Origin of the sequence: Pseudoalteromonas sp. SG43-4 (assembly GCF_014164325.1) — a bacterium.
Lineage (GTDB): Bacteria > Pseudomonadota > Gammaproteobacteria > Enterobacterales > Alteromonadaceae > Pseudoalteromonas > Pseudoalteromonas distincta.
On record NZ_JACJFB010000006.1, the window covers coordinates 57,672 to 115,342 of the forward strand.

Sequence of the window (57,671 nt, forward strand, 5' to 3'; positions counted from 1 at the left end):
CACGCCAAGCACACCTTCTATCATCTCTTTTGTTTCTGGATCGATTACGTCTCGTTCTTGCGCATCGGCAATAACTTCGACCAGCTCTTCTCTATTCTGGGGTTCCCCTTGCAACATTTGGGCTATTCTGCCCAACCACGTTTTGCCAGAAGAACCCTGGCTAGATTGCGAGTTACCGTCGCTCATTGCGTCTAATTGCTCCGTTAATTTAAATATCGTCCCGGTATGGGTCTGCTATGTTTAGCTCTGCAAGTAATTGCTTTTCGATGCTTTCCATCTCTAAAGCATCGTCACTCTTTATATGGTCAAATCCAAGCAAATGCAAGCATCCGTGAATAACCATGTGAGCAAAGTGGTCATGAAATGACTTCTCTTGCTCAATTGCTTCAGCTAATACAATGGCTGGGCAAATAATTAAATCACCAACCAAGGGAATATCTATGCCTGGTGGTGCTTCAAATTCGAACGACAGTACGTTGGTCGGTTTATTTTTACCGCGATAGTCGTTATTAAGTTGTTGCGATTGCGCTTCGTCGCTAATAACGATACTGAGTTCGGACTCGTCACGGTATTGGCTAAGGGCTTTGTCGGCCCATAGTGCAAATTGTTCTTCGCTTGGGAGGTTGTCAAACTCACAGGCTATTTGTAAATCAAGTTCGGTTGTCAAAGTATTACTCTTTAGTAGTAGGCTGTTGAAGAGCAGCGAGTGCGTCTTTTGCATTTTGCTTTTCAATGCGCTTAAGTCGCTCGCTTTCGTCGTTACGCTCGTAGGCTTCAACTATGCGTGCTACAACAGGGTGGCGTACTACGTCGTGGGCTTTGAAGTAGTTAAAGCTAATTTCGTTTACGCCATCAAGCACTTCAATTGCATGGCGAAGGCCTGAGCGTGTGCCACGAGGTAAATCGACCTGTGTAATATCGCCTGTAATCACCGCTTTTGAGTTAAACCCTATACGGGTTAAAAACATTTTCATTTGCTCAGCGGTGGTATTTTGGCTTTCGTCTAAAATAATAAAGGCATCGTTTAAAGTACGTCCGCGCATGTAAGCAAGCGGTGCGACTTCGATGATATTTTTTTCGATGAGCTTTTCTACTTTTTCAAAACCTAGCATTTCAAAAAGAGCATCGTAAAGAGGGCGCAGGTATGGGTCTATTTTTTGACTTAAATCGCCAGGTAAAAAGCCAAGCTTTTCGCCAGCTTCTACAGCAGGGCGCGTTAGTAATATACGGCGTATTTCTTGGCGCTCAAGAGCGTCGACGGCGGCTGCAACTGCAAGGTAAGTTTTACCAGTACCTGCAGGGCCAATACCAAAGGTAATGTCGTGGTTTAAAATATTAGCCACATAAACACCTTGGTTGTCGTTACGTGGTTTAATAACACCACGGCGGGTTTTAATAACCATTTCTTTGCCATAAGCGCTGCTGGATGCATCTTGCTCTAAGGCTTTTGATTCGGTAATAGCTAAATGAACGGCGTCGGGTTCTATTTCGCCTAAAACACCACGAACTGGCTGAGTATCAACATAAAGGTTTTTTAAGATTTCTACAGCGCCGGCGCAGTTGTGTAGTTTACCGGTTACTTTAAAAAAGTTGTCACGGTGAATTATTTCAACAGCCAGGTGGCGTTCAATTTGTTTGATGTTTTCGTCAAACGGGCCACATAAAGAAGAAAGGCGTTTGTTATCGGCAGGTTCTAAATAAATCTCTAATGTTTTTAACTGATTACTCAAAATTGCTTCCTATAGTACTGCGCCAGCGTTAACTGGCGCTAATTGTGTGACTAAGGAACGAAAGTAGCTACGCCAATTTCGTTAACAGTGTCTGGTTTTGGCTCTGCAGCTGCAGCTTTAGTTAAAATAGCTGAAGGAGCTACTTCACGTCGTAAGTTCATTTCTGATTCTGTACGAATTAAGTCACCACGTAAAGAGTTAGGTAGTGCTTCGGTAATACGTACATCAACAAACTGTCCGATCACTGTGTGCGGGCCAACAAAGTTTACTACACGGTTGTTTTCTGTACGGCCACGTAATTCCATAGGGTTCTTCTTAGAAGGACCTTCAACAAGTATACGTTGCTCTGTATCGAACATTTGACGACTAATTTGCTGCGCCATTTGTGTAATACGGTTTTGTAGTAAGTATAAGCGCTCTTTTTTCTCTTGCTCTGTTACGTCATCCGGCAAATCTGCCGCTGGCGTACCTGGGCGTGCGCTGTAAATAAAGCTAAAGCTCATATCAAAACCTATGTCGCTAATAAGCTTCATGGTTGCTTCAAAGTCTTCTTTGCTTTCGCCTGGGAAACCAATAATGAAATCTGACGACATACTTAAGTTAGGACGAATTTTACGTAACTTACGAATTGTCGATTTGTATTCAATTGCCGTATGGCCACGTTTCATTAGGTTTAATATACGGTCTGAACCACTTTGTACTGGTAAATGTAAGTGATCTACAAGCTCTGGTACATCGGCGTAAACGTCGATTATATCTGGGGTAAATTCTACCGGGTGCGATGTGGTGTAACGAATACGGTCAATACCATCAATAGCTGCTATAAGACGAATTAAATCTGAGAAGTAACAAATTTCGCCATCGTGCGTATCGCCGCGGTATGCATTTACGTTTTGACCTAAAAGATTTACTTCACGTACGCCTTGCTCTGCAAGTTGTGCAACTTCAAGTAGTACGTCATCTACTGGGCGACTAACTTCTTCACCGCGAGTATAAGGTACAACACAAAAAGTACAGTACTTAGAACAGCCTTCCATAATTGATACGAAAGCAGATGGGCCATCTGCTTTTGGCTCTGGCAGACGGTCAAATTTTTCAATCTCTGGGAATGAAATATCAACAACCGATGAGCCTTTGTCGCCTTGCACTTGTTTAATCATTTCTGGTAAACGGTGTAGCGTTTGCGGACCAAAAATAACATCTACAAATGGCGCACGTTGGCGAATAGAGTCACCTTCTTGTGAGGCAACACAACCACCTACACCAATGATTAAATCTGGCTTGTCGTCTTTTAATAACTTCCAGCGACCTAATTGGTGAAATACTTTTTCTTGTGCTTTTTCACGAATTGAACAGGTGTTAAGTAAGATTACGTCGGCATCTGTTGCATCTTCAGTTAGCTGGTAGCCGTTGGTGGCATCTAAAAGTTCAGCCATTTTCTGAGAGTCGTATTCGTTCATCTGACAACCCCAGGTTTTAATATGCAGCTTTTTGCTCATTGAAATATAGCCTCGTGTTCAATTCGATAGTGGCACAAAAATGTGCTTGAAACAGGATTAAGGAGCAAGCATGCTCACTTAAAGGAGGCGTATTTTAGCTGGATACCCGTTCAGATCCAAGTATAGTTTTCATGTTTGTGATCTCAAATCAATACGAGGCGAGTTTAATCAGCAGTTAGGGATATCCTCTGGTATAAAACAAATTAATTTTGATACAATCAAAACAGACTCAAGTAATAATAAAATGATGAAAACATGACTAAAAATAATGTGATAGTAGTTGGTGGTGGCATGGTTGGCGCGGCTATGGCGATAAAGCTTGCTCAACAGGGCTTTGGCGTACGCATAATCGAAAAACACCTAATAGACCCATCACAGATTCTTAGTAGTGATAAGGTTGATATTAGAGTGTCGGCTATTAATCGTTTTTCAGAAAATTTACTTGATGAATTAGGAGCAATGCCGCTTTTAAGGCAAAACCGCATAGCGCCTTATCAGCAATTGGAGGCATTTGAGCGCGGTGGTGATAATTTATTGTTTGACTGCGCCGATATAAACACCACGCATTTAGGCCACTTAATTGAAAATAGTTTAATTCAAGCAAGTTTATGGCAGCAATTTGATCATTATAAAATTGAGGTTATTGAGCAAGCCACACCTATTACTAAAATAGAGCAAACGGATGATTTAATTACGCTTGTGTATGGAGCTCAAACCTATACCGCTGATTTAGTGATTGCAGCCGATGGCGGACAATCGCAGCTGCGTGCTAAAGCTAATATAGGAATTACCGGCTGGCAGTATCAGCAACATTGTATGGGGGTATTAATTAAACTCGATGCGCCGCAACAAATAAAAACATGGCAGCAGTTTACGCCAAGTGGGCCACTCGCATTTTTGCCAATGCAGGCACCATACGCTAATTTAATTTGGTACGATGATGCAAATACACTGCAAGCATTTAAAGGGCTAAACCCAGCTGAGCTAAAAATGCACATACTTAATAAATTTCCTGAACTTGCTGGAGACTTTGAAGTACAAACCCATGCAATATTTCCGCTTACTCGCCAACATGCTAACAACTATTCACAAGGGCGCTTAGTTTTAGTCGGTGACGCTGCACATACAATAAATCCCCTTGCAGGGCAGGGCGTTAATTTAGGTTTTCAGGACGTAGTGGCACTTGCTGAAGTTTTAGACAATGCAGGGGATATAGGGCGCCCGTTAACGCTTAAAGAATATGAGCGAGCTCGCCGTAAGGCTAATTTATTAATGATGAGCATGATGGATGCCTGTTACTTTGGCTTTTCTAACCAAGTTGCGCCACTTAAATGGGCACGTAGCCAGTTTTTAAAAATGGCTAATAATACAGGCCCTATAAAAAACTGGGTTTTAAAATACGCAATTAGCGGTGATTTAGGCTAAATTTAAAGTAGAGATTAAAAAGGCTCATTTATGAGCCTTTTTTTATGTCTGTTTTTAAGTGGACAAATAGTGACCCAGTTATATTAAATAAAATTTTAATTTGACTAGGGTTATATCACTAAACCGCAATTTAATAATTTTAAAGAGCCTATGTGTGGATAATTTTTTTTCAGTAATAATTATTTTAGGTGCGCTACTGCTAGTTGCTAGCTTAAAAACAACCTTTAAAGTTTGTAAAAAAACATCGCAAAGAGCGTGGAGTGTACTGTTATGCGCTATTGTCTGTTTTATTTTAGGGTATTGGTGGATACTTTATTACTTTTCAAATTACGATACGGCACCAATAATAAGAAATGCAGTTGCCACAATATTATTTGGTGGTGCAGGGTTTGTTTTCTTAGTTGTCAAACTGAGTTTGAAAAGCATCCTTAAAATAGAGCAAGCAACGCAGTATCAAAAATATCAAACTGAGCACGATAACTTAACAACCTTACCCAACCGCAATAACTTTTTTAAATCCTTGAGTAAACAAGTCGATTACCCTTCTTCATTTGCATTATTTTATATTGATTTAAATAATTTTAAACAAATTAATGATGCGTTTGGTCATCAATGTGGTGATCAACTACTGGCTGCTTTTGCTAATAAGTTAAGCAAAGAACTATGTGGCATTGCTAAGTTATATCGAATAGGAGGGGATGAGTTTGCGTTTTTACTGAATACCGATACTGATGAAAGCATGGCTCACTGTGTAAATATTATAAACTCAGCCGTTAAAGCTCCGTTTTGTACACATGAGCAAATGGTTAAAATACAATTAAGTATAGGCGTAAGCCGTTTCCCAGATGATAGCCGATTACCCGACCAGTTACTAAAAAAAGCCAATTTGGCACTGCATGAAGCAAAAAAGACATTTCAACCTTTAGTAAATTACTCATCTGAAATAGGTAAACGAGCTGAGGACTTTTTTGATTTATCAGTCAAAATTAAAGCCGCGTTACACAAAGGTGAGTTCGAGCTTTATTTACAACCAATAATGAACTCCAAAGATATTCAATTGCATGGCCTAGAAGCGCTGATCCGATGGCCGCAAGCTGATGGTAGCTTTATTAGTCCTGAAAAGTTTATAAGTGTAGCTGAGCGTACAGGGCTTATTTTTGTTTTATCGAAATGGGTTGTACAAGAAGCAGTTAACCATATTAGAAAACTTAAACTGTTTGGGTTTACCGGTACTATTCATGTCAACTTATCAACGAAAGATATTGAAAGCAGCGAGTTTTACGAATTTATAATTAGCTTACTTACTACTGACCCGACTTTAAGTGATTCACTAATATTTGAAATTACAGAAGGGGCAATGATGACAAACATACCCGCAGCAAGAAAAATGATGCAGCAGTTAAGTATGCGTGGATTTAAATTTAGTGTTGATGATTTTGGTACGGGGTTTTCGTCACTGTCGTTATTAAGGGAGTTGCCCATAAACCAGATAAAAATAGATCAATCGTTTATCAAAGATATGCTCATTAATCCGCCTGATTACGCTATTGTAGAATCTACGTTGTTTTTGGCGAGCCGATTAAATTGCGATGTAGTAGCTGAAGGAATAGAAACCAAAGAAGTAGAGCAAGCGCTATTGAGTATGAACTGTGATTATTTACAAGGGTATTTATATAGCAAACCAATAGATATAGACGAATTTATAAATGTATATTTAAGTACAGAAAAAGTAAGCTGAATTTAATGAATATTGAGAAGTTTTAGAGAAGGAAGTCAAATTGGCTGGGATACCAGGATTTGAACCTGGGAATGCCAGGATCAAAACCTGGTGCCTTACCGCTTGGCGATATCCCAACTATAAATTTGATATTAATTTTAGTTCTTAATAAGAACATGGTGCGGAAGGAGAGACTTGAACTCTCACATCCTAAGATACTGGAACCTAAATCCAGCGCGTCTACCAATTCCGCCACTCCCGCATCACTAATGTGCTCATTTAACCTCTAAGCTAGAGTAATTCTTTTATTCAACTTTCCTTGGTAGAAGAAGTTGGCTGGGATACCAGGATTTGAACCTGGGAATGCCAGGATCAAAACCTGGTGCCTTACCGCTTGGCGATATCCCAACAAAGAATTATTTTATAATTTTAGTTCTTATCAGAACATGGTGCGGAAGGAGAGACTTGAACTCTCACATCCTAAGATACTGGAACCTAAATCCAGCGCGTCTACCAATTCCGCCACTCCCGCATCACTAATTTGCTCATTTAAACTCTAAGCAAGAGTCATTCTTTTATCCAACTTTCCTTGGTAGAAGAAGTTGGCTGGGATACCAGGATTTGAACCTGGGAATGCCAGGATCAAAACCTGGTGCCTTACCGCTTGGCGATATCCCAACAAAGAATTAATTGATATTTTTAGTTCGTATCAAGAACATGGTGCGGAAAGAGAGACTTGAACTCTCACAACCGAAGTTACTGGAACCTAAATCCAGCGCGTCTACCAATTCCGCCACTCCCGCATCGTTTGTGTTATAAAACACAGGTAGCTATTTTAGACTCTTCATTGAGTGCAATTTAACTCTTGCAGAGCCACTTCTAAAAAGAGAAATGGTGGCTAAGACGGGATTTGAACCTGTGACCCCATCATTATGAGTGATGTGCTCTAACCAGCTGAGCTACTTAGCCATTGTTGGCTGGGATACCAGGATTTGAACCTGGGAATGCCAGGATCAAAACCTGGTGCCTTACCGCTTGGCGATATCCCAACAATAACAATTGATAGTTTTAATTCTTATCAAGAATTATGGTGCGGAAGGAGAGACTTGAACTCTCACATCCTAAGATACTGGAACCTAAATCCAGCGCGTCTACCAATTCCGCCACTCCCGCACACAAGGTAGTTATTTTAAACTCTTCATTGAGCAACAAAAAATATGGTGGCTAAGACGGGATTTGAACCTGTGACCCCATCATTATGAGTGATGTGCTCTAACCAGCTGAGCTACTTAGCCATCTTTTTTTGTTAGCACTTCATCGCTGAGTGCGGGGCGTATTATGCTGATATGACCCAAATTCGTCAACACCTTTTTTGCAAAAAAACACTTAACTGTGTTTGTTTGCAGGAAAATTAAGCTAAGCGGCTAAATTTTAATAAAAATGATGATTTTTTGAGTGCAATTCACATACAAAATTTGTCGCTAAATAAAAAAAGCAAAAACCAATAGTTTGAAGCTGTTTGATTATTCAACAAATTATTACGCTCTGGTTAAATCTTAACATTAATTTGTTTAAGAGGTACTTATTATTGAGGTTTGATCTTCTGCGCAGTGTGTTTTTTTAAATTAAACGTAGGCATTTAGGTTGGGGCTAAATTAATTTTATAAGTTTATGACGTTGGAGGTACAAAAAAGGCTCGTAAAAACGAGCCTTTAAAATTATTACCAATACTAACTTGGTTTCATTTGACTTATACGTTGAACAAGAAGTTCATTACATCGCCGTCTTTAACAATGTACTCTTTACCTTCTTGACGCATCTTACCTGCTTCTTTTGCGCCGCTTTCACCTTTAAAGGCAACAAAGTCGTCAAAAGCAATCGTTTGCGCACGAATAAAGCCACGCTCGAAGTCGGTATGGATTTTCCCCGCTGCTTGTGGCGCTGTTGCACCTACAGGGATTGTCCATGCACGCACTTCTTTAACACCCGCAGTGAAATAAGTTTGTAATTGTAGTAATTCATAACCACCACGAATAACAAGATTAAGGCCGGGCTCTTCTAAGCCAAGATCAGCCATAAACTCAAGCTTGTCTTCGTCATCTAATTCTGAAAGCTCAGATTCGATAGCAGCACATACAGGAACAACAATCGCATCTTCTGCTGCAGCAATAGCGCGTACACGGTCAAGGTATGGATTATTTTCAAAACCATCTTCAGCAACGTTTGCAATATACATAGTTGGTTTAATAGTTAAGAAGTTGATAGAGCTGATTGCTGCTTTTTCTTCTTTAGTTAATGCTAAAGCGCGTAAAGTTAAGCCTTCATCAAGATGCACTTTTACTTTTTCAAGTACGGCATTTTGCTCTTTGGCGTCTTTATCACCACCTTTTGCTTTTTTTGCGTTACGGAAAAGGGCTTTTTCAGCGCTATCCATATCAGCAAGTACTAACTCAGTGTTGATTACGTCAATATCGTCAGCAGGGTCAATAGTGCCTGCTACGTGTATGATGTTTTCATCTTCAAAACAGCGAACTACGTGGCCAATTGCATCGGTTTCACGAATGTTAGCTAAAAACTGGTTACCAAGGCCTTCACCTTTAGATGCGCCCTTTACCAAGCCAGCAATGTCTACAAATTCCATACTAGTGGTAAGAACTCGTTGAGGATTAACAATTTTAGCAAGTTCGTCTAGACGAGGATCTGGCACAGGTACCACACCTGTATTAGGCTCAATGGTACAAAAAGGAAAGTTAGCGGCTTCAATACCCGCTTTAGTTAGTGCATTGAAAAGCGTTGATTTACCTACGTTAGGCAAGCCAACGATGCCACATTTAAAACCCATAGTAAGATACCTTGTTTAGAATTCGTTTAAACGGTGTACTTGGACCCAAGTTACTAGGGTTTAAACGAATGTAGTCTGTTTTGTGCTTTTAACACACCATCTTTTGCAAGTATTTCCATGCAACGAACTGCTTCATCAACAGCAGCATCCATTTTTTCTTGGTCTTCTTTGGCCGCTTTTCCAAGCACCCAACCAGTTACCATTTCACGATGCCCCGGATGACCTACACCAATGCGCAAGCGCATAAAGTCTTTTTGATTTGCCATTTTTGCAATAATGTCTTTTAAACCATTATGACCGCCATGCCCGCCACCTTTTTTTAATTTGGCAACGCCTGGGTCTAAATCCAATTCGTCATGGGCAACTAAAATGTCCTCGACAGGGATTTTGAAAAAATTAGCTAAACTACTGACCGCTTTACCACTTAAATTCATGTAAGTAGTGGGGATCAATAATTTGAATTCTTGGCCTTGAATGATCACTTTGCCTGTAAGGCCGTGATATTTAGGATCGTGTTTTAGAGTGCAGTTATAGCGTGCAGCGATTTGCTCGATGAACCAAGCACCTGCATTGTGGCGTGTGTTTGCGTATTCGGGGCCTGGATTAGCCAGGCCCACAAGCATTTGAATAGAATTCAAGGTTGCGAGACCTTAAATATTATTCTGCTGCTGCAGCGTCGTCTTCAACTGGAGCTGCTTTGTTTGCTTTGATAGTCAGGATAGACTGATCATGGCCTTCGCCTTTAGCTAAATCTACAGAGCTAACGCCTTTAGGGAAAGTTAGGTCAGAGATATGAACTGAATCGCCAACAACAAACTTAGAAACATCTACTTCAATGAATTCTGGAAGTGCTTTTGGAAGACACGTAATTTCAACTTCAGTTAACTGGTGAACAACAGTTGCGCCAGCTTTAGTTACAATCTCTTCACCGATGAAGTGTAGAGGAACTTTAGTTTGAAATTTATGAGTAGCATCTACACGTTGGAAATCAAGGTGAGTAAGCTTAGGCTTGAATGGGTGACGTTGGATATCTTTTAAGATTACTTCAACAGCTTCGCCATCAACGTTAAGCGTAAGGATATGCGTGTAGAAACCTTCGTCTTCTTGAGCTTTGATCATATCTTTATGAGCAAAAGTAAGAGATAAAGCTTCTTTATCAGCTCCGTAAAGGATTGCAGGAACTTTGTCTTCGCGACGTAGGCGGCGGCTCGCACCAGTACCAGTTTCTACGCGAAGTTCAGCGTTATACGTATAAGTTTTGTTAGACATGATGTCTCCAGTTATTTAAATGTGTAGGGCCTTTGCGACCAAGGTCCCTAGCCAAAAGGCGCGCTATCATACCACCACGCCCAGATAAAATAAACATCGCTTACAAAAAAAGCGCCAAAAGGCGCTTTTATATTCAGGAATGTTTAATTTTAGTGTTCAAACATCGCTGAGATAGATTCTTCGTTACTAATACGACGAATAGTCTCTGCTAACATGTCAGCAAGCGTAAGTACCTTAACTTTATCAAGGGCTTTAAGCTCATCAGATAGCGGAATTGAGTCAGTTACAATTACTTCATCAATCATTGAGTCACGTAAGTTTTCGGCTGCTTTACCTGAAAGGATAGGGTGCGTTGCGTATGCAAATACACGCTTAGCGCCATGTTCTTTAAGTGCTTCTGCGGCTTTACACAATGTACCACCGGTATCAATCATATCATCTACGATAATACAATCACGACCTTCAACGTCACCAATAATGTGCATTACTTGAGAAACATTTGCTTGAGGGCGACGTTTATCAATGATTGCTAAATCGGTATCGTTTAGTAGTTTTGCAATTGCACGAGCACGTACAACACCACCGATATCTGGAGATACAACAACGACGTCTTCAAAGTCGCGTTCTTTCATATCTTCAAGTAATACAGGGCTGCCAAATACGTTATCTACAGGTACATCAAAGAAGCCTTGGATTTGTTCAGCGTGTAAATCAACCGTAAGAACACGGTCAACACCAACACTTGATAAGAAATCTGCAACAACTTTAGCGGTAATTGGAACACGAGCAGAACGTACACGACGGTCTTGGCGCGCATAACCAAAATAAGGAATGACGGCAGTAATACGACCTGCAGATGCACGACGTAGAGCATCAACCATAACGATAAGTTCCATCAGGTTATCGTTTGTAGGGGCACAGGTTGATTGCAAGATAAAAACGTCCGAGCCACGAACATTTTCATTTATTTGAACACTGATCTCACCGTCGCTAAAACGGCCAACAACAGCATCGCCTAATTCAATATATAAACGTTTTGCAACTTTTTGAGCTAACTCAGGTGTTGCGTTACCAGCGAAGAGCTTCATGTCAGGCACGGTAGGGTTCCTCAGGCACTGAATATTTGGACTAACGGGCAATGATAAATTTCACTGCGGGTTAACTTATGATTACTTGTACGTTACTTCATTGATCGAATATGGCGGTTAACTCCGTATGAGCAGGTGAGACATTTGCGCTTGAAGCCACAAAACCCTGCCAAGTATGGGGGAGATTTTCAAGTACATCTTGTGCTTGAACTTGGCTAGCAAATTCGACAAAACAACATGAACCTGTTCCGGTCATCTTCGACGGTGCGTATTTTAGCAACCACTGGAGGGTTTTTTCAACCTCGGGGCAAAGCTTTTTAACTAAAGGCTCACAATCGTTGGTCAAAGTATGGTGTTTCCAGTCGCCTATTATTTTTGGTGTGTCGCGTTTTAAATCTGGATGTGTAAATATTTTTGCGGTACTTACATGTTGGTTAGGGTGTACAACGCAGTACCATTTTTGTTCAAGTGTTACGTGGTGTAGTTTTTCACCAATACCGTGCGCTATGGCGCTTTGACCTTGTATGAACACTGGAACATCTGCCCCTAACTTGAGCCCCAATTGTGCTAGTGTTTCTAAATTTAGTGCCAATTTCCATAACTTATTTAGGGCTAATAAAGTACTCGCTGCGTCAGATGAACCTCCTCCAACACCGCCCCCCATCGGCAAGCGCTTAATTAAATTTATTTTTACACCCAAAGAGGTTTTACAGTGTGTTTGTAATAATAAAGCCGCTTTATAGATGAGATTATCATTTAGAGGGATGTCTTTAGTATCACCACCGACAGAAATACTCCCATCTGTTGTTAACTCAAAATGCAGCTCATCGCCAAAATTTAAAAAAGTAAATAAGGTTTCAAGTTCATGATAGCCATCTTCTCGGCGAGCATTAATATGTAAAAATAAATTGAGTTTTGCCGGAGCAATAAGTGAAAAAGAGGTTTTGTTATTCATACTTATTTAAACTGCCAATCGTATAGTTGAATTTTAATTTTTATTTGTTGGTGCTTTAACGTCAGTTTAGTAGGTAACCAGTAACCTGCGTTTTGTACATAGGCGCCATAATCTATTTGCCATTTTTTGCCTGTATTATCAAACCATAATACTTGCTTTGCACGCCCAAGCTCATCAACAATTAAACTTTCATCGTCAATAGTGCCTTTAAGCCAGTTATCGGCATTATCAACCGGTAGTGTAAAACCCGTTAATCGTTTTAAAAGCTCTGCAGCGTTAGTATCAAAGTATTGTTCACCGTCAAACTCTAATTCAGCACCGTTAGCTGTTTGTTTAAGCGACAAAATACGAGTACCAATAAAAGTAGTCAGTATTAAATTATTGGAATATGTTGTTTGCTGCCAATTTAAGTTTGCAGATTGACGCTCTTCTGGGCTAATAAATGCAAGTTTACCTTCTACTTGCCAAGTTTTTTGAGCAGCTAAACGTGGTTTCCAATCATCATAAAGTGTTGTTTTTGTATCAATTTGATGAGCACAGCCACCTAAAAACAAAAAAAACATGAATAAAATCAAATATTGTCGAATCAAATGTTGTTCCTTACTTTCCATATTCCGCTGATTTTTGGTAAAATTACCGCCTTTGAAGTAGGGCTCAGCAATATTTGGCAAATATGACCATAATAGCACTAGGTATAAATCACAAAACCGCATCCGTAGAATTACGTGAAAAAGTGGCTTTTTCGCCTGAGCAAATTTCAGAGGCGTTGCAACAATTAAGTGGCCATGCCGACTTTAATGAAGCGGTTATTGTGTCTACCTGCAATCGAACCGAGATCTATTGTAGCCTCGCTCAGCAAAATTCCCAAACACTGTTGAGCTGGCTTGCCAGTTTCCATGGTTTGGATGAACATGAACTGAGCAAAAACACTTATTGCTACGAAGATAACGATGCTATTAATCACTTAATGCGCGTGGCGTGTGGGTTGGATTCATTGGTGTTGGGCGAACCGCAAATTTTGGGGCAAATAAAACAATCGTTTTTTAGTGCTAAAAACCACGATGCAGTAGGTGTTACGTTTGATAGGTTGTTTCAAAAAACATTTTCAGTAGCGAAACAAGTTAGAACTGAAACCGATATTGGCGCAAGTGCTGTATCGGTAGCGTTTGCTGCAGTTAACTTGGCAAAGCATATTTATGGCAAGCTTGATAAGACCAATGTGTTATTAATTGGCGCAGGTGAAACCATTGAATTGGTTGCTAAACATTTATACCAAAATGAGCCTCAAAATATCACTGTTGCAAATAGAACTATTGAGCGAGCTCGTAACTTAGCTGATGAAGTGTCGGCAGATGTGATTGCTTTGGCGCAATTGCCTGAGCGTTTGCATAAAGCCGATATAGTGATTAGTTCTACAGCCAGCACTTTGCCTATTATTGGTAAAGGGGTGGTTGAGCAGGCGCTAAAGCAGCGACGTCACAAACCTATGCTATTTATAGATATAGCGGTTCCGCGTGATATAGAAAGCCAAGTTGGGGAGCTAGATGCTGCCTATTTATATTCCGTTGATGACTTACAAACCATTGTAAGCGAGAATATGGCAGCGCGCGAGCAAGCTGCACAGCAAGCGCAAATAATTATTACTGAACGCACCAAAGAATTTGCAATGTGGATGCGTTCACTCGATTCGGTAGATTTAATCCGCCATTATCGAAACGATGTACAAACAATTAAGTCTGAACTTGTAGAGCGTGCTGTTAGTCAGCTCAATACAGGTAAAGATGCAGAAAAAATTATATTAGAGCTCGCCAATAAATTAACCAATCGCTTAATGCACGCGCCTACCCGTGCAATACAAGATGCAGCGAAAAAAGGTGAAGTGGCGCAGCTAAACCAGTTGAAAAAAATGTTAGGTATTGATCAGGAATAACCGTTAAATGAAAGAGTCTGTTTATAATAAATTAGAAACCTTAGTAGAGCGTTATGAAGAAGTACAAGCGCTGCTAAGCGACCCGTCGGTCATTAGTGATCAAAACCGTTTTCGTGCGCTTTCAAAAGAGTATTCTGAGCTTGAAGAGATTGTAAAAACGTTTTTAAACTATAAAGAAACGCAAGACGATTTAGCCAGTGCAGAAGAAATGCTTAAAGATTCTGACCCTGAAATGCGTGAAATGGCGCAAGAAGAATATAAAGAAGCAAAAGCACAAATACTAGTGATTGAAGATCAAATTCAAGTATTAATGTTGCCAAAAGATCCGCGTGATAACAACAACGTGTTTGTTGAAGTACGTGCAGGGACGGGCGGCGATGAAGCGGCTATTTTTGCTGGTGACTTATTTCGTATGTACAGCCGCTACGCAGAAAATAAAAAATGGAAAGTAGAAGTTGTAAGCACCAATGAAGGTGAGCATGGCGGTTACAAAGAAGTTATTGCAAATATCAGTGGCGAAGGCGTTTACGGTCAATTAAAGTTTGAATCAGGCGTACATCGCGTACAACGTGTACCAGAGACTGAATCACAAGGTCGTGTTCATACCTCAGCGTGTACTGTTGCGGTTATGGCAGAAGTACCAGAAGCTGAAGCGATACAAATTAATACAGCAGATTTAAAAGTTGATACATTTCGTGCATCAGGCGCAGGTGGTCAGCACGTAAATAAAACTGATTCTGCTATTCGACTTACACATATACCTACCGGTGTTGTGGTTGAGTGTCAGGATCAGCGTTCGCAGCATAAAAACCGCGCTAAAGCGATGTCAGTACTTGCAGCTCGACTGCAACAAGCTGAAGATGAAAAACGCCATGCGGCAGAAGCCTCTGAACGTCGTGACTTGGTAGGTAGTGGCGATCGTTCTGAGCGTATTCGTACTTATAACTACCCGCAAGGTCGTATTACCGATCACCGTATTAACTTAACACTTTATCGTTTAAACGAAGTGGTAGCCGGTGATTTAAGTGCGATTATTGACCCATTAATGCAAGAGCATCAAGCTGACTTACTTGCGGCCATGGGCGACGAGTAATTGTGGCTCACACTCTTGAACAAGCAATTGCTGCAGGTGCTGACTTATTAGCACTTAGCAGCGAAAGTGCTAAATTAGATGCACAAGTTTTACTTCTTCATATACTTCAAAAACCTCGCAGTTACCTTTTTACTTGGCCAGAACATGCGCTTAGTGATGAGCAACAATCGCAGTTTAATGTATTTATCCAAAGACGTTTAAAAGGTGAGCCCGTAGCCCATATAACTGGGCTGCGTGAATTTTGGAGCTTATCGCTTGAAGTTAACGCAACGACCCTAATACCTCGACCAGATACTGAAACATTAGTCGAGCAAGCACTTGAAATAGCGCTACCCGCTACAGCAAAGGTGCTTGATTTAGGCACTGGTACTGGTGCAATAGCGTTGGCACTGGGTAGTGAAATGCCTAATTGGCAAATTACGGCAGTAGATAGAGTAAGCGATGCAGTTGCACTTGCTACACGTAACCAGCAGCGATTAGCGATTAATAATGTACATGTTAAACAAAGTAACTGGTTTAGTGAGTTGCATGGCGAAAAATTCAATTTAATTGTCACTAACCCTCCTTATATAGAAAGTAGTGATATACATTTAAATCAGGGTGATGTGCGCTTTGAGCCTTTATCGGCATTAGTGGCTGATGATTGCGGAATGTCTGATATTAAACAAATAATTACACAATCACGTGACTATTTGTCATCTAATGGCTATCTTTTAATAGAACACGGTTTTGAGCAAGGTGAAGCTGTTCGTCATTTTTTTGAAAAAATGGCGTTTGTTAATATTAAAACAGTGAAAGACCTTGGTAACAATGACCGTGTAACACTTGCACTGTGGCCCTAGAGAATAATAATTGCCTACTAGTGCGTTAAATAATGCCATGAAGGAATTTCGACTATGATGGGTGATTTTTTATTTTCAGATGAACCAGAAGAAACAATCGATGAGATTGAACACGGTACCTGGAAAGTATTAATCGTTGATGATGAACCTGAAGTTCATGCTGTTACAAAACTAGCACTGAGTGATTTTGAATTTCAAAATAAACGCTTAGAGTTTATTAGTGCTTACTCAGGTGCTGAAGCGAAAGAGCTCATAAAAGAGCATCCAGATGCCGCTATTGTGCTACTTGACGTGGTAATGGAAACCGACGACGCTGGTTTGCAGGTTGCTAAGTTTATTCGTGAAGAAGCTAAAAATAATCATATACGGATTATTTTAAGAACAGGCCAACCTGGCCAGGCACCTGAACGTCAAGTCATTATTAATTATGATATTAACGATTACAAATCGAAAACGGAGCTAACGGCTCAAAAATTATTTACTGTTATTATGTCGAGCCTACGCTCGTATCGGGATATTATTTCGATTGAGCAGTCACGCGAAGGGCTTGAGAAAATAATTATAGCATCTCGTGATATTTTTTCTGCGCATTCAATAGAGCACTTTATTGAAGGCGTTATGCAGCAATTAACATCTTTATTGGGTATTGCTGATCAAGCTATGTATGCCACCACTTTAGTTGCACAAAACCCAGAACATGAAAAAAATAAAAAACTAATAGTTTGCTCTGGCACTGGCGATTTTGAAAAAAGTGAAGGTAAAGAGCTTGATGAGGTATTACAAGCTGAGCAGTTAAGTGCGTGTCATCAGGCGCTTAATGATAAAAGTATCATTTATAAAGATAATTACTTATTTGCGTACTGCAGTAGTGAGTACAATCATAATTCAATGCTGTTCATATCAGGTGTCCCAAAGGATTTAACGGATACTCAGCGTCATTTAATCAAAATATTTTCTCAAAATGTGCAACTTGCCTTTGAAAATGTGCAGCTTCAGTCTGAAATAGAAGCGACACAACAAGAGCTTGTTTATAGGTTAAGTGAAGCAGTAGAGCAGCGCTCAACCGAGACAGGTAATCATGTTAAACGTGTAGCACATATTTGTCATATTTTAGCTGAGGGCTATGGTTTATCTAAACATGATGCAGATTTAGTAAGGTTGGCGTCTCCTCTTCATGATGTAGGTAAAGTGGGTATTCCTGATGCGATTTTAAACAAACCAGCAAAGTTAGAACCTCAAGAATGGGAAGTGATGAAAACCCATACTGATAAAGGCTATACTATTTTAAAAGACTCTCCCCATGAAATTGTGAGTACAGGTGCAATTATTGCAAAAGAGCATCATGAAAAATGGGATGGGTCTGGTTACCCACAAGGTCTAAGCGGAAACGCAATTAATGTATTTGGTCGCATAGTCGCACTTGCTGATGTATACGATGCACTTCGCCATAAACGGTGTTATAAAGAGCCTTGGACATTACAAAATGTGGTTGATGAAATTAATGCTGAAAAAGGCACACATTTTGAACCAAAAATGGTTGAAGTATTTAACGAAAAGCTTGATGAGTTAGAGGCGGTTCTTAGCCGTTTTCCTGATTAGATTTTTATAAAACAGAAGTACAGGGGCATATGGATTATTTAGCAGTAAAGCACTCGCACATGGCAATTGCGATGTTAAGTGTAATATTATTTTATGTTCGCGCTTTTTCGCGAATGGGCAGTGGTAAATTAGCAAAAAATAAAGCGGTAATGATTGGTAGTCACAGTATAGATACTTTATTATTAGTGTCTGCACTTACGCTTATATTTATGGCTAAAATTAATCCGTTTGAACAATATTGGCTATTAGAAAAAATAGTTTTAGTGGTTATATATATTGGTATTGGGGCTAAAAGCGCCCGACAAACAAAAATGGCGGCTAAAGTTGCTTACGTTTTAGTTAACACTGCTGTTATTTTAGCGATAGGTTATTTAGCGACGTCTAAATCAGCTTTTTTGCTTTAAGTAATATCTGACTATTTGAGCTTTATAGTTGTTTTGTAAAGCTCAAATACAACTCCCTCTCAGAAAATATTCAAATACACCTCTATATTGGTATATAGCTTTAAAGTTAGGTAAACTACGCCTTCGTTTTCTAAAATGTTGCAGTATTAATGACTACCCTCGGGTTTGACGAACACGATGAATCTTATCTTGATGATGCTTACGATGAATTTACACCTCCAGCGATTTACCGCTGTATTAAAGCAGAGTCAAAGTGGGACCCTCAGATAGATTTAACACCATGTTATGAAACTTTAACTGACTTTGAACAGCAAATTTCAGCGCTGTGTTTAAAAGTGAGTGATGAGCACGATCGCCTCGAAAAATTATTAGATATGTTTTACAGTGATTGGCTATTTAGTGCATCAGGTTTAAAAGTGCCTGAATATAAATTAAATACATTGAGCTATACGCTTTCTATGCGCAGTGGTTCACCTACAACACTGGCAATTATACTTTGTCATTTTTTACAACAAGCTAACTGTGACGCGAACCTTAGTCTTACCCAAGGTGATGTTGGTGTACATGTGGCGATTAGTGATGAAGAAGGCTACATAATAGAGCCAAGCAGTGGACAACAAAGTTGGTATATTATCCCTGAAAACGCAGATGAAGATGATGGTCAAGAGCAAGAGCCACTAGAACTGATTTTTGATGACGAAGTATATAAGTTATTTTTAGCTCAGCAAAAATGGTCTTTCATTAGCGAAAATAAATTTGGTCATGCTTTAACCTGTGTAGAGATGCTAATGGAGTTAATAGGCGACGACCCGTATGAGAGACGCGACAGAGGTTACTTATTAAATCAGCTCGGTTGCCCTAAAATGGCACGTGATGATTTACAGTTTTTTGTAGATGAGTGTCCGGACGATCCTGCAATAGAGATTATTCAACACCAAATAGAAGAACTAGAAGATAATAATAAAACGCACCATTAAGAATAGGAATAATTATGGTTGAAACTCAAAGCGCATTAATTACAAATGATGCCGTTGTGCTTGGTTTACTTGCTATTATTTTGGGGTTTATTTTTAAAACCTCAAACAGTGAGCGTCCAGCTTTAAAACGATTTTATAAATACGTACCTGCTTTATTACTGTGTTACTTTTTACCTTCGTTATTAAATACCTTTGGTATTGTAGATGGTAATAAATCTAATGTTTATTATGTGGCTTCGCGCTACTTACTACCTGCCTGTTTAATACTACTTACCATTAGTATTGATTTAAAAGCGATTATTAACTTAGGCCCTAAAGCACTTATTATGTTTTTAGTGGGTACTTTAGGCATTGTTATTGGTGGGCCATTAGCTATTTTTATGGTGAGCGCATTTGACCCAAGTATTGTTGGTGGGCATGGCCCAGATGCCGTATGGCGCGGTATGACAACTGTTGCAGGTAGCTGGATTGGCGGCGGTGCTAACCAAGCATCAATGAAAGAAATGTTTGAAGTTGGTGGTGATATATTTTCTGTAATGATTACAGTCGATGTAATTGTCGCTAATATTTGGATGGCTGTTTTATTGTTAATGGCAGCAAATCATAAAAAGATTGATGCAGCGACGGGTGCTGATACAAGCGCAATTGAAGACTTGAAAAAGCGTGTGGAAGAATATCACGCAGAACATGCACGCATTCCAACTCTTAATGATTACATGACGCTGATTGCAATTGCATTTGGTATAACTGGCTTAGCACACTTTTGCGCTGACTTTTTGGGGCCGTACTTTGGCACTACTTATGAATGGGCAAAAGAATACAGCTTAAACAGTAAATTCTTTTGGCTAATTGTTATATCAACAACGATTGGCATAGGCTTATCGTTTACTAAAGTGAGGCAAATAGAAGCGTTTGGCGCTTCAAAAGTAGCTTCTAGCTTTTTATATATTTTGGTTGCATCGATTGGCTTACACATGAATGTAACCGCTATTTTCAATAACCCCGGGCTATTTTTAGTGGGCGCAATTTGGATGTTAGTGCATGCAAGCATTATGTTAATTGTGGCTAAACTGATTAAAGCACCGTTATTTTATATGGCTGTGGGTTCTCAGGCTAATGTGGGGGGCGCAGCGTCAGCACCTGTTGTAGCATCAGCGTTTCATCCATCATTAGCGCCTGTTGGAGTCTTGTTAGCTGTACTAGGCTACGGTGTGGGTACTTATATGGCTTATATTTGTGGATTAATGATGCAAGCAGTTGCACCTTAAGGAATTTAAATGAAAGATCAAATTATTAAAATTAATGAAATTGAACTTGCAAACAATAAACCGTTTGTACTGTTTGGTGGTATTAACGTATTAGAATCTCGCGATTTAGCAATGCGTGTTGCAGAGCATTACGTAGAAGTTACGACGAAACTAAATATTCCTTATGTATTTAAGGCCTCATTTGATAAAGCTAATCGCTCTTCAATCAATTCGTACCGTGGTCCAGGTATGGAAGAAGGTTTAAAAATATTCGAAGAAATTAAAAACACGTTTAAAATTCCACTGATTACTGACGTACATGAACCGCATCAAGCTGCACCTGTTGCAGAAGTTGTTGATGTAATTCAGTTACCTGCTTTTTTAGCGCGTCAAACAGATTTAGTTGTGGCGATGGCTAAAACAGGTGCAATTATTAATGTGAAAAAACCACAGTTTTTAGCGCCACATGAAATGCGTCATATCATTACTAAATTTAATGAAGCTGGTAATAACAACGTAGCCCTTTGTGAGCGTGGTTCTAGCTTTGGTTACAACAACCTTGTGGTTGATATGCTGGGTATGGATGACATGAAGGCAATGGCACCTGTTATTTTTGATGCAACACATGCGCTACAACGCCCTGGTGGACGAGCTGACTCTGCTGATGGTCGTCGTGCACAAGCTGCAGAGCTTGCGCGCAGCGGTATGGCATTGGGTATTGCTGGTTTATTTATCGAAGCGCATCCAAATCCTAACGAAGCTAAATGTGATGGCCCATGTGCGTTAGCGCTTAGCAAGTTAGAAGGGTACTTAACGCAAATGAAAGCGGTTGATGATTTAATTAAAAGTTTTGCCCCACTTGATACAAGTGCAAGCGATTTATAATTAAGCATGATGTTTATTAAAAAGCGACTCAGGTCGCTTTTTTTATGCCTTTAATATACACAAACTTATATGATGTATATAATCTCACGCATAAGAAAAACTAATTCTAAGCTTGGTTATTATGTCAAGACGGGTACCTCCATTAAACGCATTAAAAGCCTTTGAAGCGGCTGCACGCCATTTAAGTTTTACAAAAGCTGCAGAAGAGCTTTATGTAACGCAGGCGGCAGTAAGTCATCAAATAAAAACACTTGAAGAGCATTTAGGGCTGAAGTTGTTTTTACGTAAAAACCGCTCTTTATTGTTGACTGAAGAAGGCCAAGGCTATTTTTTAGATATTAAAGAGATTTTTACTCAGCTTATTGATGCAACTGAAAAGCTATTAGCTCGTGGCGCTAAGGGCTCACTAACGGTAAGCCTAACCCCTAGTTTTGCTATTCAGTGGTTAGTGCCTCGTTTGAGTTTGTTTAATGAGTTACATCCAGAGATAGATGTGCGAATAAAAGCACAAGACCAAGATGAAAACTCACTCACGGATGACGTAGATATTGCTATTTATTATGGAAGGGGTCATTGGAATGGCGTACAAGCGTACAAGCTTCATACCGAATATTTAGTACCACTTTGTAGTCCTATGTTATTAAGCGGGTTAAAGCCGCTTGATCAACCTAGTGATTTAGCGCATCACACACTATTACACGACACTACACGTAAAAACTGGAAAACGTGGATGAAAACCGCAGGCGTGCGTAACATCCAGGTAAATCAAGGGCCTATATTTAGCCACTCCTCTATGGTGTTACAAGCAGCTGTACATGGACAAGGTGTGGCAATTGGCAATAGTGTATTAGCTAAACCCGACATAGACGCAGGGCGTTTGGTAATTCCGTTTAATCATAGCCTAGAGAGTAAAAATGCGTATTACTTAGTGCTTCGTGAGTCGCAAACAGAGCTTGGTAAAATAGTTTCGTTTAAAGAGTGGATGCTGAGCTTAGTAGAGCATGAGCAAGAACATGAGTATTAATAATGATTGAATGGTTTAAAAGCACGGAGCAACCTGCAATAGCACAGTTTATATTTGCACATGGCGCAGGTGCTGGTAGCGATTCTGACTTTATGCAGCACATGGCAAAATTAATAAGCGAGCAGGGTGTTGATGTTGGTTTATTTGATTTTGAATATATGCAAATCGCTAAACAAACTAATAAACGCAGGCCTCCTGAGCGAGCACCAAAGTTACTTATTTATTATGAACGAGTGCTAACGAATGCGCAGCCAGATTTGCCGTTGTTTATAGGCGGTAAATCGATGGGCGGTCGCATGGCATCAATGCTTGCATGTAGTACAGAGCAAAGCCTTTCAGGTGTTATAGCATTTGGTTATCCATTTCATCCGCCGGGTAAGCCAGAAAAATTACGCACCGATCATTTTGCTGATATTGTTTGCCCTTTTTTAGTATTACAGGGCGAGCGAGATACATTTGGTACACGTGAAGAACTTCTTACTATGAAAATGCCAAAGCAGTCTTTGTTTACTTGGCTGAGTGATGGCGATCACTCATTAAAACCACGTAAAAAAAGTGGCGTAACTGAACTGCAGAATAGAGAAACAGCAGCGTTAAGTGCTGTTGAATTTATTAAGCAACAAATTGAGATACGTTAAGACTCGAGCAGGGGGTTAGATGATTAAATTATTTTTAATGACCGGTAGTATTTTTTGTATGCTTTCGGTGATGTTAGGTGCATTTGCTGCCCATGGTTTAAAAAGCCGCTTATCGGAGTATTCATTAGGCGTTTTTAAAACGGCTGCTGAGTATCAAATGGTACATGGACTTGCACTTATTGCGGTGGCTATTTTAATTAAATGGGGCATAAACCTGAGTTGGGCTGGTGGCTTTTTTATAATGGGCACACTACTTTTTAGTGGTAGTTTATATTTACTCGCTCTAACAGGAATGAAGTGGCTTGGGCCTATAACACCGCTTGGTGGGTTGTGCTTTATTATTGGTTGGATTGTTATTTTAGTGCAAGTTGCACGATTTAAGTTTTAAAGAGTTTAAGGGTTAATATGTCTAGTGTTGTGATTTTTTGTCGTAGTGGTTTTGAAAACGATGCTGCTGCTGAAATAACGTTTCATGCTGCAGAGCAAGGTTTTGCAGGGTATGTAAAAGCAAAACCAAATACAGGTTATGTTGTTTACGAATGTTTTGAAGCGCATCACAGCGATGAAATAATCAAAAAAGTTGATTTTAAAAACATGGTGTTTGCACGTCAATGGTTTGCCGGCACATTACTTGAAAACATGCCAGTAGAGGACCGTGTGAGCGCAGTAGTTGAAGCTGCTAAAGATTTTACATTGTGCTCAGAACTGCGCGTTGAAACGCCAGACACAAACGAAGGCAAAGAGCTTTTAACGTTCTGTAAAAAAATCTCAACACCGCTTAAAAAAGCCCTCGAAAAACAAAATACTGTACTACGTGAGCCAAAAGCAAATCGCCCAGTAATGCATGTCATGTTTTTAACAAACAATACGGCTTATGTTGGTTACTCGTATAGCTTTAATAATTCTCCATTTTTCATGGGTATTTTGCGCCTTCGTATGCCAAGCGATGCACCGAGTCGCTCAACGTTAAAACTCGATGAAGCATTTAACGTATTTATACCTGAGCAACAACGCGAGTCACGCGTAGCTGCCGGTATGCGCAGTGTTGATTTAGGTGCATGCCCTGGTGGTTGGACTTATCAGCTTGTACGCCGTGGTATGTTTGTAAGTGCGATTGATAACGGCCCAATGAATGACGATTTAATGCAAACTGGGCAAGTTAAACATTTTAGAGCCGACGGTTTTAAATATCGCCCAGAAAAAAGAAATATTACTTGGTTAGTGTGCGATATGGTGGAAAAACCGACCAAAGTGACTACGCTAATGATTGACTGGGCAGTAAATGCATACGCAAAAGAGTTTATATTTAACTTAAAGCTGCCTATGAAAAAACGCTTTGATAGTGTTTATGAATGTCTTTCGATGATCAGAAAAGAGCTTGAGAAACAAGGTATCAATTACGAGTTGCAAGCTAAACATCTATATCATGATCGTGAGGAAATAACCGTTCATTTAAACGTTACTAAGGTGCCACAAAATTTGTATAGTTAATATGTAGAGGCTAAAAGTGGTAAAAAACAATATTAATAAATGGCTAAGTTTACTTTTTTTATCACTTTTAATCACAGGCTGTGGCGGGGGAGGCGAAAGTAGTGATACAACTACGGCCCCTGGTAACGCTGCGCCCAGTGTTACGCTTTCGGTTAGCAGTAACGTTATTACTTCTAATCAATCATTTACTATTACAGCGCTTGCAAGTGATAGCGACGGACAAATTGCCAGCTATCAATGGCAACAACTTAGCGGGCCTGAGTTTACGTTTACCTCTAACGGTAACACGCTTACAGCCACTGCACCTAGTGTAACAACCGATACGACCTTTAGCTTTTCGGTTACAGTTACTGACAACTCAGCTGCTACTGCACAACAAGTTTTTTCAGGCACTATCATCTCTCAAAATAATGCTCCTACAGTTAATATAACAGGCCCAAGTAGTGCACTTGCCAGCACACAAGTTAGTTTAGTTGCTAACGCTCAAGATACAGATGGCACTATAAGTAATATTAATTGGATTCAGTCTGCTGGGGACAATGTTGAGTTTTCACAAACTGATGGAGTCCTTAGTTTTACCGCCCCTAATGTATCTGAAAATACAACACTAGGTTTTAGCGTAACCGTAACTGACAATGCAGGTAAAAGCGCTCAAGCGAGTAAAACGGTTTTAATTAATCAAGTAAATAGCGCGCCAACAGTCATTGTTACAGGCCCTGAAGAAGCTGAAAAAGGCGTTAGTGTAACCTTAGTTGCAGATGCACAAGACAGCGATGGTAGTATTAATAGCATAACTTGGCAGCAAATAAGTGGTCCTGTAGTTGAACTTACTCAAACACAAACAAGCATTAGTTTTAATGCGCCCACTGTTGCACAAAATACCAATGTTACATTTGTGGTTACTGTAACCGATGACGATAACGCTACAAATAGCGCTCAAAAAACAGTTGTAGTATTAGCACCAAACAATCCACCAACTGCAGATGATGTAAGTATTAGCGTGCAATATAATCAAGCCACAGAATTTAGTTTAGTAGTTAGCGATGCCGATAACGATACCGTTCAGATTGATTTTGGTGATGATTTAAATGGTGCACAAATTAGTGTTATTGATGCACAAGCCTTACTTTTTAGCTACACGCCTCCTGCAAACAGTATCACTTCACAAAGCTATACGTTAACTGCGTCTGATTCAAAAGACACAACCGAATTTACCCTGAATATTACTGTGGTTGATTCAACGCCCGCTACAATTAGTAATGTAACACCCCAAAGTAATAATGACCCAGTTCTTGTAGATAGCCCTGTTAGTATTACATTTTCAGATATTATGCTAACGAGCACTTTAGCAGTTAATTCTAGTAGTGGTGTTTGTACAGGAAGCGTACAAGTGTCGGCAGATAATTTTACTACTTGCTTGGCCTTAAATATTGAAAGTTTGTCGGGTACTACTAGTGACACAAGTACTTATTTTCATACTGTAAATGTAAGCGCAAGCTTTAATGAAGATACCCAATATATTGTCCGTGTTACAGCTGATTTAACTAATTTTGATGATACGGCCATTGAAACGCAAACCGCTACTTCTTTTACTACCTCTAGCCAAGATATAAAAATAACTGAAGTTTCTTCTGTGCAATTTAGTAACGACTTACCTTGGATTGAAATTTATAACGGCACAGGGGCTGCTGTAAACTTACAGAGTTATTCGCTTAAAACCCGCAGTATTAATATGATTAATAGCTCGACTAGTGCAGAGACAACTTTTTCACTGCCCAATAAAGAGCTTGAAAATGGTGAGTACCTTATTTTACAAAGCAAGTTTGGAGATGATTTTTTAGTCAGTGCATCAGTTAACAACCCTAAAATAGCGCTTGTAGGTAATGCTAGTGATGAAATTAGACCTTATTGGTACATAAACGGTTTTGTAGAATTACTTAATAGTGCAGGTACACAAACAATCGACTTTGTAAAATTTGGTAACTCAGTACAAGAACCAGTAACGCCATCACAATGGCAAGGTGGTAACGCAGAGCAAATCATCTCCGAGCAAGGAGGCAGCTTAAAGCGCGAGCTTAATGCGACAGACACTAATCAAAGTACTGATTGGAGTTATTCTGTGTTTAACACACCCGCTGGGCCAAACAATATAAATTGCACAATAGATGATGATGAGGATGGTATTCCTGATTGCGCTGAGCAACAGGGTACAACATTCGCGGGTTTACCACTTTATGAGTGGGGGGCGCGTACCTCACAAAAAGATATATTTATTGAAGTTGATTATATGGACAGCAGTGATGTAGGTATTACTCCACATCGAACAGCACTTGAAAAAGTAGCCACTGTTTTTGCAGAAAAAGGCTATACAGTCCACTTTGACGTAGGTGATTTGTTTGATCAAAATACAAATACAGCACCGCAAAACTTTGATTTAGGTGGCGGAAATCTTGTCCCTTTTAATAGCTATACCCCGTTTGAATACGATTTAAGTAGCCCTAATTTATTTGCTTATAAAATGGAATATAGCGATATAACTCGCAGGCCCATTTTCCATTATTTATTAATGGCAAGTAGTGGTAACGAAGACGGTAGTATTAGTGGTTCGGGTATTGCTGAGATAAGCGGTAATGATTTAATGGTAACTATGGGGGGCTGGGGTTTAACGCTTGATACGCAAGTAGCAACCAATGTAACTTATAATTATCAAGCATCAACAATATTTCATGAGTTAGGTCATAACTTAGGTTTATACCATGGCGGTGATGAAGAAGTTAATTTTAAGCCTAATCATTTAAGCTCTATGAACTATTTATATCAATTAGCGGGTTTATCAACAATAGGTAATAACGAAGGCGATCGCTACTATGAGCGTTTTTACCCAGGCAATGCTAGTTGCGATATTGCACCAAATACTAATAGTCATTTAGGCTCTACGGATGATTTTATTATTAATTATTCAAATGGTAGTTCAGCAGATTTAAATGAAAGCACCATACTTGAAATACAGGGGTTAAATAGAAATAGCTCACTACCAGTTGATTTTAATTGTAATGCAATTAACACCGAAAGCTTAACCAGCTTTGATACTAACCAAGATAATACAATATCAATACTGAGTGATGTAGATGAGTGGAGCATGCTTAATTTACAGTTTTATATGCAAAGTGCAGGTAATCGATTTGGCGTGCCAAATACAAATAACAGTAAGGTGCATAATTTACAAAGCTCGCCTACTAATATTGAAACGCTTCCCAGTTATATAAAAGAAGCACAGCCAAGTAGTGCAATTATTGCTGAGTTAAAAGCAATTAAAGAGCAACAGTATGAAGCCGATGCTCAGCACTAAGTTTATTATCTTGAGTAGTTTTTTTAGCTTACTAATAGCGTGTAGCGATACTAACAATGCACGTGAGTGGTTACTAAAAAATGATAATTTGTATTATAAAAATACAGCTGTTGACTGGCGAATTGAATCAGTAAAGGACTGTAATACATGCGTTATAAGCCAAGATGTTGTTTATCAGCCTGAAGGTATTAGTCGTTATAATACGTTAATGCAGAGTCAGAATTGGGTCGCGGTACATGAACTAAGTAAAATCAATGTCATTCGTTTAAAGATGCCAGACCAAACACCTTATTTATACGTAGAGCGTGTAAAAGGTCAAATACTAAAGCTGTTTGATCAGCAGCAAAACTACAGTATAAAAATTGGTGAAGTTACAGCCGTTAATATTAATAATCAGCGCTTTAGTATTTTGATTAAAAAATTTGAAGAAGTAGATAAACAAAGCGATGCATTACCAAGGCGTGCATCGCTTGAGTTTATTGCTTTAAAAATAGATTAAAAAAAGCACCTTAGGTGCTTTTTAATCTAGAATGCGGTGTCCTTCGGATATTGAAAAAGTCAGCAACCTGTTAATTAACTGCGATATTTTGGACGATAGTTATCTACCCATAAACGTGTTGCACCGCACACTGCGACTGGCATAACTATTAAGTTTATAAAAGGGATAGCAGTTAACAACATAACAGCAAAACCAAATCCGTATGACAAACCTTGCTTAGATTTTAAATCGTCTTTCATTTGCTTAAAGTCAATTTTATGATTATCAAACGCATAGTCTTCGTATTGAACTGCGTACATCCAACAAGTAAATAACACCCATAGTATTTGACCAATGACCGGTAAAACCCATAACAATATAAAAAAGCCAATTGCGCGAGGAAGGTAGTAGCATAGTTTTGTCCACTCACGGGCAAGCATGCGAGGTATATCTTTAACTAGTTCGGCAAAGCCGTCATCGTTAATTTTTTGACCTGTTAGGTAAAGCTCAACTTTTTCACTCAAGAGCGCATTGAAAGGGGCTGCAATAAAATTAGTGATAACTGTAAAGAGCATACTATAGCTAAACAAAACAACTAATACAGCAATAGGCCACATTAGCCACTCTAACCAGCTTAACCACTCGGGGAGCATGTTGTTTATGTAGCTAAAACTATCACTTAACCAGCCAACTAAAAAAAACAGCGAGCTACCAAACAGCAAAATATTAATTAATAGCGGAATAAGGACAAAACGCTTTAGCCCTTTTTGGCTAATTAATTTAAACCCCGAAAAAAAGTATTCCATACCTTGTGTGATCTGCACTGTAACCTCAAAAAATATTTACCATTACTTATAGTATAAATAGCTTAAAAATTTTGAACAGTACTTTTAAGTAACAAAGTGTTAGCTTTAATATTGTGGTTTTGTTTATATAGTAACAATAGGTGTTCAGTAATATGCAACTATGATTATTTTAGACAGGCCCGATTATTTTTTGCCAATAAAATAAAAAACTTACTAATCATGACTATACTGAACTTTACTGCGTAAGAAAAAAGCGCTTGATTAAAGCTTTTGTTGTTTCAATGTGTATAAATAATACGGGTAAAGGAAAATGGGTACGGATAGGTTAAAAAAGTTATTATCTCACCAGCAAGGCATTTTATCTAAAATTGCATTAGGGGTACCTTTAAGTGAGGTGCTTACTGAAATTTGTTCATCAATCGAGCAGATTATTGATGATGAATCCGCTAGGTGTTCAATCTTATCAGTTAAAGGCCAGCAGCTTTTTCATTGCGCAGCTCCTAATATTCATCCAGAGTACTGTAGTTTGCTTAATGGAGTCTATATAGGGCCAAAAGTGGGCTCATGTGGTACTACTGCATTTTCGAAATCGCGCACTATTGTTGAAAATATCGAAACTTCACCGCTGTGGGAGGACTTTAAAGACTTAGCACTAAAGTTTGGTCTTAAGTCATGTTGGTCAACGCCTATTTTTTCAACTCAAGCCGATTTATTAGGCACCTTTGCTATCTATCACAGCACTCCTAAATCACCATCAAAGCAAGACTTAGAGTTAATCGATTTTTTTGTACACTTTTCTAGTATCGCTCTTGAAAAAAGTAACGAATTTAACAAAGCAAAACAGCTGCTCGCGAATTTACAGCAAAGTAATGAAAAGTTTAAAGCCTTCACTAAGGTAATGCCTGATCTCATTCTTATTTTAAGTGAAGAGGGAATTTATACCGATGTGTATGGTACCTCTAATGAGTTACTGCTTGATTCAAGCAAGGACCTTATTGGTCAAAGTGTTAAGGATCTGCTCTCCCAAGACGATGCACAAATGATAATGGACGTTATTAAAAAAACACTCTCGACTAACGAGACGCAAATTTTTGAATATGAATTAGCTGTACCAAAGGGGAATATAGTTTTTGAAGGCAGGGCTGCTGCATTAGATCATTACCACCCCAATAGTCCTACAAAAAGGCACGTAGTATGGATGGCCAGAGATATTTCAATAAAGAAAAAGGCCGAACAAGAAGTACATAAGCTTGCTTTTTACGACCCATTAACGAATCTTCCAAATAGAAGAATGCTTAGCGACAAATTAAGCATGTGTGTGGAGAGTGTTAAGCGTGATAAAAATATAGGGGCGTTATTATTTTTAGACCTAGATAATTTTAAGCGTATTAATGATTCACTTGGGCACAGTGCGGGTGATGAAGTACTTGTGGAATTATCAAAAAGGTTAAGCGCAATAATAAAAGGCTCTGATACGTTGGCCAGAGCGGGTGGCGATGAGTTTATTATTTTACTAAAACACGTTGGAGAAAATACACAGCAGGCGAGCATCGAGTGCAAAATAGTAGCCAAAGAGATTCAAAGAGCTTTTCATGATAAATTTGAAGTGGGCAATCTTGCATTTCAAGTAAGCTGCAGCATAGGTATTTGTCTAATTGATAGCGTAAATGCGCAGGCAGGCAATATATTAAAATTTGCAGACACGGCTATGTATCGTTCTAAAAATAAAGGGGGGAATAGCAGTAGCTTTTACGATCCAGCCTTACAAACACTGCTTGAAAAACAAACTGAACTAGAAACCGATATAGTCAGGGCGATTGCATCTGATGAGTTTTGTGCTTATTTTCAGCCTCAGGTAAATACGTATGGTGATGTTATTGGTGCTGAAGCACTCATTAGGTGGAACCATCCTCAAAAAGGGTTAATAGCGGCAAACGAATTTATACCAATTGCAGAGCAATACGGGCTTATTCAAAAACTACAAAATATTGTTTTACATGATATATGTATTTTAATAAACGAACTTAAAGCAGATAACATAATTGACGACTCGTTTAGTGTTTCAATTAATATTAGCCAAAGCCAGTTTAATTCATCAAATTTAAAAGGAGAGCTGTTTAGCACTATCAATAAATTTGATATTCGAGCACAGCAAATTAAGTTAGAAATAACCGAGTCAATGCTCTCAAGCGATATAGATTATACAATTAGGCAAATGAAAGAACTCATTGCCGCTGGCTTTTTATTTTCGATTGATGATTTTGGAACCGGTTACTCCTGCTTAGCGTACTTAAGTGCGTTTCCTGTTAAAGAATTAAAAATAGATAAAAGCTTTATTGATAAAATTTTAGATAGCACGGTTGGCTTTAATATTGCGCAAACAATTATCAGTTTAGGAAAAAGCTTAAACTTAGAGGTAGTTGCAGAGGGCGTAGAAACAACAGAACAATATGACTTACTTAAAAAAATGAATATTGACGCCATGCAAGGCTACTTAATTGCAAGGCCGATGGATAAAGAAGGCTATGCAAAATGGCATAGCGCTAATACTAATGCGCAATAATACTTGGACACTACTATTTATTAATTAGTAATAATTTAGCAAAATTTATAAACTTGCTAGGCCACTTTTGCTCTTTTAGCTGGTGAAATGTCATAACCCATATGCTAAATAAGGAGTAAAGATTTTTTAATTAAACAATGCTAAGCTATGACCGCTTAAATATATTATTTAAAGCTTAATAAACTTATAACAATGAATGGAAGCTTTATGCAGTTAGTCGATTTGAACCCGAATGATCCCGACGTGGTAAATGTATTTGATGATATAGACCGACTTATAAATTCTTTATATCCTGTGGCTACCGCACAGTCTCTGGAGTTAAACGAATTAACCTTACCTAATGTGTACGCTATTGGTTTAAAAACTGAAGAAGGTATTATTGCCTGCGGTGCGATTGTAGAGAAATTTGATACCCAGCCTTACGGCGAAATAAGACGTTTATATGTAAAACCAAGTCATCGTGGTAAAGGGCTATCAAGACGTATTATGCAGATTTTATTGCATCAAGCTGGCGAAAAACAAATCCCGTTAATACGCTTAGAAACAGGCCCAAAACAAATAAAATCAATCAATTTATATGAAAATTTAGGCTTTAAACGCTGTAGCAGTTTTGGCTCATATGTAGATAATCCACAAAGTGTTTTTATGGAATTAGGGCTTAGTAAATAAGTTCATTAACGCTGCGACATGTTAAAGCTTAATGTGTCGTAAATATCTTCCTTCATTATTATCTTGTAATAAAAGTCATACTCAAACTAGTAACTATAAAAGCAGCTTTTATAGTGATGCAAAAATACTTCACTGTTTTTAACACCTGTCTTCGTATAAAATCTGCCTCGATAATTAGTGACTAACTTACAAAGCGAGAATTTTTATCTTTTCTAAAAGTAGCAATAAACAAATGAGCGAAATAACAGTAGTAACCCACAATGGTAATTTTCATGCAGATGACGTTTTTAGTATTGCGGTACTTAAACATGTTTTGCCAACGTTTAAATTGGTACGCACACGCGATAAAGCGCTTATAGAAAGTGCCGACTACGTAATAGATGTAGGTGGGGAATACGATCCTGAAACTAATCGCTTTGATCATCATCAACGTGGTGGTGCAGGCGAGCGAGAAAATGGCATTCCTTTTTCATCATTTGGTTTAGTGTGGAAAAAATACGGCTTAGCACTGTGTGATGATAACCAGGCCGTTGCTGATAGAGTGGATTCAGGCTTAGTTTCAACTATTGACGCCATTGATTGTGGTCATGTTGAAGGTGTATCAAAAGGGATAAGCTTGAGCCAAACAATTTCAATGTTTAACCCTACATGGGAAGAAGAAAGTAACTTTGATACCTGTTTTGATGAAGCCGTTGAATTTGCAGCACGTATGCTCATTCGTTTTATCGCCTCAGCTCACGGTAGTGTTAATGCAAAAGAGATTGTCGCCAGAGCAATTGAAAATGCAGACGATGCCAGAGTAATCGTGCTTGAAAAGTACACACCGTGGAAAAAAACAGTGCATATTTTATCAAGTGAGGCGCTATACATGGTTTACCCATCGCATTCTGGGCAATGGATATTACAAACAGTACCCGTTGAGCCTGGCTCGTTTGAAGATAGAAAACCGCTTCCTAAAGCATGGTCTGGTTTATCTGATCAAGCGTTCGTAGATGAAACAGGTATTGATGACGCAGTGTTTTGCCATAATGGTTTATTTATAGCGGGTACCAAGTCGTTTGAAAGCACAATGAAACTTGCCACTATGGCGCTTAGCGAATAACAACGCACTAAGCATAACAATTTATATAGATTGTTATGCTTGTTATTTTTGCGCGGAGCATTATGTTTGAATTAAAAACAATCGCACTTTTTATTATTACAGCCTTAGCTGAAATAGTGGGGTGCTATTTGCCCTACCTTTGGCTAAAACAAGATAAAAGCATTTTACTTTTAATTCCTGCGGCTTTAAGTTTGGCACTATTTGCATGGTTGCTATCTTTACACCCTACTGCTGCCGGACGTGTATATGCAGCTTATGGCGGCGTATATATTTGCGTTGCGCTATTATGGTTATGGGTTGTAGATGGCGTAAAGCTTACTATGTGGGATATTATCGGTGGTTTAGTAGCACTGCTAGGTATGGCAATAATTATGTTCGCCCCAAAGTCTATTTAATTCAAATGCATGCCAAAGCTTACTCATAATGAAATTACCCTTGAACTACCCGAAAGCCGATTTTTTGAAGATATGTTTGGAGTAGACTATCCAGGTTATCTCCCTTATTGGCTTGCTTATATGAGCCCAAAAGAGAGGCAAGCGTACCTCCTAGCTACAAAATCTGAGTATATGGATATAGTTGATGAAATGTATAGCGAAAGTTTTAATTGGCAGGAATGGCTACCTTACCCTTATTAAAACATCGCAAATTGTAATACCAAACCAGCACTCATATTTTAATGGAATAAAAGATTGAATATATTATACCTTGTGATTATTTTTATATTTATAGCAGCTAGTTTCCTATTTTTTGCATTTTTAATTTATAGACTACCAAAACCCCTGCAGCAAAAATGTATTGAAGGTGAAATTGTATTTGTTTTTATTGATAAAAATACATGTTTTAGACACTTTCTTGAAACTGTTATTTTAAGAAATAAAGTAGTTACTTTAGCTGATAATAATACGGCCTTTTATGTAAATGCAAATGACTATAAAAAACTCTGGAAAGTTAGTCCACATAAATTATCTACAATAGGCAATACTTACAAGTTGAGGTTAATTACTACGACTTTACTGTTTGGTGGGTATGGTTTATCTACGGTTGAAAATATGACAGAGATAGATAAAAAGCCAATAATAGTTAAATAAAGAGTCAGTTATACAATACTCATAAGTAGTTGTGTGCGGTTATTGGTGCTGGTGGATGTATGCTAAGCGTTTTTGACGTGCAGTTTTTATTCACTTTGCAGAATACATAGGTAATACTTGGTCACAACACGTTGGCTAAACAGCAGTAATTTGAGGTGTTGAGAACACCTTACTCTAATCCATCAAAAGTAAATTTTATAAACAAAGTAACTCAAGATGAATTTTATTGAATGAGCTAACTCATTTTTGCTAATAAAATTTATAATGAGTCATTTAAAAACAGCCATTTTTTATAACTTTTCTTATCTTTAAAAATCATCAAAGTCCTGTTTTATATATGCTAGCGGGCAATAGTTGTTTGGTTATTTTTTTAACATCAAAAATCACTCGTTACGAGCAAAAATACTTGTTGGACTTGAATCTCTATTTTTCTTTTAATGCGCGGCACTAGCCGAGCCGGCATTAATTAAACAAAAGAGAAAGATAAATGAAAGAGACAACATCACTAGAACAAGCTCGTACGAGCTACAATGTTCGTCATTGGAGCCAAGGTTTTTTTGGTATTAATGATCAAGGTGATGTGTATGTTGCGCCCAAGGCTCATGCACCAGAGCAAACCATTGCATTAACAGATATCGCAAAGCAACTACAAGATAAAGGTTTAAGCTTACCTGCTTTAGTTCGTTTTCCGCAAATTTTACACCATCGTGTACACAGCTTATGCGGCGCATTTAATACTGCGATTGAAAACTATGGTTACCCTAAAGACTATCTATTAGTTTACCCAATAAAAGTAAACCAACAACGTGAAGTGGTTGAAGAAATAGTAGCAAGCCAAGCACAAGTAGAAAAAAAACAACTTGGTTTAGAAGCCGGCAGCAAGCCTGAATTACTAACGGTACTAGCACTGGCTGAAAAAACCAGCGCTGTTATTGTATGTAATGGCTACAAAGATAAAGAATACGTACGTTTAGCACTTATTGGCGAAAAGCTAGGTCATAAAGTGTATATCGTACTTGAAAAGCTTTCTGAGCTAGACATGGTCCTTAGCCAAGCAAAAGAGCTTAACGTAAAACCACGCATTGGTATTCGTGTACGTTTAGCGTCGCAAGGTAAAGGTAAGTGGCAAGCGAGTGGCGGAGAAAAATCAAAATTTGGTTTATCTGCATCGCAAGTTTTACATGTAGTTAATCGTTTAAAAGGCGCAAACCAGCTTGATTTATTGCAGCTTGTGCATTTTCACTTAGGGTCACAAATGGCGAACATTCGTGACGTACGTTTAGGTGTAAGCGAAGCTGCGCGTTTTTACTGTGAGCTACGTAAATTAGGCGCAGAAATTGATTGTCTTGATGTAGGCGGTGGTTTAGCTGTTGATTACGACGGCACGCGTAGTCAGTCGCATAACTCTATGAATTATAGTTTAGCTGAATATGCGAATAACATTGTGTACACCATTGGTGATACATGTAAGCAATATGAGCAACCAATGCCGACTATTATTTCTGAGTCGGGTCGTGCGCTTACGGCGCATCATGCTGTGCTTATTTCTAATGTTATTGGTACTGAAAGTTACACGCCAGAAGAGTTAGTAGCGCCAGCGGCAGATGCACCCCTGTTATTAAAAAACATGTGGGCATCGTTTGTACAGTTAACTGATTTAACGGATGACCGTGCATTAATTGAGATTTATCACGACAGCCAAGGTGATTTAGCTGAAGCGCATAACCAATTTGCACTCGGGTTATTAGACTTAGCGCAGCGTGCGTGGGCTGAACAAATTAATATTCGTATTTGTTATGAACTTAACAAGCACATGGATAACAAAAACCGTTTTCATCGTCCTATTATTGACGAGTTAAACGTACGTTTAGCCGATAAGTTTTTTGTAAATTTTTCGTTATTTCAATCGCTTCCAGATGCATGGGGCATTGATCAAGTGTTTCCGGTATTGCCATTAAGTGGCTTAACTGAAGCACCAAAAAAACGTGCTGTATTACTTGATATAACCTGTGATTCAGATGGCGCACTTGAGCATTACGTAGATGGACAAGGTATTGAAAGCACATTACCTGTACCAGAATTTAGTGCCGATAAACCTTATTTAATGGGCTTTTTCTTGGTGGGCGCTTATCAAGAAATTTTAGGTGATATGCATAACCTGTTTGGCGATACGCACAGCGCAATTGTTAATATGGATGAGCAAGGCGTTGCAAGTATTACCGAGATAAACCAAGGTGACACTGTTGCCGATATGATGCGCTATGTACATTTAGATGTTGAAAGTTTTCAGCAATCATACGAGCAGTTAGTAAGCACTAAAATTGAAAAACACGAACAGCAAAGCGTTTTAGACGAGTTGCAAAACGGCCTTGATGGCTACACTTATTTAGAAGAGTTATAAGCAATGTCAACTTTGTTTGGTCACGCAGATCACTCATTGTACTCAAATGGGATGACGTTTTTACGTCGTCCTATGGTGCAAAACATTAATGCAATTGATGCAGACGTAGTGGTTTTAGGCTTACCATTTGATTTAGCGACCTCGGGCCGCCCTGGTGCGCGCTTAGGCCCTGATGCAATTCGTCGTGCATCGGTTCATTTAGCATGGGAAGACACTAAATACCCGTGGACGTTCCCGTTGTTTGAGCGCTTAAAAGTGGCAGACGCAGGGGACTTTACTTACCCTGTCGGGGATCCTGAGTATTTTACTGCGCAACTAGAAATGGCTGCTGATCAAATACTTCGCCAAGGTAAAACACTATTAGGTTTAGGGGGCGATCACTTTGTAACGCTTCCGCTATTACGTGCTCACGCAAAAATACATGGCAAAATGGCGTTAGTACATTTTGATGCGCACACCGATACCTATAGCAATGGCTCGCGTTTTGATCACGGCACTATGTTTTATCATGCACCAATGGAAGGGCTGATTGATGTTGAGCACAGTATACAAATAGGTATTCGTACCGACTTTGATCAAAGTAAACATGAGTTTGCTGTGATTGATGCAATGCAAGCCAACGATTTACATGCTAATGATATTGCAGCGCAAATACTTGAGCGAGTAGGTGACCTACCTGTTTACTTAACGTTTGATATAGATTGTTTAGACCCTGCGTTTGCGCCTGGTACAGGCACTCCTGTGTGTGGTGGTTTAACGTCAGATAAAGTACTTAAAGTACTGCGTGCGCTAAAAGGCATAAACATGGTGGGTATGGATGTGGTAGAAGTATCACCTTCGTACGACCAAAGTGAGCTTACCGCAATTGCTGCAGCAACCATTGCGAGCGAATTACTGCATTTGTGGACGCATAAAAATAAGTACTAATTTTATAAATTTTGTACTACAAAAAAGGGTATACATTTGCATACCCTTTTTTATTTAGAGGTATCGATTATTCAACTGCTCAATTTCTTTTAACCAAATAACGCTTAGCCCAATAAGCGGCAGGTTAGTAGTTACAGGGTTAAATGCTTCAATAAGCAATTGTGGCTGCATTGCAACTACAGCGAGTAAAAGGCCAATTAATGCTAAAACATTTAAAATTACTAGATGTTTATTTTTATAAAATACAAATAAACACACGCCAAATATAATTTCACCAATTCCCGCTGAACGTGTAATTAAATCAGACACCTGTTCAGAATAGCCCGCACTGCCAGTCATTAATTTTTCAAGCGGTGCAATATGATAAAGCTTTGGGAAAAAGCCGTGATATATCCAACTTAAACTCACTATGTAGCGAGCAAGTTGAATATAACCGCGATTATTTCCTAGCATTGTCAATACGCTCTTGTGCACTTGGGTGGCTAGATAAGTACTCTAATAAGTCATTTACTTTTTCTAGGTGTTCGTTTTCGCTGGTATGGCTTTCTTGCAGCGCTTCTATTGCATCAGCAAAGTCATTACTCGAATACCCAAGCGATTCTAATTGGGTGAGTGCAAAGCTATCTGCCTCGCGTTCCATATCTCGTGAAAACCCTTGCTGAGCAAACGATGCACCCGTACCTAATGCAACCTCTGCAACTCCCTCTAAATCACCAAATACAACTGCTAGTACAATCGTACTTGCGGCAGATTGTGCTGTAATACGTACGCTATGCTGGTGGACTACATGGCCCATTTCGTGTAGCAATACCGCTTTTAGTGCATTGGGTTTATCGGCAAGTAAATTTGCTAAATCATCGGTTACCACGATACGGCCATGGGGTAGTGCAAACGCGTTAGCACCAAAGCTGTCTGATTTATAAAACGATAACCTATAAACCGATTGATCAAGCGATAACGCATTAAGCATACTTGTAAAATGTGCTTGTACTTTAGTTTGCTGCTCTGCGGGCAGCTCACTTGGGTCAAGCGCAATCTTTTTAATTAGTGTAAAACTTTGCTCCCCCATCTGTTCCACAACATTACGTGGCAGGGTATCAACACTATAAACAGCAATGGCCGGTACCGCTTTATAAAGTACTAACCACATAAAAAGTGGTGTAAATATGACTGCGGCTAAAATTACCCATTTACTTTTTTCAAGGCGCTCCATTATGTGATGGTTATTTTCTTTAAATGGCCATCTGTAACTTACATCTTGAGGGATAAAACGACTGCCATCTTCAAAGTTTAATTCGTCGGCAAGTCCTGCCATCCCTGAACTTAATGTTAGACTTGAGATTACGTGGCGAGCGATAACGTGTTCATCGTTGATAACCTCAATGTGTGTGTCGCTAATAGTGGCAACACACACTTGATAGTTACTCGATGCGATGGGGAAAAAATGTCCCTTTACATGCATGGTGAGCTCTTAAGTTAGAGAAAGGTCAATATCAAATACGTTTGCAGCTTCTTCAGCAAATGATGATTGCTGTTCTTGCGCGGTATCGATTAGGTTTAATGCACCAGGATAAATAGTGACGTTAGTTACATCAGCGAGCATTTTTGATGTACGTACTTTTGTCCATGGGTATGCAAGCCCTAAAGAAAATACAATAGCCAACATATTAGTTAATAGTAAAACAGCGAAAGGAATTGGTTTTAGCTCTGATTTAAATGTAGCAACGCCTTCAAAATGGCTGTTATCAAAAATGTGATTTCTAATAGCGGCGTGCCATACAGCAGAAACAATGGCAATCATTAGCACATAGGCAATCATCATAAAGATAGGAAGCATAACCATCGCTGCAGAGTTTTCTAAATTTTGTTGGTTTTCAATATCTACTAAGTTGAGGCCAAATAATCCTAAAATCCCCATAAATACCACCATGGTGATAGAGCTCACTACAAAGCAAATAAGCGCTGTTAGGTAATAGGTTTCGCCTTTAAGATTTACAGTAAGTGGTTTATCGCCATAACTAATATTGCTATGGATATAACTATCAATACGTTTTATAACATAAGGCATTAATAAATAAAGCGTAAATATGCTTGCAATAGGTAAAAGTATAAAGTTAACAAAGGCTTCGCCATAACTGCCTTTAAAAGCAAAGCGAACATTACGATGGCGGGTCATACGCAGATTAAAACGTAAGCCTTGGTTAATAATCCATGGCATTAAAAAGATAAAACCAAGAGCAATAAATAGGCCTAAAATAGGCATAAAGCTAATTGAGAATGTGTAAATAAAAAATACAACAACCGCTAAAATCCGACCTTTTAAAATTTGTATTGGTGTTGCTAGGTAGTCAAAACTATGGCCATCTATACGGGTGTGGCCGTAAAAATAGCGATGCGTACGTACTTTTGCCCACGCCGAATATATGCCAAGCGTAATAACGCTAAGTAATATATTTACAATCCAAATTCCAAAAAACTCACCACCTTTACCACTAAATTGCACTTTTCCGCTAAAAATTGGTTCAGCAGGTTCATTTATTGGTGGGGTTGTTTCAGATGGGGTAGGGTGTATTGATTCCATTAAATTATATCCATGTTGTTTTTTTGTTAATTTACCCATTTTTAGTGCAAAATTCAATGTTTATAATTATCCAACCCTTCTGCAAACAGCTATGAATAGGCGTTTTAAATATTGAGTTAAATACTCTAATACTTTTTTATAAATAAACCTCGCTGGTTTATTTATTTGGCTGGTAACTGGGGTCTTTAGCTTATTAATATGCGATTTAGCTACTATACATACTTAGTGCTGCTTAAATGTAATGGCATTAATTATGTATTAAGCACACCTACGTACAATTAAGCTAATTGATTTATATGCCAAAATAATAGATTGTAAGAGTAGTGCGGATGTAAATTTATTTAGGTTTTACAGCTTTTATCACCGCTTTAAATAACATTAGGATATTTATTATGTTCCAAGCAGTCGTGTTAGGGGGGTTAGAGTTTAGCCCGCTGATTGTTTACTTCCCAATAGCATTTATTTTAACGGCGTTGACTCGTTTTGCTTTGCATCGACTAGATTGGCATGACCGTATTTGGAAAGTGGCTTGGTTTGAGGTGTCACTATTTGTTTGTTACTTGGCACTCGCCGTCTATTTATACCAATCTGTTTAATTAATTGAGCTATTTTGAGGCAAGAAAACCGTGTCGATAACAAGGCAAAAATTTCGTTATTTAGTTGTTCTATATCAGAAATTTTTAACACAGTTAGCGTCAGGTTTAAGCCCTCAAATTACTCAAGTATTATTGCGGGTTGGTATTACTAAGTGGAAGATAAATTGAATGATTAAATATCTGCGTATTACTTTTACTATCTTGGTTGTTATAGCTGCGGTTTTTGCTGGGCGTTGGGTATGGACTGACTACATGCATACTCCTTGGACGCGTGATGGGCGTATTCGAGCCGATATTGTCACGGTTGCTCCAGACGTGTCGGGTTGGGTAACTGCTTTAAATATTAAAGATGGTCAAAACGTACAAAAAGGCGAGGTACTTTTTAATGTTGATAAAAAGCGTTATCAAGCAGCGCTTGATAAAAGTAAAGCAAACACAGAAAACGCATTGTATACATGGGAACTTGCTAAACATAAATACGAAAGACGTGTTGAGCTAAACACTCAACAGGCAATAAGTGAAGAAACTTTAGAGTCAACACGTATCAATACTAAAATTGCTGAGGCAAATTATAACCTAGCCAAGACAGAGCAAACAATTGCGCAGTTAAATGTTGATAGAACTAAAATTGTTGCGCCTGCATCAGGGCAAATAATTAATTTAAATTTACGCCAAGGCAACTATGTAGCTCAAGGCACGCCTGTTTTTGCTATTGTTCAGTCAGATTCGTTTTATGTAACGGGTTACTTTGAAGAGAGTAAAATACCGCTTATTTATCCTGATCAAAAAGCTAAAATAGCGCTTCTAAGCGGTGGTAAGCAATTAACAGGGCATGTAGTGAGTGTAGGTAAAGCCATTGCAAATACGAATACACAAAGTAACGGACAACTTTTACCGCAAGTACAACAAACATTTAATTGGGTACGTTTATCACAGCGTATACCTGTTGATATTAAGTTAGATTCATTGCCCGAAAATACACAGCTTAGCGCAGGAATGACCGCCACTATACATCTCGCTACACGTTAAGGGGAATACAGTGGGCGTTGTATTACAAAATTTGTTTTTTCCAAAAAAACAGGCAATTATTTTTGCGACTAAGGGCGTTATAGCCATGGTGATGGCGCTCACTATTGCTATGTCGCTTAATCTTGAAAGGCCTTATTGGGCGTTAGTCTCGGCTATTTTTTTGCAATTACGCCCGCAAAGCGGATTAGTTATTGAAAAAGCAATTTGCCAAATAATAGGCACCATAGTGGGCGGTTTATTTGGCATATTGCTTTTAACTCAGTTAATTCTCTACCCTTATTTAGCGCTCGGTGCACTGGCATTATGGTTGGGGGTGAACTCTGCGTTATCGGCAATGGTACGCCAAGCAAACTTTGTTTATGCGTTTGCTATGGCCGGTGTAACAGCCGCCATTATTGTGCTTTTAGTCATGGTTACTCCGGCAATGGTGAGCAGCCAAAGTATATTTGATATTGCACAAGCGCGAGTAAGCGAAATAATAATAGGTTCTGTATGTGCTGGGCTTGTGAGTCATCTATTTTGGCCTGTAAAGGTTAAACATTTACTGCAAACACAAGCGCGGTCGGTTATAAATCAAACGTTACATTATTTAGTTATTGAGCTTGATTCTAAGGGCTCGCACGAAAACCGTCATCAGCAAATAGATGGCATTATGGCAACATTGGGATCAATAAACGAAGATTCCAGCGCAGTAAGGTACGAAGGACCAAAAGGTCCAGGACGCTCGCGTGCTGCAAATCAGTTGTCGCAAAAAGTACTTTCTTTATTGGCCTTAATTCAAATAATTGGCCGTCTACAGCGAAACCACGAAGACCTTATTACACCTACTTTAGATAAATTAATAAGTAAACTTAAGCACGTATTTGCGCAAATTAAAGAGTCTGACGATTTTGATTACTGCGCCGAACAAGTTAAAACGCTGCGTAAAGAGCTAACCGACTATAGAGCAAATACGGTGTGTGATTCGCCATTTGAATCTCACATGCTCAATGTGAGCTTAGAAGTAGCAGCCGACTTAACAATTTTACTACGCGCATACAGAGCGTTAGAAGAGCGTGATAAAACATTATTAAATGCACCCAGTATGCTTACATATCGCGACCCATTAGCTGGCATTATTGTTGGATTTAGAACTGCTTTGGTATTTTCTATCGGCGCATTTATTTGGATTAATACAGGCTCTTCTGCTGCATTATTAATTATGATTTTACCGGTCATATTTTCGATAATGTTGGCGAGAATACCGTTAGCTATTTTACAGGTGGTAATAAAGCGTTTATTGGTAGGCGTGGTGGTTGCTGCTATTGTAACTATTTTTTACGCACTCAATTTATTATCACAAAGTGGTGGGCAATTAGAAATATTGCTACTTGTATTAGCAGGGCCTTATTTTTTGGGTTTACTGCTGCTAGCTGATCAACAAACATTGCCATATGGCTTGGGGTTTTGTATCCCATTTACGATTTTGGTAAGACCCAGTACCGATATGAGCCTTGCGTTTTCAATCGATTACACACTTAGCTCTGCAATGGCAATTTTTGCGGGGGTGAGTATTTTATTTTGGATTTTTCAGTTATTCACAGGCCCGAGTGTACAATTACTTGTTCATCGTGTTTTTAAGGCCACTTATAAAGATTTACTCGAAATAAATAACCATCCAACCCCAAGTATTTGGTATAACCGCCGCATGGCCGATAGGTTAATTCGCCTAACTAATTACGATCAAGGTTCACACTCACGCGTTATTACAGATCTTGCACTAACCGCTCTAAATTTAGGGCATGCGTCGGTACGTTTAAACTCAATTTGTGAAAATTTGGCTGGTAATACAAAGCTAAAGTATTTAAATGAGTGGCAGCGAACATTAGCCGATGCATTTATGTTGGCAACCAAGGGCAAGTTTAATAATAAGTTTAAGCAAGCGTCAGATAATCTTTATGGGGAATTGGCTCAGACGGTTGACGATTCAAATCAATTAGAAGCAATAAAAGGCATGTTTATTCGCATTAATCTGACCTTTGAAAGAAGTGCGAGTAAGATAAATTAGCCCCATTCGCTGCTTTTCGAGTTCAGATGTTATAGCGAAATCTGTTATACTTGCTGGATAATTTTATGGGGCTGTTATGATTTCAAAAAACCAACTCAAACTTATTCGCCAACTTGGCCAAAAAAAGTACCGAAAGCAATATAATCAATACCTTGTACAGGGTGAGAAAAACGTACTTGAGTTATTAAACAGCCCATTAAATGTGGTTAATATTTTTGCTACAAACGAATTTATAAATGCGTACCAAGGTAAGTATCAGCACGCTAATTTTATTGAAGCTGATGAAGAAGTCCTCACCAAAGCCAGCACGCTAGTTAGCAATAATGCAGCCATTGCTATTGTTGATATGCCAAAGGCAGCTTTACCACAAGCAAGTGGCTTAATACTCGCACTTGATGGCGTATCAGACCCTGGTAATTTAGGCACAATAATAAGAGTGGCAGACTGGTACGGTATTAAACATATAGTAACTAGCACCGACAGCGCAGACGCTTACAACCCAAAAACAATTAGCGCCACGATGGGCTCATTTGTAAGGGTATCGGTAAGCCAAGTAGATTTACCTGATTACCTACAGTCTTTAAATTTACCTGTTTACGGTGCTTTTTTAGATGGGCAAAGCGTGCATAAAACCCAATTTACGGGCTCAGGCGTTTTACTAATGGGCAGTGAGTCGCATGGAATACGCGAGACATGTGCAAAGTTAGTAACTAATAAAATCACCATCCCCGCTTTTGGTGGTGCAGAATCGCTTAATGTTGCAATGGCGACCGGTATTATTTTAGATAATTTTAAACGACAAGCTTAACAATTTAACTGTTAATGAGTTAAATTGTTTGTAATCAATAACAATAATAATCGGTAATAACAATAAGATGCGCTTAAGCACTATTAAATTAGCGGGCTTTAAATCGTTTGTAGAGCCCACTAAAATTCCATTTCCTGATCAAATGACGTGTGTTGTTGGGCCCAATGGCTGTGGCAAATCTAACGTTATTGATGCAGTACGATGGGTGCTAGGTGAAAGCTCTGCTAAAAACCTGCGTGGCGACGCCATGACCGACGTTATTTTTAATGGCTCAACTAATCGAAAAGCCATATCACAAGCCTCTGTAGAGCTTGTTTTTGATAACGATAAAGGAAGTCCTTCAAACACATTTGCCGATCGAAACCAAATTGCTATTAAGCGTTTAGTAACGCGCGACGGACAGTCACTGTATTTTTTAAATGGCAGTAAATGCCGTAAGCGTGATATTACCGATATATTTTTAGGCACCGGTCTTGGTCCACGTAGTTACGCAATTATTGAGCAAGGGATGATCTCGCGCTTAATAGAAAGTAAACCACAAGAGCTGCGCGTATTTTTAGAAGAAGCCGCTGGCGTTTCTAAATACAAAGAGCGTCGCCGCGAAACTCAAACTCGTATAAAGAGCACTCGCGAAAATCTTGAACGTTTGTTAGATGTGCGTAAAGAATTACAAAGCCAGCTCGATAAATTGGCTGTGCAGTCGGTTGATGCAAAAAAATACCGCGAATTAAAAGCACAAGAACGTACGCTAAAAGGCCAAATTGCCGTTTTAAAATGGCAAAAGTTACATCAGCAGCAACTTGAAAAAAGTGCCCAAATTAAAAAACTTAATGATCAAATTTTGTTTTTTAAAACCGCTAACTCAGGGCATGACGATGTACTTGCAAGCCTAGAGGGGCAAGTACAAGCCCAGCAAGATAAACTAAGCGATGCACAGCATCAGCAACATGTAATACACACCGAGCTTACTCGCGCTGAGCAACAACAAATCAATGTAAAGCAGCAAACCCAAACGCTTAAACAAAGTTTAATTAAATTACAGCAACGCCAAATTCAAAGTGCTGAGGTAAAATCGCAGCAGCAAATTGTGTGCGAGCAACTTAATGAAGCCCTGCAAGAGGCAAATGAAAACGCCTTAATATGTGAAGAGCAAGTTAGTGGGTTAACGCATGAACTTGAGGAATTATTAGCACTTAAGCAGCGCCACCATACTCATTGGCAAGCTTTGTGTGAGCAACAGCAACAGCTTAATAATAACGTGCAACTACATAGTAGTCACATTAAACAAACTCAGCAGCAAATAAGCCACGTTAACGAGCAAATTGATCAGTTAACTGTTCAGCTTAGTGAGCTACAAAGTAGTGATGTAGAGCAGCAGTTAATACAGCAAACACAGCAAACACAAACCTTAACTCAAGAACTTGCCGCTAAACAAACAGCACATACGAAGTGCACTGCTAAGCTTGAAGTGCAAAATGAGCTTGTTAATAACTCACAAAAACAATATTCGACGCTCACTCAAACAATAAACGAGTTAAAAGCCAGTATAACGGGGCTTAAAAGTACATTAGGGCTTGATGAGAAAAGTGAACGTACTAATGGTTTGTTTAATCAGCTAGGTGTTAAAGAAGGCTTTGAGCTTCTAATAGAGCAAGCACTTAAATCTTTAGAGCATTTAAATGTAAGTGAGCAGCAAGCTGATAACAGTGTGTGGCCAAATAGTGATAAAAGCATGCCAACAAATAGCTTAGCTACATATATAACAAGCGGTGTTTATCCAGAGCATTTAGCACGTATTGCTTATAGTGAAAGCGGTGATTTAGAAATACTAAAAGATAGTTTTTATACAGCCATTATGGATAAAAACGGTGCTTTATATGGTCGTAACTGGCATGTAAGTGCCGAATGTAATGCAGAAAACTCATTACTTTTAAAGCATAAGCAATTGCAAGATAAAGCTCAGCAGTTAAATAATGCCGAGGACGAGCTAAAACAAGTAACACACACGCGTGACGAACATACAGCTGAGCAAATAAAATTAATTAACGAACAAAGCGAGCTTAAAGAAGCCATACATGAGCTTGCGCAAAATATAGCAGTAGCCAGTACGCGCAGCGATATGCTCAAACAGCAAGTAGCGCACTTTAAGTTACAACTAGAAAAGCTACAGCAACAAAAACAGCAATTAACCACTGCGCTTTTACAATTAAATACCGTGCTTGATGAGCAAGTAGCGCAATTTGAAGTGTTAAATGAGCAGCAACTCAACTTAGCGGATGAAGTAGACGCTGCAAATAGTTTGCGCTCACAAAGTGATAAAAGTTATAGCGAAGCATTAAGCATGCTTGAGCAATATAAAACACAAGCGCATAAGGCAACGCTCTCAGAGCAAAAGGCACGCAGTGAATGGCAGTTAAGCCAAACCAAATTGAGCCATGCAGAGCAAGAGCACGTTAGTGCATCTGAAGGTGCGCAAGAACTACTTAGTGAAATAGAAGAGCTGCTAATACCAGAGCAAGAACTTAGCGATAAAATTACGCAGCTCTTAGCACAGCATCAAAAAGGTGAGCAGGCATTAGTATTGCTACAAAAAGAATTAGCTCAGGCGAAAGAGAGCTTAAACACTAAGCAAATAAGCCTTAAAAATTCACAAGGTGAGCTGGTGGGCTTGCAAGAGCAGCACCAAAAGCTAACAATTGAAGAACAAAGTTTAGTAATAAAAGCGCAAGTTGCGCTTGAGCCATTAGAAGAATTAAAACAAAGCTTAAAAGCAATACTTGATGAATTACCAGATTCATTAAATTTAAGTGCAGCACAAAATCAGTTAACAGGATTTACTAATCAGTTAGATAAATTAGGTGCAGTAAACTTGGCGGCAATAGAAGAGTTTGATTTAGCCAAAGCACGTAGTGACTATCTTGATAATCAATTAGATGATTTAACAAAAGCGTTAAGCACCCTTGAAGGTGCAATTCGTAAAATTGATATTGAGACCAAAACACGCTTTAAAGCGACGTTCGATCAAGTTAACGAAGACTTTGCTGAGCTATTTCCTAAAGTTTTTGGTGGTGGGAGCGCGTATTTAGAATTAACCAGTGACGATTTACTCGAAAGTGGTGTTAGTATAATGGCACGACCACCGGGTAAGAAAAATTCAACAATTCATTTGTTAAGTGGTGGAGAAAAAGCGCTGACCGCATTATCATTAGTGTTTTCTATATTCAGGCTCAATCCAGCTCCTTTCTGTATGCTGGACGAAGTAGATGCACCACTAGATGATGCCAACGTTGTGCGTTTTTGCCGTTTGGTTGAAGAAATGTCACAATCAGTGCAGTTTATTTATATTAGTCATAATAAAATTGCGATGGAAATGGCAGGTAGATTAACAGGTGTTACTATGGCAGAACCTGGCGTATCGCGTATGGTTGCTGTAGATATAGAGCAAGCTGTGCAACTTGCACACGCATAAATTTTTATAACAAGTGTATTAGTTTTTCATTAATATACAGGTTTTAGGCATATCAAATAATAAAAGGTGAGGGGATGGCCGAACAATTAAGATGGGTTTTAATCGTTATCAGTGTAATTGTCATTGGTGGTTTATTAATACATGGATTGTGGTCAGTTAGAAAAAAAGACCGCCCAGAAGTATCGGATAATGAACGGGTTGAGCCATTACAACAAAGCGCACCAGCTTCATCTAAACCGTTTCGTACTGAGGCTGAGCCAAAAGAGCCAATGCAAGACGAACGTGATGAGCCACAATTTGGCGAGCTTAACTTTGATGCAAATGAGCCGCAAATTGATACAAGCGTGCCAGAAACACCGATTGAAGACGACCTAGAGATAGTTGATGATCTTGAAACAAAAGATCAAAGTGCTGAAGAAGCGCCTGCTCAAATGTCTGACTTTGTTATTGTGCATATTCAAATGCCAGAAGAGCTTAGTATGCAGGGCAGTAAATTATTACCAGCAGTTAATACTTTAGGTTTTAAATATTCAGAGGAAGGTTTTTTTAATCGCCACTTAGATCCGGCTGGCCAAGGCCCTGTTTTATTTAGATTAGTAAATATGTATAACCCAGGTACGTTTGATATTGATAATATGGAACAATTTAGTACCGCTGGGGTAAGCTTATTTATGACGTTACCGTGCGACGGCGATGGTCTAGCGGCATTTAATATGTTGCACAGCGCAGCTAAAAAGTTAGCGGATGAATTTGGTGCACAAATTTTAGATGCTGAGCGAAATGAAATGACAGTAGAGCGCATCAGGCAATATGTTGAACAGGTTCGTTCTTTTTCAGCGTAAATAACGCATACATTATATTTTTATAAGCCACTGGACGGTGAATCGTCAAAGTGGCTTTTTTTATGTTTATTGAGGTTTAAATGTCTAGCAGCATTAGTGAGCAAATTAATCATCTTCGTACTACATTAGAGCAACACAACTATAACTATTATGTGCTCGACACCCCCAGTATTCCTGATTCTGAATACGATAGGTTATTACGCGAATTAAGCGCACTAGAGATGCAGCACCCTGAATTTTTAACCGCCGACTCTCCGACACAAAAAGTAGGCGGTGCCGCACTGAGTAAATTTGAGCAAGTAGCGCACCAAGTACCCATGTTATCGCTTGATAACGCGTTTAGTGAAGAAGAATTCACTGCGTTTAATCGTCGTATAAAAGAGCGCTTAATGAGTACTGATGAGCTTACTTTTTGTTGTGAGCCAAAACTTGATGGATTAGCCGTATCAATTATTTATCGTGATGGTGTGCTTGTACAAGCGGCTACGCGGGGTGATGGCTTTACCGGTGAAAACATTACTCAAAATGTTAAAACCATTCGTAATGTACCGCTTAAGTTACGTGGTGATTACCCAAAAGAGCTTGAAGTGCGCGGCGAAGTATTTATGGACAGCGCTGGCTTTGATAAATTAAATACTGAAGCGCAAAAACGCGGTGAAAAAGTATTTGTTAACCCGCGTAATGCAGCCGCGGGGAGTTTGCGTCAACTCGACTCTAAAATTACCGCTAAACGCCCACTCATGTTTTATGCGTACAGCACCGGGCTTGTTGCTGATGGCAGCATTCCTGAGGATCACTATCAGCAATTAGAAAAGTTAACTGATTGGGGGCTACCTTTGTGCCCAGAAACAAAATTAGTTGAAGGTCCTAAAGCCGCGCTCGAGTACTACAGCGATATTTTAACGCGCCGTGGTGAGCTTAAATATGAAATTGATGGCGTAGTAATAAAAATAAACCAAAAGGCCTTACAAGAGCGTTTAGGCTTTGTGGCACGTGCTCCTCGTTGGGCTATAGCGTATAAATTTCCCGCGCAAGAGGAAATAACCCAACTACTTGATGTTGATTTTCAAGTCGGTCGTACTGGCGCCATTACACCTGTTGCACGTTTGAAGCCTGTTTTTGTGGGTGGCGTTACCGTATCAAATGCAACGCTTCATAACAGTGATGAAGTTGCACGTTTAGGCGTAAAAGTAGGCGATACAGTTATTATTCGCCGCGCAGGAGATGTAATCCCACAAATAACGCAAGTTGTACTTGAGCGCCGCCCTGATGATGCCAGCGATATCGAATTTCCAGTAATTTGTCCTATTTGTGACTCTCATGTTGAAAAGGTTGAAGGCGAAGCTGTCGCTCGTTGTACGGGTGGGCTTGTATGTCCTGCACAACGCAAACAAGCAATTAAACACTTTGCGTCACGCAAAGCGCTGGATATAGACGGCCTTGGCGATAAAATTGTTGATCAGCTGGTAGACAGAGAGCTTATAAAAACACCCGCTGATTTGTTTATTTTAAAACAAGGACATTTTGAGTCACTTGAACGCATGGGACCTAAGTCAGCCAAAAATTTAGTAACAGCCCTTGAAGAGGCGAAAGGCACTACGCTTGCTAAGTTTTTATATTCATTAGGTATTCGCGAAGCAGGTGAGGCAACAGCACAAAATTTAGCTAATCACTTCCTTACCCTTGAAAATATAATAAATGCCAGCATTGATAGTTTAACGCAGGTAAGTGATGTAGGCGAAATAGTTGCAACGCATGTTCGTGGCTTTTTTGATGAAGAGCATAATTTAGCAGTTGTTAATGCGCTTATAGAGCAAGGCGTAAACTGGCCAGCGTTGAGTGCGCCTTCTGAGGAAGAGCAACCACTCGCAGGACTTACATATGTACTTACCGGCACGCTTAATACACTTAACCGCAATGATGCTAAAGCTCGCTTGCAGCAATTAGGTGCTAAAGTATCTGGTAGCGTATCAGCGAAAACTGATGCGTTAGTCGCAGGTGAAAAAGCAGGTTCAAAACTAACTAAAGCGCAAGATTTAGGTATCGACATACTCACGGAAGATGAATTAATTGAGCTGCTTAAAAAGCATAATGGCTAGGAAAGCGACAATGAGCCGATATGGGCCAGAATACTGGGATAAGTACGGAAGTTACCGTACACCTATAGCATTTCATTTAAGTTTGCTGGTGCTTTTACGTGGCTATTTTATTTGGGTGATTGCGGCTTTAAGCCGCAGGCCTGAACTGGATTTAATGTCGTTATTTTTTAAAAATAAAAATGATTTTTTTATCGCAATAGCAATTGGAAGTATTGCAATAATACCGACTATTCTATTTTGTTTACGCAGACCACGAGATTCACACAGTGCGAGCGATAAGTTAGCAAAAATATGGCGACATATGCGCTGGCCTCTTATTTTATGTGCTGTTGTTGATTTAACATGGTTAAGTATTCAGGCAGCGCATAGCCATTATCGATTTTCATCATTTTTAGCAGTACAAATGATGATTGTTTTATGGGTATTGTGGTATTTGGTGAAAAGCCGTTATTTAACCGTTTTTTTTAATGATTGGCCTGAGCCGACAGAAAAAGCATCAGAAGAAAAAAAGCGACTTAAAAGGGATTAGTTGTGGACGCTGTAAATAAAAAAATAGCGATAGCTATATCGTTAATAGGCTTAGTGCTTATTATTTTAATGATTAGCACTGAGCTTTTAGAGTCTATGTGGTTTAAAGCGCTATTTGGGTTGTGGGTATTTGTTTTTTGCTCAAGCGTTTATAGGCTAACGCCCTTATTTAAATCAAGAAATAGGCTAGAGGATTTTATTCAGCGAGATGCCCAACATTTACTACTTTTTAGTTTGATGGGATTTTTTGATAAAAAGCATGGTCCAAATTGGTTAGTTATTGAGAGTATTGAACGCATAACAACAAAGGATGATGAGCTAATTATTTACAGTAATAACGAGCGCCAAATGAGTGTTAGTTTACCTGTAAAAAAAGCAGAGCTAGATAGTTTTATTAAACGAATACTTACCGACTCAGAAAAACAAAATATTACCTTTAGCTGAGGAGATTACCTTTAAAATTGAACGAGTTTTAGTTTTAAACGCTCAACACTCTTTAGCTGATCTTTAGTGTATTAAATAACGTAATAATTAACCGTACTTCTTATAAATTTATTAAGTACGGTTAATCAACTATTCAATGAGGCTATTATGTTGAAGTGGAATGATGTTATTAACTTTGCCACCAACGGCAATCCTACCCCAAGTAAAAAAGTAGTCAAAACTGACGAGCAGTGGCGGATGCAACTATCAGAAGATGAATATTACGTAACACGTAAGAAGGGAACAGAGCGCCCAGATAGCTCGGGTAGTTGTACATTACTCGAACCTGGCAAGTATGTGTGTATTTGCTGTGATAATCTATTGTTTGATGCCGATGAAAAGTTTGATAGTGGCACTGGTTGGCCGTCATTTACGCAACCTGCAACAATTGAAGCGATTGGTTATGTAAACGATACAAGTCATGGTATGGAGCGCATAGAGGTGGTTTGTAACGTATGCGATTCGCACTTAGGCCATATTTTTCCAGATGGCCCATTACCAACAGGTTTACGTTATTGCGTTAATGCCGCAGCAATGAAAAAGATCTAATATTTTATTTACTAGCGCTTTGAATATCTAAATTCATTTCTTTTGCTATATGTAAAATCTTATCTAAACGCTGCGTCTGATCTGCTTGTAATTTAGTTTTATCAAGAAGGGCGTAGCATCTTCTAGCAAGATCCATATTAAATGAGCTGCCAGATTGCTTGGTTGAATCAAATAGGCACTGTAATAAATTAAGTGCAATACTCTGATTGCGAGGCATTACTCTAAATGCTTGCGTAAAAGCTTCCAGCGCAGTATTTAACTGCCCTTTATTAAATTGATTAACGGCATGGTTATTAAGCTCTTTTGGACCCATTTTAATATCGCGTCGCTCACTTTGTTGCTGCTGAATATAACGCAAGTAAGTTGTGTCGCTAACTGCAGGGTGTCTTTCACAGTGGCTAATTATTTGTGTGAATAAGGTTTGCGCCTTCTGATGAAACCCCAGTTCATGAAATGCTTTTGCTTTATCAAGTGCTCCATCAACCGATCGGATATGAGTATCGTCGTCATCAAGCTGCTCAATTAGCTTTTTCGCTTTTTGATGCTCGTCTTTTAAGTAATGAAGTCGTGCATTAAGTACATCAATTTGAGCTTGATTTGCATTATTAGGAAACTGTTTTTTTAAATCATTAATGTACTGATTTGTTTGTCTAGAAATTCGTTGAATTTGATCAGTTTGATCAGTCGTTAACGCAAAGTCGATACCGGCACGTGCTGCATTTAAATATACATCGGGGTGGTCGTGTATTGAGTGCTTTGCAAAGGTGGCTATATCTTTTTGAGTTAAATAGCTTTTTTCGTAGTCGTGATTAATTAGCGACACATTACTTAACGATTTTTGGCGTGTGATGTTTCGCGGTGCAATGTCTGCTGCTTGACTTAAAAAGCTTTGTGCTAGTTCAAACTGATTTAGCTTTATTTCTAATCTGCCCAACAAATCAAGGGCTACTAAACGAGTTTCTTGGCGCTCTAACATTGTCTTGAGCATTCGCTGCGCCAAAATATGTTCGTTATTCGCTATAAGTGCCTCTACTAAACCTACTTTTGCCCAAGCAAATTTTTGAATATCGAGAACAGACTTAAAAAAGTCTTTTGCATCTTGAGCACGCTTTAAGCGAAGTAGGGCATCGCCTTTTAAGCGAAGTAGGATAGGACTGTAATTATTATTTTTTTTATCCAGAGCGGTATCAATAAATTTAATAGCTTTTGAATCGTTACCATCATCAATTAATGAATACACTGTTTGTAAGTCGTGTTTACGCTTTAAGATTCGTTCAATGCGTGTTTTAAGCTCTTGTACTGTAAAAGGCTTAACTAAAAAGTCATCTGGCTGCAGCTCAAGAACACTATGAACGAGTGAGCCACTTGTTTCTGCTGAGATAAAAATAAAGCCAGTCGAACTTTTTATGAGCTGCTTTACACGTAGCTCTTCATAAAGCTGGTAGCCATCTTGGTGTTTGTTTAAGTTGAATGAGCAAACTATTAGATCAAATTCTTCACTTAAACACTGCTCTTTTGCAGAGTTTGCATGATCAGCAAAGCGCAACTGCCGAAAGCCAAGCCTTTCTAACGATTGTTTCATATAGCTTTGAGCAAGTGGCTGCTCCTCTACTATAAGTATTTTGGCTTTTGAATAGATCTTAGTTGGCATTGGCTTAAGCGTAATTGTATTTAACACAGACTATAATCAACAGTTTAACTCCTTACAAGGGAATTTAAATGATAGCTGTATTTATTAGGTACTTAACTTTGTCTAATACGTTTATCTAACTTCGAAAGTACTGAGCCGAATAGCATAATTAAAAACTAAATAAGTAAAATGGAAACGCTATATTTGATGAGTGCTTTGATATGGTAATTTAGATTTTAATAAAAATATGAAATGTATTTAAGGTAAAAAGAGGAGTTAAACGTATTTAATATGGGAAAAAGTTATTACTAGAGAAGTTGTCTGATGGTATTTATATGTGGTGGGTGATTACTTGGCTTGATACCAGTGACCCTCGCCATTATTTGTAAAGAGTGGGGATGCTCTTTATTAAATGCGATTTATATATTGAGTTTTTATAAAGTTTGTAAATGTGTTTAATATGAGAAGGAAGAGTTATTACTAGAGAAGTTGTTTAATGGTATTTATATGTGGTGGGTGATACTGGACTTGAACCAGTGACCCTCGCCTTGTAAGGGCGATGCTCTCCCAACTGAGCTAATCACCCACATATAATAGGTATGCCTGTTATTTAATTCTTTATTATCAATTAACCGCTTGATGTAATTTGGTGGGTGATACTGGACTTGAACCAGTGACCCTCGCCTTGTAAGGGCGATGCTCTCCCAACTGAGCTAATCACCCAAATTACATTTTAATATGCACCATTCTAGGAATGGTGGGTCGTACTGGACTTGAACCAGTGACCCTCGCCTTGTAAGGGCGATGCTCTCCCAACTGAGCTAACGACCCATATTAAATTTTAAAACGCGACTATTGATATAATAATAGGTTTATATGTGGTGGGTGATACTGGACTTGAACCAGTGACCCTCGCCTTGTAAGGGCGATGCTCTCCCAACTGAGCTAATCACCCACATATAAATTAAAACGCTACTATTAAAATAAATAGTACTGGACTTTAACCAGTGAACCTCGCCGTTACTTGTAAATAGCGGTGATGCTCTCTTTTTTCTAACTGAGCTAACGACCCATTTAGATTTTTTTGTAATATGCACCATTTAAAAAATGGTGGGTCGTACTGGACTTGAACCAGTGACCCTCGCCTTGTAAGGGCGATGCTCTCCCAACTGAGCTAACGACCCATATTACAATTTTAAAACACGACTATTAATATAGTAATAGGTTTTATATGTGGTGGGTGATACTGGACTTGAACCAGTGACCCTCGCCTTGTAAGGGCGATGCTCTCCCAACTGAGCTAATCACCCACATATAATTTAAAACGCTACTATTAAATAAATAGTACTGGACTTTAACCAGTGAACTTTGCCGTTACTTGTTAGTAGCGGTAATGCTCTCTATTTTCTAACTGAGCTTATGACCCATATAGAATTTAGATGTGAACACTTTAACTAAAAAGTGGTGGGTGATACTGGACTTGAACCAGTGACCCTCGCCTTGTAAGGGCGATGCTCTCCCAACTGAGCTAATCACCCACATCTAAACAACATTGCATTGCTGCGTTGTTGTGGGGCGCTATTATAGATAGAGTTGGAAATGTGTCAACACTTGAATGATAAAAATGTGCTGAATGAAGGTTTTATAAACAATAGGATATGGTTGAAGTCTATTTTATCATCAAATTTGATATTGCAGTTCAATTAAGCACCTAAAAGTGAGTAGGGAATTGTATTTTATTAACCTTAAATTTAGTTTTACGATACTCATTGTTTTTTTACTGGAGTCGTTTTTATGATTATGAGCAAGATCGATTAATATTAGGGCTAGTTATTTAGTGAATAGAGCGGTCCTTTAAAAATGAATTTAATTTAAACTTCCCAAAATAAATACTATTTCAGCATTCTAAACTCTATTTTTGTACTTACTTTATTTTTATAAGCCAACCTAGCCATCTCGTAAATACGTATTCCTCGCTACTAGCTTCGGGTTAAGACTAAATAGATCACATATAACTAGGGCGTGTTGACCTTTGTGGATTCAAATTTGCTCAATCTAGGGACGATTAAATCGCGGCGCGAGGTTTGTAACCTAGTGGGCCAAGTAAAAGCCGAGCAAAGCTTCCGCTTCACCCACCAAAGATCAGCGCGCCTTGAAGTTTTATACATAGAATTACGAAGTAACAGTGCTCTTTTAAAAATGCTCTTCAAACAATAATCGAATTTTTTAGTACGAGTTACGCTGGTTATTAAGCAAGTAAAGGCTGCGGGTACTCTCAAACCCACATTTAAGTTTTGGTTATTATAAGCAATTGTAACTTTTAAAAGATTAAGGCGATTGGCGGGGCCTTAAGTGGTAGTTTATAGATAAGTTTAATTTGCATATAAATGTATACCTTTGCTTTGATGCAATTTTGTTTCATTAAATGGGGGAGTGGGGGCTATTGAGTATTCGCTGCAATATAGTGATGTTATTATAAGCAGTAGGGCTTGAATCTTATTCAAATTGTATTTTTTAGCACGCTTGATAGCCAGTTTGTTGAAAATTAAACCATTTAAATAAAGCTAGGTAAAAAACTGTTGACTTTATTTTGGGTGGTGCATAGAATGCGCCCCGCACTAAGCGATACACGATGTGTTTATCACGGTGGGTGTTGATTAAGTTGGGGCCATAGCTCAGCTGGGAGAGCGCTTCGCTGGCAGTGAAGAGGTCTGCGGTTCGATCCCGCATGGCTCCACCAAAAATTAGTGTTTTGTCCTAGGGTAGCAGTTTTCTGTGTCCCCATCGTCTAGAGGCCTAGGACACCGCCCTTTCACGGCGGTAACAGGGGTTCGAATCCCCTTGGGGACGCCACTTAACTTTTATTAGTTAAAGGCGGTTTTACCGAGAAAATAGCGTCACAATTAAAGCTCGAGTCTTTACTTGTATTAAACGTAATTACCTTAAAGCTCATGATGTGAGTTAAACTTATC

48 protein-coding genes and 19 tRNA genes (1 of these 67 only partly in view) are annotated in these 57,671 nt (G+C 38.9%); 35 read left to right on the forward strand and 32 right to left on the reverse strand.

The window, feature by feature from the left end:
* The 4 genes in view from corC to miaB are tightly spaced (at most 50 nt apart) and all read right to left on the reverse strand, a layout consistent with a single transcriptional unit that may run on beyond the window.
* Positions 1-186 carry the beginning of a CNNM family magnesium/cobalt transport protein CorC gene (gene corC / locus H5160_RS07730; RefSeq protein ID WP_002958541.1) on the reverse strand. It extends 699 nt beyond the left edge of the window, so the window shows 186 of its 885 coding nt (coding positions 1-186); its start codon is at positions 184-186; its stop codon lies off the left edge, out of view.
* Between the two features lie 22 nt (positions 187-208).
* Positions 209-667, reverse strand: coding sequence for an rRNA maturation RNase YbeY (gene ybeY, locus H5160_RS07735; protein WP_002958542.1), 459 nt, complete (start codon positions 665-667; stop codon positions 209-211).
* Positions 668-671: 4 nt separating this feature from the next.
* Positions 672-1,730, reverse strand: coding sequence for a PhoH family protein (locus tag H5160_RS07740; protein ID WP_002958543.1), 1,059 nt, complete (start codon positions 1,728-1,730; stop codon positions 672-674).
* A 50-nt stretch (positions 1,731-1,780) separates the two neighbouring features.
* Positions 1,781-3,229, reverse strand: coding sequence for a tRNA (N6-isopentenyl adenosine(37)-C2)-methylthiotransferase MiaB (gene miaB / locus H5160_RS07745; protein WP_002958544.1), 1,449 nt, complete (start codon positions 3,227-3,229; stop codon positions 1,781-1,783).
* 255 nt (positions 3,230-3,484) lie between these two features.
* Between miaB and H5160_RS07750 the strand changes: the two genes are divergently transcribed.
* Together H5160_RS07750 and H5160_RS07755 are read left to right on the forward strand one after the other, a co-directional pair.
* Entirely contained in the window at positions 3,485-4,654 is a 1,170-nt protein-coding gene (locus H5160_RS07750) for an FAD-dependent monooxygenase (RefSeq protein WP_182737187.1), read from the forward strand.
* Between the two features lie 154 nt (positions 4,655-4,808).
* On the forward strand, positions 4,809-6,392 hold the full coding sequence (locus H5160_RS07755) for a bifunctional diguanylate cyclase/phosphodiesterase (RefSeq protein ID WP_182712217.1): 1,584 nt from the start codon (positions 4,809-4,811) through the stop codon (positions 6,390-6,392).
* Positions 6,393-6,433: 41 nt separating this feature from the next.
* Here H5160_RS07755 and H5160_RS07760 read toward each other — a convergent pair.
* The 16 genes from H5160_RS07760 to lolB form a co-directional block, all read right to left on the reverse strand.
* Positions 6,434-6,508, reverse strand: a tRNA-Gln gene (locus tag H5160_RS07760).
* Positions 6,509-6,548: 40 nt separating this feature from the next.
* Positions 6,549-6,633, reverse strand: a tRNA-Leu gene (locus H5160_RS07765).
* Positions 6,634-6,704: 71 nt separating this feature from the next.
* Positions 6,705-6,779 (reverse strand) — tRNA-Gln (locus H5160_RS07770).
* Positions 6,780-6,818: 39 nt separating this feature from the next.
* Positions 6,819-6,903 (reverse strand) — tRNA-Leu (locus H5160_RS07775).
* A gap of 71 nt (positions 6,904-6,974) precedes the next feature.
* Positions 6,975-7,049: transfer RNA gene (locus H5160_RS07780), tRNA-Gln, on the reverse strand.
* Positions 7,050-7,089: 40 nt separating this feature from the next.
* Positions 7,090-7,174, reverse strand: a tRNA-Leu gene (locus H5160_RS07785).
* An 89-nt stretch (positions 7,175-7,263) separates the two neighbouring features.
* Positions 7,264-7,340 (reverse strand) — tRNA-Met (locus H5160_RS07790).
* Positions 7,341-7,345: 5 nt separating this feature from the next.
* Positions 7,346-7,420: transfer RNA gene (locus H5160_RS07795), tRNA-Gln, on the reverse strand.
* 39 nt (positions 7,421-7,459) lie between these two features.
* Positions 7,460-7,544: transfer RNA gene (locus H5160_RS07800), tRNA-Leu, on the reverse strand.
* A gap of 45 nt (positions 7,545-7,589) precedes the next feature.
* A tRNA-Met gene (locus tag H5160_RS07805) sits at positions 7,590-7,666 on the reverse strand.
* A 455-nt stretch (positions 7,667-8,121) separates the two neighbouring features.
* Positions 8,122-9,213, reverse strand: a complete 1,092-nt coding sequence (ychF, locus tag H5160_RS07810) for a redox-regulated ATPase YchF (RefSeq protein ID WP_002958547.1) — start codon at positions 9,211-9,213, stop codon at positions 8,122-8,124.
* A 53-nt stretch (positions 9,214-9,266) separates the two neighbouring features.
* Positions 9,267-9,851: an aminoacyl-tRNA hydrolase gene (pth, locus tag H5160_RS07815; RefSeq protein ID WP_002958548.1), complete on the reverse strand. Its 585-nt coding sequence runs from the start codon at positions 9,849-9,851 to the stop codon at positions 9,267-9,269.
* Between the two features lie 19 nt (positions 9,852-9,870).
* Positions 9,871-10,482, reverse strand: a complete 612-nt coding sequence (locus H5160_RS07820; RefSeq protein WP_002958549.1) for a 50S ribosomal protein L25/general stress protein Ctc — start codon at positions 10,480-10,482, stop codon at positions 9,871-9,873.
* Between the two features lie 149 nt (positions 10,483-10,631).
* The gene (locus H5160_RS07825) at positions 10,632-11,579 is read right to left on the reverse strand and encodes a ribose-phosphate pyrophosphokinase (RefSeq protein ID WP_002958550.1); all 948 of its coding nucleotides are present in this window, start codon (positions 11,577-11,579) and stop codon (positions 10,632-10,634) included.
* Positions 11,580-11,667: 88 nt separating this feature from the next.
* Entirely contained in the window at positions 11,668-12,525 is an 858-nt protein-coding gene (gene ispE / locus H5160_RS07830; RefSeq protein WP_154903382.1) for a 4-(cytidine 5'-diphospho)-2-C-methyl-D-erythritol kinase, read from the reverse strand.
* Between the two features lie 2 nt (positions 12,526-12,527).
* Complete coding sequence (gene lolB, locus H5160_RS07835) at positions 12,528-13,115, reverse strand: lipoprotein insertase outer membrane protein LolB (RefSeq protein ID WP_182737188.1); 588 nt, start codon at positions 13,113-13,115, stop codon at positions 12,528-12,530.
* An 83-nt stretch (positions 13,116-13,198) separates the two neighbouring features.
* Here lolB and hemA point away from each other — a divergent pair, with 83 nt between their 5' ends.
* The 14 genes from hemA (at position 13,199) to H5160_RS07905 (ending at position 28,503) form a co-directional block, all read left to right on the forward strand.
* A complete protein-coding gene (gene hemA / locus H5160_RS07840; protein WP_024594740.1) occupies positions 13,199-14,455 on the forward strand; it encodes a glutamyl-tRNA reductase in 1,257 nt (418 codons plus the stop codon).
* A gap of 7 nt (positions 14,456-14,462) precedes the next feature.
* A complete protein-coding gene (gene prfA, locus H5160_RS07845; RefSeq protein ID WP_002958554.1) occupies positions 14,463-15,548 on the forward strand; it encodes a peptide chain release factor 1 in 1,086 nt (361 codons plus the stop codon).
* 2 nt (positions 15,549-15,550) lie between these two features.
* Positions 15,551-16,390 carry a peptide chain release factor N(5)-glutamine methyltransferase gene (gene prmC / locus H5160_RS07850; protein WP_154903383.1) on the forward strand — a complete coding sequence of 280 codons (840 nt, stop codon included), beginning with the start codon at positions 15,551-15,553 and terminating at the stop codon, positions 16,388-16,390.
* Positions 16,391-16,444: 54 nt separating this feature from the next.
* Entirely contained in the window at positions 16,445-17,989 is a 1,545-nt protein-coding gene (locus tag H5160_RS07855) for a response regulator (protein WP_024595292.1), read from the forward strand.
* A 29-nt stretch (positions 17,990-18,018) separates the two neighbouring features.
* Positions 18,019-18,393: a SirB2 family protein gene (locus H5160_RS07860; RefSeq protein ID WP_024605422.1), complete on the forward strand. Its 375-nt coding sequence runs from the start codon at positions 18,019-18,021 to the stop codon at positions 18,391-18,393.
* Positions 18,394-18,542: 149 nt separating this feature from the next.
* Positions 18,543-19,370, forward strand: a complete 828-nt coding sequence (locus H5160_RS07865) for a tetratricopeptide repeat protein (protein ID WP_002958558.1) — start codon at positions 18,543-18,545, stop codon at positions 19,368-19,370.
* Between the two features lie 14 nt (positions 19,371-19,384).
* Positions 19,385-20,638, forward strand: coding sequence for a DUF819 domain-containing protein (locus H5160_RS07870; protein WP_182737189.1), 1,254 nt, complete (start codon positions 19,385-19,387; stop codon positions 20,636-20,638).
* Positions 20,639-20,647: 9 nt separating this feature from the next.
* Positions 20,648-21,502 (forward strand): 3-deoxy-8-phosphooctulonate synthase, encoded by an 855-nt coding sequence (gene kdsA / locus H5160_RS07875; RefSeq protein WP_002958560.1) that lies wholly within the window; start codon positions 20,648-20,650, stop codon positions 21,500-21,502.
* Between the two features lie 121 nt (positions 21,503-21,623).
* Positions 21,624-22,526: a transcriptional regulator GcvA gene (locus H5160_RS07880; protein WP_002958561.1), complete on the forward strand. Its 903-nt coding sequence runs from the start codon at positions 21,624-21,626 to the stop codon at positions 22,524-22,526.
* Positions 22,527-22,528: 2 nt separating this feature from the next.
* A complete protein-coding gene (locus H5160_RS07885) occupies positions 22,529-23,164 on the forward strand; it encodes an alpha/beta family hydrolase (RefSeq protein ID WP_182737190.1) in 636 nt (211 codons plus the stop codon).
* Positions 23,165-23,183: 19 nt separating this feature from the next.
* Positions 23,184-23,552, forward strand: coding sequence for a DUF423 domain-containing protein (locus H5160_RS07890; RefSeq protein WP_024595287.1), 369 nt, complete (start codon positions 23,184-23,186; stop codon positions 23,550-23,552).
* 17 nt (positions 23,553-23,569) lie between these two features.
* A complete protein-coding gene (gene rlmM / locus H5160_RS07895) occupies positions 23,570-24,655 on the forward strand; it encodes a 23S rRNA (cytidine(2498)-2'-O)-methyltransferase RlmM (RefSeq protein WP_024605425.1) in 1,086 nt (361 codons plus the stop codon).
* A gap of 16 nt (positions 24,656-24,671) precedes the next feature.
* Positions 24,672-28,004 (forward strand): PKD domain-containing protein, encoded by a 3,333-nt coding sequence (locus H5160_RS07900; protein ID WP_182737191.1) that lies wholly within the window; start codon positions 24,672-24,674, stop codon positions 28,002-28,004.
* Positions 27,982-28,503, forward strand: a complete 522-nt coding sequence (locus H5160_RS07905; RefSeq protein WP_024605426.1) for a hypothetical protein — start codon at positions 27,982-27,984, stop codon at positions 28,501-28,503. Before H5160_RS07900 ends, H5160_RS07905 begins: the two co-directional genes overlap by 23 nt.
* 74 nt (positions 28,504-28,577) lie before the next feature.
* Here the strand turns inward: H5160_RS07905 and cysZ are convergent, their stop codons facing one another.
* Positions 28,578-29,288, reverse strand: coding sequence for a sulfate transporter CysZ (cysZ, locus tag H5160_RS07910; protein ID WP_182671383.1), 711 nt, complete (start codon positions 29,286-29,288; stop codon positions 28,578-28,580).
* A 310-nt stretch (positions 29,289-29,598) separates the two neighbouring features.
* Here cysZ and H5160_RS07915 point away from each other — a divergent pair, with 310 nt between their 5' ends.
* The 7 genes from H5160_RS07915 (at position 29,599) to speB (ending at position 38,038) form a co-directional block, all read left to right on the forward strand.
* On the forward strand, positions 29,599-31,851 hold the full coding sequence (locus H5160_RS07915) for an EAL domain-containing protein (protein WP_024597466.1): 2,253 nt from the start codon (positions 29,599-29,601) through the stop codon (positions 31,849-31,851).
* 207 nt (positions 31,852-32,058) lie between these two features.
* Positions 32,059-32,520: a GNAT family N-acetyltransferase gene (locus tag H5160_RS07920; protein WP_002958569.1), complete on the forward strand. Its 462-nt coding sequence runs from the start codon at positions 32,059-32,061 to the stop codon at positions 32,518-32,520.
* A gap of 232 nt (positions 32,521-32,752) precedes the next feature.
* Entirely contained in the window at positions 32,753-33,622 is an 870-nt protein-coding gene (locus H5160_RS07925; RefSeq protein WP_154903389.1) for an MYG1 family protein, read from the forward strand.
* Positions 33,623-33,684: 62 nt separating this feature from the next.
* A complete protein-coding gene (locus tag H5160_RS07930) occupies positions 33,685-34,017 on the forward strand; it encodes a YnfA family protein (protein WP_096794091.1) in 333 nt (110 codons plus the stop codon).
* Between the two features lie 294 nt (positions 34,018-34,311).
* Positions 34,312-34,710, forward strand: a complete 399-nt coding sequence (locus H5160_RS07935; protein ID WP_024605431.1) for a hypothetical protein — start codon at positions 34,312-34,314, stop codon at positions 34,708-34,710.
* A gap of 487 nt (positions 34,711-35,197) precedes the next feature.
* The gene (gene speA / locus H5160_RS07940) at positions 35,198-37,111 is read left to right on the forward strand and encodes a biosynthetic arginine decarboxylase (protein ID WP_182737192.1); all 1,914 of its coding nucleotides are present in this window, start codon (positions 35,198-35,200) and stop codon (positions 37,109-37,111) included.
* Positions 37,112-37,114: 3 nt separating this feature from the next.
* On the forward strand, positions 37,115-38,038 hold the full coding sequence (gene speB / locus H5160_RS07945) for an agmatinase (RefSeq protein WP_024597470.1): 924 nt from the start codon (positions 37,115-37,117) through the stop codon (positions 38,036-38,038).
* Between the two features lie 54 nt (positions 38,039-38,092).
* On the opposite strand, the gene H5160_RS07950 is transcribed toward speB, so the two are convergent.
* Genes H5160_RS07950 through H5160_RS07960 form a run of 3 tightly spaced genes read right to left on the reverse strand, consistent with a single transcriptional unit; the run spans position 38,093 to position 40,619 of the window.
* Complete coding sequence (locus H5160_RS07950) at positions 38,093-38,491, reverse strand: DoxX-like family protein (RefSeq protein WP_182737193.1); 399 nt, start codon at positions 38,489-38,491, stop codon at positions 38,093-38,095.
* A complete protein-coding gene (locus tag H5160_RS07955) occupies positions 38,478-39,500 on the reverse strand; it encodes a M48 family metallopeptidase (RefSeq protein WP_182695307.1) in 1,023 nt (340 codons plus the stop codon). Before H5160_RS07955 ends, H5160_RS07950 begins: the two co-directional genes overlap by 14 nt.
* A gap of 9 nt (positions 39,501-39,509) precedes the next feature.
* Positions 39,510-40,619 (reverse strand): YjgN family protein, encoded by a 1,110-nt coding sequence (locus tag H5160_RS07960; RefSeq protein ID WP_002958576.1) that lies wholly within the window; start codon positions 40,617-40,619, stop codon positions 39,510-39,512.
* 392 nt (positions 40,620-41,011) lie between these two features.
* Here H5160_RS07960 and H5160_RS07965 point away from each other — a divergent pair, with 392 nt between their 5' ends.
* The 10 genes from H5160_RS07965 (at position 41,012) to msrB (ending at position 53,069) form a co-directional block, all read left to right on the forward strand.
* Positions 41,012-41,215 carry a DUF1656 domain-containing protein gene (locus tag H5160_RS07965; protein ID WP_024605434.1) on the forward strand — a complete coding sequence of 68 codons (204 nt, stop codon included), beginning with the start codon at positions 41,012-41,014 and terminating at the stop codon, positions 41,213-41,215.
* Positions 41,216-41,383: 168 nt separating this feature from the next.
* Entirely contained in the window at positions 41,384-42,244 is an 861-nt protein-coding gene (locus tag H5160_RS07970; RefSeq protein WP_138489375.1) for an HlyD family secretion protein, read from the forward strand.
* Between the two features lie 10 nt (positions 42,245-42,254).
* Positions 42,255-44,291: an FUSC family protein gene (locus tag H5160_RS07975; protein ID WP_182695306.1), complete on the forward strand. Its 2,037-nt coding sequence runs from the start codon at positions 42,255-42,257 to the stop codon at positions 44,289-44,291.
* Positions 44,292-44,367: 76 nt separating this feature from the next.
* A complete protein-coding gene (locus tag H5160_RS07980; RefSeq protein ID WP_182724598.1) occupies positions 44,368-45,099 on the forward strand; it encodes an RNA methyltransferase in 732 nt (243 codons plus the stop codon).
* A gap of 67 nt (positions 45,100-45,166) precedes the next feature.
* Positions 45,167-48,568 carry a chromosome segregation SMC family protein gene (locus H5160_RS07985; protein WP_182737194.1) on the forward strand — a complete coding sequence of 1,134 codons (3,402 nt, stop codon included), beginning with the start codon at positions 45,167-45,169 and terminating at the stop codon, positions 48,566-48,568.
* 74 nt (positions 48,569-48,642) lie between these two features.
* Positions 48,643-49,410, forward strand: a complete 768-nt coding sequence (gene zipA / locus H5160_RS07990; RefSeq protein WP_024596342.1) for a cell division protein ZipA — start codon at positions 48,643-48,645, stop codon at positions 49,408-49,410.
* Between the two features lie 80 nt (positions 49,411-49,490).
* The gene (ligA, locus tag H5160_RS07995) at positions 49,491-51,509 is read left to right on the forward strand and encodes an NAD-dependent DNA ligase LigA (RefSeq protein ID WP_182737196.1); all 2,019 of its coding nucleotides are present in this window, start codon (positions 49,491-49,493) and stop codon (positions 51,507-51,509) included.
* Between the two features lie 10 nt (positions 51,510-51,519).
* Entirely contained in the window at positions 51,520-52,038 is a 519-nt protein-coding gene (locus tag H5160_RS08000; protein WP_182712209.1) for a DUF2919 domain-containing protein, read from the forward strand.
* A 2-nt stretch (positions 52,039-52,040) separates the two neighbouring features.
* Positions 52,041-52,481, forward strand: coding sequence for a hypothetical protein (locus H5160_RS08005; RefSeq protein WP_138489371.1), 441 nt, complete (start codon positions 52,041-52,043; stop codon positions 52,479-52,481).
* A gap of 147 nt (positions 52,482-52,628) precedes the next feature.
* Positions 52,629-53,069 carry a peptide-methionine (R)-S-oxide reductase MsrB gene (gene msrB / locus H5160_RS08010; RefSeq protein WP_024605441.1) on the forward strand — a complete coding sequence of 147 codons (441 nt, stop codon included), beginning with the start codon at positions 52,629-52,631 and terminating at the stop codon, positions 53,067-53,069.
* 4 nt (positions 53,070-53,073) lie between these two features.
* On the opposite strand, the gene H5160_RS08015 is transcribed toward msrB, so the two are convergent.
* From H5160_RS08015 to H5160_RS08050, 8 genes are all read right to left on the reverse strand, one after another.
* Positions 53,074-54,720: a tetratricopeptide repeat-containing response regulator gene (locus H5160_RS08015; protein WP_033020645.1), complete on the reverse strand. Its 1,647-nt coding sequence runs from the start codon at positions 54,718-54,720 to the stop codon at positions 53,074-53,076.
* Positions 54,721-55,209: 489 nt separating this feature from the next.
* A tRNA-Val gene (locus H5160_RS08020) sits at positions 55,210-55,285 on the reverse strand.
* Positions 55,286-55,346: 61 nt separating this feature from the next.
* Positions 55,347-55,422: transfer RNA gene (locus H5160_RS08025), tRNA-Val, on the reverse strand.
* 32 nt (positions 55,423-55,454) lie between these two features.
* A tRNA-Val gene (locus H5160_RS08030) sits at positions 55,455-55,530 on the reverse strand.
* Positions 55,531-55,578: 48 nt separating this feature from the next.
* Positions 55,579-55,654: transfer RNA gene (locus H5160_RS08035), tRNA-Val, on the reverse strand.
* A gap of 153 nt (positions 55,655-55,807) precedes the next feature.
* Positions 55,808-55,883: transfer RNA gene (locus H5160_RS08040), tRNA-Val, on the reverse strand.
* 50 nt (positions 55,884-55,933) lie between these two features.
* Positions 55,934-56,009: transfer RNA gene (locus H5160_RS08045), tRNA-Val, on the reverse strand.
* A gap of 152 nt (positions 56,010-56,161) precedes the next feature.
* Positions 56,162-56,237 (reverse strand) — tRNA-Val (locus H5160_RS08050).
* 1,126 nt (positions 56,238-57,363) lie between these two features.
* On the opposite strand from H5160_RS08050, the gene H5160_RS08055 reads away from it, so the two are divergent.
* Both H5160_RS08055 and H5160_RS08060 read left to right on the forward strand, forming a co-directional pair.
* Positions 57,364-57,439, forward strand: a tRNA-Ala gene (locus H5160_RS08055).
* A gap of 37 nt (positions 57,440-57,476) precedes the next feature.
* Positions 57,477-57,552, forward strand: a tRNA-Glu gene (locus tag H5160_RS08060).
* Positions 57,553-57,671 lie beyond the last annotated feature (119 nt).

Bases quoted from the DNA above. Each gene is read 5' to 3' on its own strand.
- miaB (WP_002958544.1), bottom strand. From the start codon at position 3,229: ATGAGCAAAAAGCTGCATATTAAAACCTGGGGTTGTCAGATGAACGAA.
- H5160_RS07750 (WP_182737187.1), top strand. From the start codon at position 3,485: ATGACTAAAAATAATGTGATAGTAGTTGGTGGTGGCATGGTTGGCGCG.
- ychF (WP_002958547.1), bottom strand. From the start codon at position 9,213: ATGGGTTTTAAATGTGGCATCGTTGGCTTGCCTAACGTAGGTAAATCA.
- H5160_RS07820 (WP_002958549.1), bottom strand. From the start codon at position 10,482: ATGTCTAACAAAACTTATACGTATAACGCTGAACTTCGCGTAGAAACT.
- ispE (WP_154903382.1), bottom strand. From the start codon at position 12,525: ATGAATAACAAAACCTCTTTTTCACTTATTGCTCCGGCAAAACTCAAT.
- hemA (WP_024594740.1), top strand. From the start codon at position 13,199: ATGACCATAATAGCACTAGGTATAAATCACAAAACCGCATCCGTAGAA.
- prfA (WP_002958554.1), top strand. From the start codon at position 14,463: ATGAAAGAGTCTGTTTATAATAAATTAGAAACCTTAGTAGAGCGTTAT.
- H5160_RS07855 (WP_024595292.1), top strand. From the start codon at position 16,445: ATGATGGGTGATTTTTTATTTTCAGATGAACCAGAAGAAACAATCGAT.
- H5160_RS07860 (WP_024605422.1), top strand. From the start codon at position 18,019: ATGGATTATTTAGCAGTAAAGCACTCGCACATGGCAATTGCGATGTTA.
- H5160_RS07865 (WP_002958558.1), top strand. From the start codon at position 18,543: ATGACTACCCTCGGGTTTGACGAACACGATGAATCTTATCTTGATGAT.
- H5160_RS07870 (WP_182737189.1), top strand. From the start codon at position 19,385: ATGGTTGAAACTCAAAGCGCATTAATTACAAATGATGCCGTTGTGCTT.
- kdsA (WP_002958560.1), top strand. From the start codon at position 20,648: ATGAAAGATCAAATTATTAAAATTAATGAAATTGAACTTGCAAACAAT.
- H5160_RS07880 (WP_002958561.1), top strand. From the start codon at position 21,624: ATGTCAAGACGGGTACCTCCATTAAACGCATTAAAAGCCTTTGAAGCG.
- H5160_RS07885 (WP_182737190.1), top strand. From the start codon at position 22,529: ATGATTGAATGGTTTAAAAGCACGGAGCAACCTGCAATAGCACAGTTT.
- H5160_RS07890 (WP_024595287.1), top strand. From the start codon at position 23,184: ATGATTAAATTATTTTTAATGACCGGTAGTATTTTTTGTATGCTTTCG.
- rlmM (WP_024605425.1), top strand. From the start codon at position 23,570: ATGTCTAGTGTTGTGATTTTTTGTCGTAGTGGTTTTGAAAACGATGCT.
- H5160_RS07905 (WP_024605426.1), top strand. From the start codon at position 27,982: ATGAAGCCGATGCTCAGCACTAAGTTTATTATCTTGAGTAGTTTTTTT.
- cysZ (WP_182671383.1), bottom strand. From the start codon at position 29,288: ATGGAATACTTTTTTTCGGGGTTTAAATTAATTAGCCAAAAAGGGCTA.
- H5160_RS07915 (WP_024597466.1), top strand. From the start codon at position 29,599: ATGGGTACGGATAGGTTAAAAAAGTTATTATCTCACCAGCAAGGCATT.
- H5160_RS07920 (WP_002958569.1), top strand. From the start codon at position 32,059: ATGCAGTTAGTCGATTTGAACCCGAATGATCCCGACGTGGTAAATGTA.
- H5160_RS07925 (WP_154903389.1), top strand. From the start codon at position 32,753: ATGAGCGAAATAACAGTAGTAACCCACAATGGTAATTTTCATGCAGAT.
- H5160_RS07930 (WP_096794091.1), top strand. From the start codon at position 33,685: ATGTTTGAATTAAAAACAATCGCACTTTTTATTATTACAGCCTTAGCT.
- speA (WP_182737192.1), top strand. From the start codon at position 35,198: ATGAAAGAGACAACATCACTAGAACAAGCTCGTACGAGCTACAATGTT.
- speB (WP_024597470.1), top strand. From the start codon at position 37,115: ATGTCAACTTTGTTTGGTCACGCAGATCACTCATTGTACTCAAATGGG.
- H5160_RS07950 (WP_182737193.1), bottom strand. From the start codon at position 38,491: ATGCTAGGAAATAATCGCGGTTATATTCAACTTGCTCGCTACATAGTG.
- H5160_RS07955 (WP_182695307.1), bottom strand. From the start codon at position 39,500: ATGCATGTAAAGGGACATTTTTTCCCCATCGCATCGAGTAACTATCAA.
- H5160_RS07960 (WP_002958576.1), bottom strand. From the start codon at position 40,619: ATGGAATCAATACACCCTACCCCATCTGAAACAACCCCACCAATAAAT.
- H5160_RS07965 (WP_024605434.1), top strand. From the start codon at position 41,012: ATGTTCCAAGCAGTCGTGTTAGGGGGGTTAGAGTTTAGCCCGCTGATT.
- H5160_RS07970 (WP_138489375.1), top strand. From the start codon at position 41,384: ATGATTAAATATCTGCGTATTACTTTTACTATCTTGGTTGTTATAGCT.
- H5160_RS07980 (WP_182724598.1), top strand. From the start codon at position 44,368: ATGATTTCAAAAAACCAACTCAAACTTATTCGCCAACTTGGCCAAAAA.
- H5160_RS07985 (WP_182737194.1), top strand. From the start codon at position 45,167: ATGCGCTTAAGCACTATTAAATTAGCGGGCTTTAAATCGTTTGTAGAG.
- zipA (WP_024596342.1), top strand. From the start codon at position 48,643: ATGGCCGAACAATTAAGATGGGTTTTAATCGTTATCAGTGTAATTGTC.
- ligA (WP_182737196.1), top strand. From the start codon at position 49,491: ATGTCTAGCAGCATTAGTGAGCAAATTAATCATCTTCGTACTACATTA.
- H5160_RS08000 (WP_182712209.1), top strand. From the start codon at position 51,520: ATGAGCCGATATGGGCCAGAATACTGGGATAAGTACGGAAGTTACCGT.
- msrB (WP_024605441.1), top strand. From the start codon at position 52,629: ATGTTGAAGTGGAATGATGTTATTAACTTTGCCACCAACGGCAATCCT.
- H5160_RS08015 (WP_033020645.1), bottom strand. From the start codon at position 54,720: ATGCCAACTAAGATCTATTCAAAAGCCAAAATACTTATAGTAGAGGAG.